We start from the raw sequence: 57,671 nt of genomic DNA on the forward strand, positions 1-57,671 counted from the left end.
AACATTCGGCATATCTCAAGAAACAAAGAGAGATATTGCTGAAAGACCTGTGATTTAGCATAAGAATTACTAAAAATAAGAAGTAAACAAATGATGAACAAATGTATCATTTGGGACATACAAGTTTTTTTTGTAATTTTGCCATCATTAAGACGATTACATTATAAAGGTGTGGCGTCAGACAACTAATTAGAAACGTAAAATATAATAAAAATGGAATTACCTGATTTTATGTCATACTCCAACAAATTCACAAATGGTGAATTCTTGGAGAAAATAGCGAAAATAGCCAAACGTGCCGGTGCTAAACTTGTATACATCGCACTCGTGCTATATTACACCTTGCAGAGCGACAAAGTGTCTATCAAGGACAAAGCCATCATTGTAGGAGCTTTAGGCTATCTCGTCAGTCCGCTTGATGTAATACCGGATGCAATTCCAATCGTAGGTTTGGGAGACGATTTGGCAGTATTACTATATGTAATCGGCAAAATAGGCGATGTTTCTGAAGAAATCAAGGAGAAAGCCAAGAGCAAACTGACAAAATGGTTTGACGAGGACGAAATGGAAGAAATCAACGAGCTGAAAATGTAAAACCACAAACGTTAATCCAACAAATCATTTTCTGATATTCCATCATCAACAAGTATTAGTCTTGAACCCAAATCGGTCATTAGGCCGTTAAATGTATAATTTTAATAACTGCTTGCAGTCTTTTGTTTTTTTATAAGGTGCCTTTTGCTTGTTTTTAATTCGCAATAGCTCGCTATTACTCATTAAAAGCCAAACAAACCCCATCCTTCTAAAAAGCAAAATCCAAGCAAGCCCTAATGACCGATTCGGGTTGAAGCATTCATAAAACATGCTTAAAGACTAATACTTTTATTTCAATCATTTCTGCAACCTTTTCAGGCGACGCTTGGCTTCAGGAATATCAGGGCAAAGCTTCAGAGCCTTCTTATAATTGGCAATGGCTGCATCGTTCATTTTTTCCTTTTCACATTCCTTGCCAAGCATGACGTATTCTACAGCCAGACGCTTCAGAAAATCATCTTTTTCTTTCTTCTCTTCCAATAGACGCTGGTTTTCAGCACGCAACTTATTTACCACATTCAGTTTGCTACGGATAAACCGCCGGGCTAATGGCTTCTCTATATCATAACGACTATGTATAGCCTTGAAGAAGTTGTCGAGAAAGGATTCCATATCACCCTTGTCAAATGCCTTGACCGCATCATGATACTCCCTGTCCGCCTTAGATTCAGACAAAGCCTTGTTGATAACAAGAGAATCGTTATAATTTCTGGAAAAGGCAACTACCTCGGGGCGCACGAAAACATCACTCCTACGTATTGGCTCTTTCAGAGTTATTCCCTCCAAAGAAGTACAACGTGAAAGTGCGACATAAGTCTGTCCACCGGCAAACACCCCACCAGTAAAGTCTATGTTGACATTCCTGAATGTAAGTCCCTGGCTTTTATGAACAGTAATAGCCCATGCCAAACGTATCGGGTACTGAGTGTAAGAACCTATCTCCTCTTCTTCTATCTTCTGTTCCTTGTCATTATATGTATAACGCATATTGCTCCAACATGCCCTCTCTACCTCCAATTCTCTGCCATCCTCGGAAACGATATATATAACGCCTTGCCCTTCGTCTATGCCCTCAATGACTCCTAAGGTGCCATTCACCCAGCGTTTGTCCAAATCATTCTTTATGAAAATGATTTGGGAACCGACTTTAAGGTCTAGTTGCATAGGAGTAGGCAGACTGCTTTCAGGGAAATCCCCTTTTATATCACCATAAAAAACTGATGCTTCGCCTGGCAATTTATCCAACTGGCATTGATTGATGTAATCAACTGTATCACGCCGTGTAGAGAGTGTTATCGACAGACCATTACTATCTGATGGGGAAACTGCCGCCACCCTATTGTTGAGAAGTTGCAAATCATTTGCAGTAACCATATTAGTCCGTATATGATCCAATATATTGATGAATGTAGAATCGGTCTGGCGATATACTTTTCTCAACTCTATGCTCACCAATTTGAAAGAACGGAAAACATGTGCATCAAAGAAATAAGGTGATGGATAAAAAGGGCGCAGGAACTGGCGGTCTTCTTCTTTCACCACGGGTTCCAACTGATATATATCACCTACAAAAAGCAACTGCTTCCCACCGAACGGTTCCCTCATATTTCGTGTATAGATTCGCAGAACCTTATCAATAAAGTCGATAATGTCTGCACGAACCATACTTATCTCATCTATAATGACAAGTTCCACCTCACGTATCAATTTTCTTTTCTCTCCATTATACTTGAGAGTTTCCTTGATATTCCTATTCGAAAAACGAGAATCCGTCGGAATCAATGGATGGAATGGCAATTTGAAAAAACTATGAAGCGTTGAACCACCGGCATTAATAGCGGCAATACCTGTAGGTGCAAGCACTACATGTTTTTTCTTTGTATGCTGGCATATATATCGTAGGAAAGTAGACTTACCCGTCCCCGCCTTTCCTGTAAGGAAAAGCGAACGACGGGTAAAGTTAACTATCTGAAGAGCCTTCTTGAACTCCTCGTTTTCAGTATCAATGATATCTTCCATTTCAAGACACCTTCTCTTTCTCATAGAGGCTTGAAGAAGACTTCAATCTCTGAATATGGCGAATGAAAAGGCATTTATCCAATTCGTAAAATCGTCATCAGAAATCATCCAACGACATGTTGTGGTTCTTCGGTTTGCTGTTCTTTGGCTCAGCTTCACTTTGAGGCTTGGCATCCTCTGCCTTAGAGCCTTTATGCTGAGATTCTGGGCTCTGAATTATATTTCCATTTTCATCCAGGAACACCTCGTCTTCCATAATGACAGCCGTACTGTCTGTCTGGGTCGTATCCTTCTTTACAGCAACATAACTTGAACAATTGTACATTCCGTAAGAAATGTCAGAATCTTTCGGTTTGTCGAAATGTCCATGATATCTTGAAAAATTAGGATCATTCATGACAGACTGCATGAAATAGCCACATACAGGCAATGCCGTTCTGCTACCCTGACCTAATGCTCCAGTACGGAAATGAATACATCTGTATTCGCCACCTACCCATGAACCGGCAACAAGCTTTGGACTTACACACATGAACCATGCGTCAGAATGGTTGTTTGTCGTACCTGTCTTACCGCCGAAATCCGTATCCTTGGCATTGCCTACATATCCCCATAGACTTTGGGACGTTCCACCAGGTTCTCTCATTCCGCCCATCAAAAGCTGCTGCATGAAGAATGCGCTCTTATAGGGTATTGCCTGTTGCTCCTCTATATTCTCCTGATAAACGACTTTACCTTCTCTATCTACAATCTTCGTAACTAATGAAGGCAGCACATGCTTACCATTGTTTGCAACAGTACAATATGAATTAACCATATCGAGGAGTCTCACATCAGAAGAACCCAAAGCCAATGATGGGGCGTCATCAAGTTCATTTGTAATACCCATCTGATGCGCTGTGTTTATCACATTCTTTATGCCCATCTCCTGCCCAAGCCTTACGGCAATGGAATTGATGCTTCGGGCAAATGCGCTCTTCAACGGAATGGAGTCACCTGAGAATCTGCCGTTTGCATTGCTTGGAGTCCAAATCGTATTCTCATGCTTCACCTTGTCATACACTTCCATTCTGATGTATTCATCACGGCGCTTGTCGCATGGAGTGAGTCCTTGATTCATCGCTTCTGTATATACAAACAGTTTGAATGTAGAGCCAGGCTGACGGTCAGCTTCCACCTTGTCATATTTCCAAGTGTCAAAGTCGATATCTCCTACCCAAGCCTTCACAGCACCGGTCTGAGGTTCCATCGCAACAAAAGCGCAATGCATGAACTTAACCATATAACGAATGGAGTCAACAGTACTCATCTCCTTCTCAATCATTCCTTTTTCATAATCGAAAAGTTTCACCTTATGTGGTTTGTTGACATAATAGCTCACTGAATCCGGACTGTTAGGGAAACGTGCAAGAAGCTCTTGATAATAAGGTTGCTTCTGCAATATTCCTTCTATGAATCCTGGTATTACATTACCATTTTCATCGCGCCATGGCTCCTGGTTACCCCAATGACTGTTGAAATTCTTCTGTACCTGACGCATCTGTTTGGTAACAGCCGCCTCGGCATATTCCTGCATCTTGGAATCTATAGTGGTATAGATCTTCAATCCACTATTATATAGGTCATAGCCATTCTCCTTACACCAGTCTTTCAGATGTCTTGACACAGCCTCTCTGAAATACTTTGCCTGTCCGTCATAATTCTCTTCCTGATTGAAATCCAACTTGATCGGAAGTGCCGAAAGTGAATCGCAGACACTTCTAGACAAATCGCCATGCGTCACCATATTGTTGAGAACAACATTACGACGGTTCTTGCTGTTCTCCGGATTAGACTTCGGATTATAGAATGTGGTAGCCTTCAACATACCAACCAACACTGCAGCCTGTTCAGTCTTCAAATCTTTCGGGGTCGTGTTGAAATAGGTTTTTGCAGCCGTTTTAATGCCATACGAATTAGAACCGAAATCTACAGTATTGGCATACATCGTGATTATTTCCCGCTTTGAATAAACCGTCTCAAGTTTAACAGCAATAATCCACTCCTTGCTCTTCATTATCAAGATGCGAAGACCCGGTATCTTGCCGAGCAGGCCAGTAGAATAGTTCTTCCTCACTCTGAACATATTCTTTGCCAACTGCTGGGTTATAGTAGAAGCACCACGCGCACCATGATGAGTGGCAGCATCTTTCACGGCACCGAACAAACCGATAGGATCGATACCAAGATGCTTATAAAAACGCTCATCCTCTGTATCAACCAATGCTTTGAAAAAGGACGGGGCCACTTCATCATACTTCACTGGAGTACGATTCTCATTAAAGAACTTTCCTATCATCTTGCCATCAGCACTATAAATCTCGGAAGCCTCGCTTACCTGAGGATCGAGTATTCCGGAGAAATAGCCAGGCGAGCTACCAAAAAGCCATAGGAAGTTTATGTCTACCATTCCAAGATAGATGATAAATGCCACTATACTGGAACAGAAACCTAGTATGGTCTTTGTGTACCATGCCCTACCTTTATAAAGGTTCTTATACCATCTGAAGAAAGCACCAAGCTTCTTAATGACAAGAACAAAGATTTTTCTCAACTTATCAAGCATATAATGTCTACATTTATTTAACAATTACGTAAATTCAGAACAAAAGTACAAATTTACTTTAGATATATATCATTGTTTCTATATATTTTATGATTTCTTCAATATTGTCCGGGTGGAACCACTTGATTTGCGGGTCTCTTCTGAACCAAGTAAGTTGTTTGCGGCAATACTTACGACTGTCACACTTTATACGGAAAACGGCTTCATCCAGAGTGCATTTACCGTCAAAATATTCGAACAACTCTTTATATCCAACTGTATTCAACGAGTTGAGATGGCGGAAAGGATAAACTTCACGTGCCTCCTTTTCAAGTCCCGAACCGACCATCTCATCCACACGCTTGTTAATACGTTCATAGAGTTCGTCTCTGTCTCTATTAAGACCTATTTTAATGATATCAAAGGGACGTTCTTTTATTTTGTTTTTTCTGAATGAAGTATATGTCTTGCCTGTCATATGACATATTTCCAAAGCATGAACTATTCTTTTGGGATTCTTCTTGTCAACAATTGAATAATATTCAGGGTCAAGTTTCTCCAATTCAGCACACAAAGGCTCCAGCCCTTCGGTCGTATATCTGTCTTTCATCCATTGACGAGTTTTATCGTCAATGGTAGGTATATCGTCTATCCCGTTACAAACAGAGTCTATGTACATCATGCTGCCGCCAGTCATCAAAGCCAATTTTCTATCGCTGGAAAAATAACCAGACAGGAAATCCATCACGTCTTCTTCATATCTTGAAGCACTATAATAATCACCAAGCGATAGGTTTCCAACGAAATAATGCTTCACGCGTTGCTGTTGTTCCGAGGTTGGAGCAGCTGTACCTATAGGAAGTTCCCTAAACAATTGTCTGGAATCGGCATTGATAATTGGAATACGGAAATGCTCGGCTACGCGAAGACATAGTTCCGTCTTGCCTACACCTGTAGGCCCAAGAATAACGAGAAGAGTATTTTTCATGAATACAAGAATGGAGTATACAATGTTTTTAAACGAAATGTGTTTGGCGAGCAACTTGTAAAGAAGCCAACCAAACACTATTTTAACACTATTAATTCCAAATCATCAACAAGATTTGGGTTAACTTCTCTTCATCAACGGATAATACCACGTTTAGAAGACTGTACGAAATCAATGATATAATCTATCTCCGGACAAGAAGGCAATGTTGAACGTATTTCAGCTATACCTTCAGAAATCAGTCCCTTGGAATACAATATTCGGTAGGCATCGTGTATCATCTGGATTTTCTCATTGCTAAATCCGCGGCGACGTAAACCTATTAGGTTTATTCCGCAGTACTTGGTAGGATCCTTGCCAGCAATAATATATGGAGGAATATCCTGACTGAAACGGCTTCCGCCCTGAATCATGACATAGCCACCGATACGACAGAACTGATGACACAACACGGTACTGCTGACAATGGCATTGTCGTCAATAACTACTTCACCTGCAAATTTAGTAGCATTTCCTATAATACAACCATTACCCATGACACAGTCGTGAGCCACATGAACACACTCCATAAGCAGATTGTTGCTGCCTACTATTGTAGTACCTTTGGAGGCTGTACCACGCGAAATAGTAACATTCTCGCGGATACTGTTGTTGTCTCCGACTACGCAAGTAGTTTCCTCACCGACAAATTTCAGGTCCTGTGGTTTGGTGCTTATACTTGCACCAGGAAAAAATTCATTTCCATTCCCTATACGAGCACCCGTATGTATCGTAACGCCGTTTTGGAGAACATTGTTATCTCCTATGACTGTATTCTTGTCAATATAACAAAATGGGCCAATTATATTGTTATCCCCAAGTTTCGCTTCAGGATGAACAAAAGCCAACTGACTGATTTGATTCATATTATAATAATGTTGTCTATTTATTCTTTACTATCTGTGCGGTAAATGTAGCCTCCGACACAACTTTGTCGCCGACAAACACGTATCCCTTCATAGAGGAGATGCCATGTCTTACAGGAGCCAAAAGGTCTACCTTAAACAACAACGTGTCACCAGGCACCACTTTCTGACGGAATTTCACATCGTCGATTCTCATGAAATATGTAGACCAACGCTCTGGTTCTTCCAAAGTGTTGAGAACAAGAAGGCCACCGCATTGGGCCATAGCTTCAATCTGCAGGACTCCCGGCATAACAGGCTCTTGAGGGAAATGTCCTGTAAAGAACGGTTCATTGCTCGTGACATTCTTCACTCCTACAATACTGTTAGCCCCAAGAGAAATCACCTTGTCTACAAGCTGCATCGGGTAACGGTGTGGAAGCAGCTCACGAATTCGGTTGACATCCATTACTGGCGGCTCATTGCAATCATAAATCGGAGCCTGTATCTCATGCTTACGGATTTCGCGACGCATAAGACGGGCAAACTTATTGTTGATGGTATGTCCTGGACGAGTTGCGATAATACGTCCTTTGATAGGACGACCGATAAGAGCCATATCACCGATGATATCAAGAAGCTTGTGGCGAGTACATTCATTTTCCCAAACCAAAGGCTTGTGCTGAATATAACCAAGCTTTGTGGCATCAAGACGTGGAACCTTCAAGAAATCAGCAAGCTGGTCAAGCCTCTCCTGAGTAGTCTGACGCTCATAGATGACAATGGCATTGTCCATATCACCACCTTTGATAAGATTTGCCTTCAACAACGGCTCAATGTCTCTTACGAAGACAAACGTTCTTGCAGGCGCGATCTCTGTTGCATAAGCATCCATATCGTCCAATGTAGCGAATTGGCTGTTGATGAACTTGGACTCAAAAGAGCACATTGTGGTAAGGCTGAATCCTTCATCCGGAAGAATCGTTATACAAGAACCTGACTCCTCGTCTTTAATCTCTATCTTGTGTCTGATTATATAATAATCCTTTGGAGCATTCTGTTCTTCTATGCCGATTTCGTTGATTTTGTCCACATACATGGAAGCAGAACCATCAAGAATCGGGAATTCCGGACCATTAACCTGGATAAGACAGTTGTCTATGCCCATGGCATACAATGCAGACATTCCATGTTCTATGGTAGAGACCCTGACATCTCCCTTGCCTAAGACGGTACCACGTTGTGTATCTACTACATTTTCAGCTATAGCCTCTATAACAGGCTGGTTTTCCAAATCTATACGCTGTATTTTATAGCCTGAATTCTCTGGCGCCGGATTAAAAGTGACCGTCAGACTGAGACCAGTATGCAGTCCTTTGCCACAAAGGGCAAAACTACCTTTAAGCGTTTTTTGTTTAGACATAATCTTCTATTATTATTCTTTAATAAATCGTTAAGCTTCAGACTCACCCTTTAGCTTAGCCAATTCTTTTTCCAATTCATTGATTTTGGCATACATTTCCGGCAAACGGCGGAAAATGGCCTGAGACTTGAAATATTTCTTAGGTTCCATTGGTGGAGTACCGATGAGTGTCTGGTCGTCTTTAATGTTTCCCGGCACACCAGACTGAGCTCCCAAAAAGACTTTATTGCCGATTTTAATATGCCCTGCGAGACCGACCTGACCACCGAACATACACCAGGAGCCAACTTTCGTACTTCCTGCGATTCCTACCTGTGCAGACATTACGGTATTCTCTCCGATGTCGGTATTATGGGCTATCTGTACCAAGTTGTCAAGTTTTACGCCCTTGCGCACGTATGTGCTTCCCATGGTAGAACGGTCAACACAGGTATTGGCACCGATTTCAACATTATCCTCTATGGTGACTATGCCTATCTGAGGGATTTTGTCGTAACCTTCTGCATTAGGAGCGAAACCGAAGCCGTCAGCACCAATTACAGAACCAGAGTGGATTGTAACACTATTGCCAAGTTTGCAACCATGATAAACAGAAACATTTGAATAGAGGATAGTGTTTTTGCCTACCTTCACGCCATCACCGATCGTGACATTCGGATAAATCTGACAACCATCTCCTATCTCAACATTGTCTCCGATACAAACAAAAGGCGCAATATAGCAATTCTCACCTATTTTGGCGGAAGCAGAAATGCTCGCCAACGAGCTGACGCCTGTCTTCTTTGGCTTCATAGACTCGTATAACTGCAGGAGCTGGGCCACCGCCTCATAAGCACTTGGCACTCGTACAAGAGTACAAGGAACATCCTGTTCCAGTTTCAAATCATTATTAACCAGAACGATACTAGAATTTGTAGAATACAAATAGTGAGTATATTTGGGGTTTGCCAAGAACGAAATTGCTCCTTTTTTTCCTTCTTCTATTTTTGCAAAAGTATTTACAGTAGTATTGTCATCACCTTCAACGCATCCATGTACGAATTCGGCAATTTGTTTAGCAGTAAATTCCATATTTATATTAATATTTCGTTTCATTTGCAAATATAGTAATATTTATTTGTTAGATGAAATATTTGATTGTTTTTTTAATAAATTGACCATATACAACCATTAATCAAATTAACGTTCTGAAAATTTCAGACCAATGAGGAATTGAAATGATGTAAGACGAAAAGACAACCTTCTTTAAAAATTATCCCCCGATATCACATCGGAGGATAACAACAACACAAACACAAATACAACATGCCTTGTTAAAGGACATGAGTTTATCTTTATATTAAAAAAATATATTCTTATATTGTGATTTCATAATTTAGTGCTGCAAATATAGCAACTATAATTTGAATTACGAAAATATAACTGCTTATTTTTTAAATAAATTCATATTAAACAAGAAAATCCATTGATTTTCCGCATTTCGTCATATAAAAACCACTTATATGAAATGGGAAACCAATGGATTCAGATATCAAAAACAAGTTATTTCTTATGCTTAATTCAAGCCAAAGAGAATCTTAAGACCGCCATCAACTCCTGAGAAACCCATGAAGGCAAGACTCAGCAGTCCGGCAGTAACAAGGACAATTGCCATGCCTCGCATACCTTTAGGCACATTTACAAATGCCAGCTGTTCACGCAATCCGGCGAACACAGTAAGAGCAAGGGCAAAGCCAATAGCTGTGGAAAATGCATATACAACACTTTGCACAAGCGAGAACTCCTTCTGGATGACCAAGATCGCTACTCCCAAGACTGCACAGTTTGTGGTAATGAGAGGAAGAAAAATTCCCAAAGCCTGATAAAGGGCTGGAGAAACTTTCTTCAAAACTATCTCTACCATCTGCACCAAGGCAGCAATTACCAGGATAAACGCAATGGTCTGAAGATACTGAAGGCCGAAAGGCTCAAGTATAAACATTTGCACCAGATAGGTTACTATCGTGGCAAGCGTCAACACGAAAGCTACAGCAGCACCCATTCCCAATGAAGTAGTTACCTTTTGTGATACTCCCAAGAAAGGACAAATTCCCAAGAACTGGGACAGCACTATATTGTTTACGAATATAGCCGAGATAAATATCAAAATATATTCCATGATTACGCTTTCTTAAATTTGTTTACAATAGCAATTAGATAACCTAATGTGATGAACGCTCCTGGAGGGAGGATGAAGAGAAGCATGTTGCAAGTTTCAGGCAGAAGACCTATTCCAAAGATAGAACCTGCACCCAGGAGTTCTCTTACTGCACCCAGCAATGTCAACGCCAAAGAGAAGCCCAATCCCATACCAATACCATCGAAGATACTCTGAAGAGGACCGTTCTTACAAGCGAAGGCCTCGGCACGGCCAAGTATGATACAGTTTACCACGATAAGAGGGATATACAAGCCCAATGTAGCATAGATAGCGGGTACAAAAGCCTGCATAATCATCTGAAGTATAGTGACGAATGAAGCTATGACAACAACAAAAACAGGAATACGCACCATATCAGGCGTCAGATTCTTGATCAGGGATATAACCAGATTTGAGCAGATAAGCACAAACATAGTGGCCAATCCCATAGACAATCCGTTAATTGCCGAGGTTGTCGTGGCCAATGTAGGACACATACCGAGGAGAAGCACAAACGTAGGGTTCTCCTTGAATATTCCGTTAAGTAATATCTTTATATAATTCATATTCTCAACCTTTCATTTATTTGTTATCATTAGAAGCTACATTCTGAGAGCCTGCCGAGCTTTTCTTATATGCAGAATAAGCATTGTTCACAGCCTTGAGGAAGGCGCGGCTCGTGATAGTACTTGCCGTTATGGCATTCACTTGGCCACCGTCCTTGCTTACCTTGAGTTCTGCGGACGGATTCATGCCGATGATGCTTCCTTTGCCATCTTTCTGAAACCACGTCTCAGCCTTTGCACCGAGTCCAGGAGTCTCGGCAGTCTGCAGAATTGTGTAGCCAAGGATGTTGCCATTGGAGTCAAATCCTACCAACACTTTCAAGTCTCCACCGAAACCGACAGTAGTACTCTCGACTGCTGCTCCCAAATCCTTACCCTGAGCATCGTTCACCTTATGTATGACGTAAGTGAGCTCCTTTCCGTCAACTGTCTGACTATAAGGGTCACTTCCCGTTACGGTAATTTCTCCGCCACCCATCACTTTTTTGATACCGTCGGTCAGAGTCTTCTCTGCCTGTTCCTTGATAGGACCCGTGGTGATATGGTTGACATATGCAAGAATTGCACCTGTTATAAGCGCCACTCCAACAAGAACAATTACCATGTTCGTAATTGATGATTCTAATTTCTTCATACTATTTGTCCTCCTTCTTTATTACCTCACCAAAACGTTTTGGCTTAATATAAGCGTTGATAAGTGGAGTGAATGCGTTCATTATCAAGATAGCAAACGACATACCCTCAGGATATGCTCCCCAGTTACGGATAACAACGGTAAGGAAACCGATTGCCACACCATAAATCAATTGACCTTTATAAGTCATTGGAGAGGTAACATAGTCGGTAGCCATGAAGATGGCACCCAACATAAGACCACCGCTGAGAAGCTCGGCTACAGGAGATGCATAAACAGGGTTTGCCAGATGGAGAATACCGCTGAACACAAAGACCGTAGCAATGATGCTGACAGGAATATGCCAAGTGATGATCTTCTTCCAAAGCATGAAAGCAAGACCTAGGAGCAATGCCAAAGCACAAACCTCTCCTACCGTACCTGCTCCGTTGTTCAGTCCCGGATTTCCAAGCAGCATAGACATGGAATCTGGAAGTTGGTTGAGACAAGAGGCATCTCCGGTCTTTATCGCATTCTTCATCACGCTGAGAGGAGTGGCAGCTGTGGTTGCATCCGTATACTTAAGGAGCTGACCTGCTACAGGCCATGACGTCATCTCTACGGGGAATGAAACCAAAAGGAAGCAACGGCCAACCAATGCCGGGTTGAAAGGATTACAGCCCAGACCGCCGAAAGTCATCTTTCCTACTCCTATGGCTACGAGCGCACCTATGAGAACTATCCATACCTGAAGGTTTGAAGGAAGGTTGAATCCAAGCAGCAGACCTGTAAGTATGGCTGATCCGTCAAGAACCGTGGACTCTTTCTTGAGCAGATACTTTGTTATTGCCCACTCAAAGAACATACATGCAGCTACGCTTGTCAAGCATACTATTGCAGAGCCGATGCCGAAATAGAAGAAAGACACGAGAAGAGCAGGTACCAAAGCCAATATGACTCCGTACATATTGCGCTCCACACTATCCGTACCATGGGCATGCGGCGATAATGATACTATTAAATTACTCATTTTATTATTTGATTGTTAGCTTAAACTCTGCTGGGAATCCAAAGGGTCAAGTTCCTCTGCTTTATCAAGAACAGGAATCATACTGTAGGATTTCGGACCTGACCAATATTTGACTTCCCAAGAGTATACAACTGTTATTACCTTAATTACTTCTTTGCATTCCTTGCTCTGATGATTCCCATCACAGTAGTCTTTCCAAGACGGATATTGTCAAGAAGAGGTCTGTGGGCAGGGCAAGTGAATTGACAGGAGCCACATTCTATACAAGAGGTAATGTCTTCCTGTTCCACTTTCTCCCAATTATGCATAGAGCTTGCCGTAGCCAAAAGGAATGGTTCCAGTCCCATAGGACATACGCTGACACATTTTGCACAACGAATACAAGCCTGTGGCTTTTTGCGGCGTGCGTCAGAATCGGTCAAGATTGTTATACTGTTAGTTCCCTTGCAGACAGGTACTTCAGTAGAAGTCAAAGCCTTACCCATCATTGGTCCACCGGCAAGGACTTTGTTGTCACCCTCTGGCATTCCGCCACAGAAATCGATAAGTTCTTTCATCGGAGTACCTATTCTTACGAGGAAGTTGCCAGGATTAGCCACTTTCTTACCTGTCACAGTAGTGTAGCGTTCAAACAACGGTTTGTTTTTCATCACAGCCTGATATACGGCAAAAGCAGTTCCAACGTTCTGAACGATGGCACCCACGTTGACAGGAATAGCAGGAGGCGCAGGAACCTGACGGCGAATAACTGCGTCAACAAGCTGCTTCTCACCACCCTGCGGATACTTCTTTGCCAAAGGCACAATCTCCACATTAGGATTGTTGGCTGTCTTTTCTTCCAGCAGGCGGATAGCCTCTGGCTTATTATCCTCAATTCCGATGTAACCCTTATCCACTTTAGCTGCCTTCATGAGCAGGTCAAGACCAACGAGAATCTCATCCGCATGTTCCATCATCAGTCGATAGTCAGAAGTGATATAAGGCTCACATTCCACTCCGTTGATGATCACACACTCTGCCTTTGCTCCAGGAGGAGGACAAAGCTTGATGAATGTAGGGAAGCCTGCGCCACCCATACCTGTAACACCTGCCACCTTGATACGGTTTACGATTTCTTCCGGCGTCAGTTCAGGATGAGCCGCAACAGTCTCAAGTTTGTCAGATCTGTCTATAGACTCTTCCCACTCATCTCCTTCAACCTTGACGATGATACATGGTTTGCGATAGCCTGTAGCATCTACCGCATTATCAATTTTGAGTACTGTACCCGAAACAGATGAATAAATAGGAGCTGATACGAATCCGCCGGCTTCGGCCAACAAAGTACCTACCTTCACCTTGTCGCCTTTTGCCACAACAGGCTTGGCAGGAGCTCCTATGTGCTGCGACAATGGGAATATCGCCTGTGTTGGGAGAGCAGCCACCTTTGTCGCCACCTCTGCCGTTATTTTGTTTTCCTCTGGGTGAATACCACCTATTCTAAAAGTTCTCAACTTCATTTCTTATGCCTCCTCTTTATTTTCTGAACCATTTTTAGCTGCAGTAGCAACCTCAACACCAGACTCAGCCTTAGGCTTGCGAGGAGGGAAGTTAACGGCAACGATAGCTCCTGTAGGACAAGCAGCCTCACACTTACGGCACATACGGCATTTGTCCGGATCAATATAACTCAAATTATTCTCGACAGTAATTGCTTCGAACTTACATTCCTTCAAGCACTTGCCACAACCGATACAAGCAGCTTTGCAAGCTTTCATAGCGGCGGCACCTTTGTCTTTGTTTACGCAACGCACATAAACACGGCGTCCCTTAGGTCCTTTCTTGCGAAGTTCTATGACATGGCGCGGACAGGCTTTTGCACAAGCGCCACAACCGATGCACTTATCTTCGTCAACTTCCGGCAAGCCTGTCTCTGGATTGATCTGGATAGCACCGAACTGACAAGCGCTAACGCAGTCGCCACATCCCAGACATCCGAAACCGCAACCTGTCTCACCTGCTCCACATGCATTTACTGCGGTACAAGTCTTCAGACCGTCGTATACGGCAATACGCTTCCTAAGCTCACACGTACCGTTGCAACGTACCACAGCAACCTTTGGCTCGCTATTAGCTACTGCCATACCGAGCAAATCTGCAACTTGTCCCATCACGGCAGAACCGCCGACAGGACAGAACAAACCCTCAATTGACCCACTGTCTGCCCCCTTAACGAGAGCGTCGGCCATACCTGAACAACCGGCAAAGCCGCATCCGCCACAGTTGGCACCAGGCAGAACGGAAGCCACTTGTCCGATACGTGGATCCTCATGCACAGCGAATTTCTTGGAGCATATATAGAGTATCACAGCTGCAACGAGCGCAATACCCCCCAAGACTACAAGTGCAATTAAAATAAAATTCATAATAGTTGTATTTGTTTTTATTAATTTGTTTTTACCAAATAAGTTATGTTATTATCAAGAATCATCAATATGCAAATCACTTGGACAACTCAATGTCGAAAGTGACCTTTCTGTTTATTCTACCACGGAACATAAAGAGGAGAAAATAATAAGGAGCGAGCGAAAGAAGAGCTCCGAGAGCGGAAATCAGCTCAGAATAACCAGTAGCTAACATAGCGAACAAGACTACAAGCATCAACAGCATTGGCACAAGCATTCCAAGAGAAAGAGCCAAGAAACCTACGTTGTATGAAGCCATGACATTCACTCTGTCTCCTGCAGAATATCTATTGTCCTTTGTATATATGTCAATTATTTTCTCTTTGCTTTCAGAGGTATTGCATTGTTTAGCCACCTTGCATGAGGCACATGCAGAAGACTGAACTACACGAACCTTCACGCACTCGCCCACTACCGACTCAACAACGCCCACATGTTTAATTTTGTTCTCCATAACCATATCATAAGTCAATTTTGCAACATCGACTTTACAACTGCAAATTTAGTACTTAATTTCCACATTGCAAAAAATATAAAATTAAAACAAGGAAATGGAGTAATGTTTTTTTGATTTATTAATCCTTAAACGTTTACGTAAACTTGCAAAAAAATGAAAAACGCTCAAAAATATCATTTAAACCCGATAGAAAAATTCTTAATTCGAGTTTAGCGTTACTTTTTGTCAACACAACACTATATTGTCCTTATGATACCTCATGGTCATTTCCCTTCTTTCCGTTTATCTCAGAACAAAGCATAGCCACATCTTTATGGAGCACAAGAAAGACACAGCAAACCTTGAAATGACAACGAAGCAAGATGCAAAAACTTTGAAGTACAACGGGTATAGATACACGTCAGCAAAAGAGCGTCTACACACAATACTCTCATCCATGTTAAAGATCGTAGCAACAACAAGCTATCAAGATTCTTGTTTTCTTCATGCCAAGCCATCGGATTGTCAGTCCTCTTTCATGAGTTCATCAAAGAACTTGTCGAGGTCCTTGTCCCATCCATCCATGATATCACCTCCAAGGATGTTTATATCGTCATCCGAAACGAAGAGTTCGGCAACATGCTCTTTGTCATCGTTTTCCAGAACGAAGCTGAACGGTTTCAAGAGTCCCATCCTGTCTATCTCAGCAGCCATTGTGTTGAGCCTTTCTCTCAACAGACCTACTGCAACGTCATAGAAATTGTCATCTCTGCATTCTATCCATTCTTCTACCACGCTTCTTGTTATTTCTTTGTCTTCGTCATCGAATGCCATCAAGTCACCGCTTTCGGGAGATATTCTGATATGGATATCTGTAAGACATGCATTTTCCTCATCGCATGGGAATTTCTGCACCACCTTCTTCAAGAATCTGTCTATCTGCCTAACGCTCTGTTCGTTATTGTTTGCCATAATACAAGATTTTTAGTTATTCTTTTTCTGGTTATCGTTTGGAGCTCATAATGCCACCTTAACTTTCTTCGGTTTGCTCTCATTGCTCATTCTGTCCAACGCCGTGACGACGTATGTCACTTTCTTGCGTTTTCCAGTAGTGGTACTGCTAGAGTGTGTCGGGATTTTACAGAAGGTTTCTGTGGTAACTGCAACGATTTTCGAGGCATCAGACAGATCAGGCTGCTCACCGTTCTCAAATCTGTAGACCACATATTTAACTGCTTCATCCTTCCATCCTTTGCCTTTAGGCTGCATCCAGAAGAGTATTTGGTCGCCATCTATCGTCATGGCCTTGAGCTTCTTCACCTTGTTGGGCGCCTTTGCATCTATATGCGGCATAAGCGGCTGCAGGGCTGGATATTTCCAATAGTTGTTGCGCAGCACGTTCTGATAGTTTCCCACATTGTCCACTACAGCTTTAGCATACCACAACACCGTGCCTTTAACATTCTGCATGGCTTTATGAAGATTGTATTTGGCAGGCATCTGGTTTATGGTCGGATTCTTAATATCGGCAGCCTTCACCGTGCGCTCCACATCTTCTCCTATATATAATGGTCTTGCCCCTGCATATTTGTTCCACCATTTTATGAGCGTGGCATAATCTGCACTCTTATGACCGATTTCCCAATACAGCTGCGGCACGCAATAGTCAAGCCACCCGTTGTTCACCCACATCAGCACGTCGGCATAAAGGTCATCGTAGTTCTGCAGTCCGTTGGTCTTGCTTCCTATGCCAGGAGCCGATTTTGCGTTGCGATAGATTCCAAATGGCGAAACTCCGAGCTTTACCCATGGTTTCACTTTGTGTATTGTCTCATATAGCTGCTTCACGAAGAGGTTCACGTTGTCTCTCCTCCAGTCGCCACGGTCTTTTATCCCATTATTGTTGGCTCTGAAATCCGCATCATCAGGAATTGGGAGTCCTTTCACAGGATAAGGATAGAAATAGTCGTCTATGTGAATTCCGTCCACGTCATATCTCTCAAGAATATCCTCGACCACGCTGCATATATAATCCCGGTTTTCCTGCTTGGCAGGGTTCAGAATCATCAATCCGTCGTATGGGAACACGTTCCCTGGCTGCCGTATTGCCACATGCTGGGGTGAGAGCTCCTTGGTGCCTTTCGTCTTGGCGCGGAATGGATTTATCCACGCATGCAGTTCCATTCCTCTTTTGTGGCATTCGGCCACCATCCACTTCAGAGGGTCCCAGTATGGCGAAGGGGCCGTTCCCTGTCTTCCTGTGAGGAATCTGCTCCATGGTTCCAGTTTGCTTTCATACAACGCGTCGCATTCCGGCCGCACCTGAAAGATTATTGCATTAACTCCGTCTTTCTGCAGCTCATCGAGCTGGTAAGTCAGCGTCTGCTGCATCTTTTGCGTTGACATGCCCTCAAACTGTCCGTTCACGCATTGTATCCATGCACCACGGAACTGCCGTTTTGCGTCTTCCGCCGAAACCGAAAGACTTATTATCAGGGCTACTAACATTAACCAACTTCTGAGATATTTCATATAATCTTCTGTCTGTGAATAAGTTATTATTAAATTGACGAGCAATTGTTTGATATGCAACTGTTTGACGAGCAAACGGGCTTCATGCATTTGGGTTGCGTGTTGATAAGCTGACGAGCAATTGTCTGGCGAACGAGTTGGAATGCAACATACCGGAAGTCGAACGAATTGTCAATTCTCCGCTAAAGACCGTTCCATATTACTTATACAAGTATCTCTTTATACTCTTTTTCGGAGTTTTTTCAAATTCCTCGTCATGGATTTCTATCGCAGCAATCTTGCAGTATACCGGCAGGTTGGCGTTCACCTGCACTCTGTTCTCCTCCATAAGGCTCTGCAGATCATCTCGAGAGAGCCCCATAGCTTGAACTTCGTCGAAGTCAGGATGCACGAGTCCGACGAGTTTTCCGTCTCTCTGCACCACCACACTCTCCATTGCGAACGTCATACTGTTGAGTTTGTCCTCTATTTCCTCCGGATAGATGTTCTGCCCGTTAGGTCCAAGCAACATGTTCTTGCTGCGTCCCTTTATGAACACATTCCCGCCTTTGTCCATAAGTCCGAGGTCTCCGGTATGATACCATCCGTCCTTGTCTATGGTCTGTGCCGTGGCTTCGTCATTCTTGTAGTATCCGAGCATCACATTGAGTCCTCTTGCAAGTATCTCTCCCGGCACGGTCTCCGGGTTCTCGCTGTCGATTTTCACCTCCATGTGTACTACTTCCCTTCCGCACGACATCGGCACAAAGTCATGCCAGTCAGAATAAGTTATGATAGGCGCACACTCCGTCGCTCCGTATCCTACTGTGAACGGGAAGTCTATGTCTTTGAGGAACGACTCTATCTCCTGATTGAGTGCGGCTCCTCCGATGATTACTTCGTAAAGGTTTCCTCCGAAAGCCTGATACACCTGCTCACAGATTCTCTTCTTCACCTTCTTGCCCACTCCAGGCATTTTCATCAGCAGTTTCACCTTGGTGTTCTGAATCTGTGGGAACACTTTTTTCCTGATTATCTTCTCTATCACAAGCGGCACAGCTATGACGATAGCCGGTTTCACGTCTTTGAACGCCTGGGCTATGATGGCAGGACTTGGCACTCTTGTGAGATAGAACACATGACACCCGTGGAGGAATTCGAAGAGGAATTCGAACGACATTCCGTACATGTGGGCCATTGGGAGAATGCTGATAGTGTTGTCACCTTTTTTAATGGTCTTGCCAAGCACACCTTTAGCGAAATCGATATTGCTCCACAACGCCCTGTATGGCAGCATCACACCTTTTGAGAATCCTGTCGTACCGCTTGTATAATTGATGAGCGCGAGCTCCGACGGGTCTTTCTCCTTATAGTAGCTTATGTGTTGCTGGCGGAAAGCCTTCGGGTATTTTTTTCCGAAGAGCTCATTTAGATGCTCTCTGGCATATGTCAGCTTGTCGGTTCTCGACACCACGAGCGAATAGTCTGGTATGTATACGATACCTTCGAGCGACGGCATTTTGGTGGGATCTATCACGGTAGCCACCACATCGCCCACAAAGAGGAGTTTTGCTTCGCTGTGGTTCACGATGTTGTGTATCTGGTCTGCCGTGAACTCATGCAACACCGGTACAGCCACGGCGCCGTAAGTCAGGGTCGCCAAGAATACTACTGCCCAAGAAGCGCAGTTTCTACCACAGATGGCGATTTTGTCTCCGTGCTCAACTCCGCTGTTTTCAAATAATATGTGGAGTTTCTCTATTTTTCTTGCCACATCTTTATATTGCAGCGTTATTCCTTTATAATCGGTCAGGGCGTCTGAATCCCAATGTGAGATGATGCTCTGTTCAATCAGCGAATTGAAACTTGGTATTGATTCCATTTAATGACTTGTATTAATTTAATGCAAAGTTATAGTATTTTTTGCACACTCCAAAATTAATTGTGCAATAATATACTCCTTGTCTCTATTTTTAACCCAAATCGCTTTCTATGTTAATATCCAAATGTTTTGACCATTATTTTCAATTTATGCTGAGATTTTATATTCAGGGGTGAATGTTTGGCGATTTCTGACCATGGCTGTGACCAAATGTACAAGTTTGTTCTTGACATTGTTCAGTGCAACCTGCTTCTTCTTTCCTCGTTCTACGAGGCGCATGTAGTACCTCGCCATAATGGGATTGAAGTTGACGGCAGCTAGTGCCGCTTGCGTCAGCATGGCCTTTATCTGGCGGTTAGCCATATAATGTACATGCGGATCGGAATGCACACTGGTTCCCGAATCTTTGCCAAATGGAGCTAGGCCGTAATAGCAGGCAATCTTGCGTGAGTCGTAGTTGAAACGCCGGAAGTTGTCGGTGTACACCATCAGGCACACAGCGTTCTGCGTTCCTATGCCAGGCACCGAGGTCACGATGGTGAACACCTCGGTGAGTTCCTCGTCCGACTTGATGAGATCGGCAATGCGCTTATCTATCTTCTCTATCTCCTTATTGAGTTCAGAGACGATGTGCCGTCCGCTCTGCGAAATCATTGTCTTGACTGGCGACTTCTCCATAGTGAGTCGCTTTTCGCCTCTACGCACCTGGAAACTGCATCTGTGTCTTACGATCATCTGACGGTATAGGAACAGCTCACGCAGTTGTGTAAGCGACTCGCTAAGAGGCTCGTACATAACGGCTTTATCGTAATTCCTCATGGCGTATTCTGCAATCATCGAGGCGTCAGCACGGTCAGACTTCAATCGTCTAAGACCAGATGCGTCTTTGATGCTCTTTGCGTTCTCAAGCCACATGTCGTAGCCTTTACCGTAGAGGAAGTTGCACAGTCCCTTGCTGTAGTCGCCCGTGTTCTCGCCACAGAAGAGCCACAAGGACGAGTCGATACCGCAGGAATTCTGCTCAACCCACTTGACCAACTGCCTATAGCCAGACACGGTTGTCTTGAACTCGTTGAACACTCTAGCAGCGGTTTCTGCCAGTCCGTCTGCAAAAAGGATAGCCACATCAACTTTTTCTTTCGAAAAATCAACTCCGATAAATAAATTCTTCATAACTTTGTACGAGTTATATTGTGTAGAATTGGTCAATAGTTGTATGGACTAACACTCTAACAAGGCTCAGAGCCGATAACTTTCTATCTGGTCTTTGCAACTATGTCGATGAGGACCTAAACGATTTATAGCTTTACGGCTGGGTCATTAGCTGGTTTACCTCTTCGACAGACCGATTCTACCTTTTTACAACAAAGGTACGAAACTGTCTTTAGCAATCATAGTTTTACCTTGATTATTTTGGAGTTTATGCGACTTCGTCGCAATCTTCTGCAAACTTAGAGGTCATTAGGCCGTTTATTGTGTTTTTTAATTACTGCTTGCAGTCTCTTTTTTACAAGGTGTCTTTTGCTCGTTTTTAATTCGCAACAGCTCACTATTACTCATTAAAAGCCAAATAAAATCCACTCTTCTGAAAAATCAAAATCCAAGCAAGCCCTAATGACCGATTTGGGTTTAATTTGATTTGAAAATGAAGCTGAATGAAACAACTACCCTATTAGGAATACAAGCAAGCCTAATTCTCAAAATTCCGTCAAATGGCAACGTTTACGCTAATTAAGTTTAAGAATAGAGGTGAATATTTCAGTATGAAGAATAAAAAATGTAATTTTGAAGCGAAATTGATTTAAATAATCCGCTCAAATTACCTGTCTGCCCCATCGCAGACAAACTTTCAAAACACGAGTAGAAACAAGGAGAATAACTAAACATAAACAATAGATATGACAAGAAACAAGATAGTCACTTTTGGTGAAATCATGCTACGCATGACGCGCCCCGACAAACAGCGCATCACGCAGGGCAGCGAATGGCTAGGACTGTTCGGTGGCAGCGAGGCCAACGTGGCCGTGTCGCTGGCGATGCTGGGCGACGAGGTGGAATACGTGACCCGACTGCCCCGGAACAAAATCGGCGACGCCTGCAGGAACGAAATCCGCAAATACAACGTTGGCACAGATTTCATCGCCTATGGCGGCGACCGTCTTGGACTCTATTACTACGAGGAGTCGGCTGCGCTCCGGGGGTCGAGCATCGTGTACGACCGCGAAGACTCTTCGCTCACCACGATGCAGAAAGGCATGATAGACTGGAAGGCGGCTTTTGCCGACGCCAAGCTGTTCCACTGGTCAGGAATCTCATGCGCCCTGTCAGAAGGAGCTGCCAGCGCCACACGCGAGGCAATAGAAACGGCTGGCGAAATGGAACTTGTGGTGTCGTGCGACATAAACCACAGGGCAAACCTGTGGAAATATGGCGCTGATGCCCACGATGTGCTCATGCCGATGGTGACACAGAGCGACATAGTATTCGGCACGGCTGGCGAATGGCAGCTAATTACGGGTCTTAAAGCCCCCGACTTCAAAGCCACTTCAAGCGACTACGTATTGGAAGAAGGCGCTTATCTCGAATTCTTCCGCCATGCACAGAAGATACTGCCCAAGGCGAAGAAGATGATCATAGCGCTGCGCAACACGCTCTCTGCCAACCACCACCTGCTCTCAGGAGTGCTCTATGCCGACGACAGGCTCTACACGGCGCGTGTCTACGACATAGACAACGTGCTCGACCCGATGGGCGTGGGCGACGCTTTCATCGCTGCCTACGTGCATGCCTTCTCCAAGAACGGCAACGACAACAAGAAGTGCCTCGACTTCGCCCTCGCGGCTTCTGCATTGAAAAATACCATCCCCGGCGACTTCAATCTCGTAACAGAAGAGGAGGTGGAGGAAATCATCTGACATACTTATCATGAAAAGCAACAGCAAAGAGATAGACATGCTCCACGGACCGCTGCTGAAGAAGATTCTCGTCTTCGCCCTGCCCTTGGCTCTAAGCAGCATGATGCAGCAGCTGTTCAATTCAATCGACGTGGCTGTGGTGGGACATTTCGCCAGCAGGGAGGCGCTCGCCGCCGTGGGCAGCAACGGACCGGTGATAAACCTTCTCATCAACCTCTTTATCGGCGTATCGATGGGAGCCACGGTGGTCATATCCAACCACATCGGACAAAGAGACGACAACAGCACGAAGAAGGCAATCAGCACGGCGGCATTCGTGGCCGTGGCAAGCGGAATATTCCTTATGTTCCTGGGCTTCATGGCAGCAAGACCCATCCTCGAACTCATCGACACACCCGAAGATGTGCTCGATCTTGCCGAACTCTATCTCAGGATATATTTCTGCGGAATGCCTTTCCTCATGGTGTTCAATTTCGCCGCGGCCATCCTGCGAAGCATCGGCGACACGAAGCGTCCGTTATACATTCTGATAGCGGCAGGAGTGGTGAACGCCTTGCTCAACCTCTTGCTCGTGGTGGTCTTCCACATGAGCGTGGCTGGCGTGGCAATCGCCACGTGTATAGCCAACGCCATAAGCGCCACGCTGATAGTGAGGATCCTCATCAGCGAAGCCGAACCCTACAAGCTTGACGTGAAGGGTATCCGCGTGGAATGGAAGGAGCTGAAAAGGATGCTCCAGATAGGTGTGCCGGCAGGAATACAGGGAATGATTTTCTCATTTTCCAACGTGCTCATGCAGTCGGCAATCAACGGCTACGGCTCGGCGGCGATAGCTGGCTCGGCGGCGGCCCTCAATTATGAGTGTTACTGCTACTTCATCGTTGCTGCCTTCAGCGGAGCGGCGATAAGTTTCGTGGGACAGAATTATGGTGCCGGCAACATGCTTCGGGTGAAAAGGATTTACTGGATTTGCATGGCTCTGAGCTTCGCCTTGTGTTGTATTTCCAACCTCCTCATAGCTTGGCAGCACGACCTGTGTCTCAGCGCTTTCTCCACCGACGGCGAGGTGCTCGACTATGGTTCAAGAAGGATGATGGTGGTGCTCACCACCCAATGGATAGCATGCAGCTACGAGATTTCGGGTGCTGCCCTCAGAGGTATGGGGCGATCGATGCTGCCCACGCTGATTACAATCGTGGGCACGTGTCTGCTCAGGATATTCTGGATATTCGTAGTGGCACGCCATTGGCACGGCTTCCAGACACTAATGGGGATATACCCCGTTTCGTGGATGATAACGGGTTGTATGATGCTCACGGCTCTATATCTCACGTTCAGAAAAATGGAAACGCAAGAAGCTGCATAAAAGAAAATCAAATTCAACAGGAAACAGTAATATGTACGAAAACAACACCCTCTATGTCTCCGACCTCGACGGAACGCTGCTCAACGACTCTTCGATACTATCGCCTGTCACAGAGCGGACGCTCAACGAGCTGATTGCCGATGGGGCGCTCTTCACCATCGCCACGGCACGCACTCCTGCCACCGCCGTAGACCTGATGAGAAACGTGAATACCAACATCCCGTTCATCGTAATGGCTGGATGCGCTCTATGGGACAACGGGCGCAGGGATTACATTTCGGCAAGGACAATCTGCCCTAACCACATGGCGAGAATCCTCGGCATCTTCGAGCGCCGGGGCAGCCATCCCTTCGTCTACCACCGCCGTGGCAACAAGATAGTGGTGGAGCACGTGAGCGAGATGACCGATGCCGAACTCGACTTCATCCGTCCGCGCATCCTTTCGCCATACAAATGCCTTGAAACCGTGGAGGGTTCTGAGCTGAACATCGACACAAGCGACGTGATGCTCATCTTCGGCATGGGCAACTTTGACCATCTCAGAGCCATCGCCGATGATATCGACAGGGAGAGAATCCCGTGTTCATACAACTGCTACCATGATATCTTCGACAAGGGTCTGGGCTTCATCGACATCTATATGGAGGGTACCACAAAGGCGCTTGCCATCGAGCAGGTGAAGGCTGCCACGGGTGCCGAGCGAGTGGTGGTGTTCGGCGACAATCTGAACGATATCCCGATGATGCGTGCCGCCGATTGGAGCGTGGCGGTAGAGAACGCCTATTCTGAAGTGAAGCTCGCCGCCAGCGAGGTCATAGGGCTTAATACCGACGATGCCGTGGTGAAATGGATAAAGGAAGACCGTTTCCGTTTAAAGTCCCCCCAGATCCACTCTTCTAAAATTCAAAGTCCAAGCAAGCTTTAATGGCCGGCTTGGACTCAAATCATTTCAGTTCCAACGCCACCACATTCTCCACATGCGGAGTATGCGGGAACATGTCTACGGGCTGTACTGCCACCACCTTGTACAAACGGTCGAGAAGCTGCAGGTCGCGTGCCTGTGTGGCAGGGTTGCAGCTCACGTATACGATGCGTCTCGGCTTTGCCCTGAGGATTGTCTCCACCACGTCTGGATGCATTCCGGCACGTGGCGGGTCGGTTATTATCACATCGGGACGGCCATGACCGGCAATGAAGTCGTCGGTAAGAATATCCTTCATGTCGCCCGCAAAAAAGAGCGTGTTGCCGATGCCGTTGATGTCCGAATTCACCTTGGCATCTTCGATAGCCTCGGGCACGTATTCAATTCCCACCACCTTCTTGGCGCTGCGTGCCACGAAGTTGGCAATCGTTCCCGTTCCGGTATAGAGGTCATAGACAACCTCCTCGCCAGTGAGACCGGCGAACTGGCGTGCCACGGAATACAGATGGTATGCCTGGTCGGTGTTGGTCTGATAGAAACTCTTCGGTCCCACCTTGAAGCGAAGACCCTCCATAATCTCGAAGATATGGTCGTTGCCTTTGTAGAGAGTCAGCTCCAGGTCGCCGAATGTGTCGTTACACTTCTGGTTGTCAACATATAGCAGCGAGGTTATCTGCGGGAATCTGTCTGCCAGCGCCTCCATGAGCTGCAGCGAGCGCTCGCGGTCGCCCTCTTCGTCGTAGTGGAACTGCACGAGCACCATCCACTCTCCTGTATTCGAATTCCTCACCATAACGTCGCGCAGCAGCCCTGTCTGCTGTCTGAGGTCAAAGAACGTGAGGTCGTTGTCGATCGCATACTGATAGATGAAGTTTCTGATTTCGTTTTGCAATCCGTCCATCAGATGACAGTTGTGGATTGGCAGAATCTTGTCGAAGGCTCCCGTGATGTGGAATCCTATAGCCCTCATCTCCCCTGCCGGCTCACCGCTGGCAATCTCCTCGCGAGTCATCCATCGCTTGTTGGAGCAGCCGAACTCCAGCTTGTTCCTGTATTCGCGAATCTTCCGGCTGCCGAGGATCGGCATGAACTCCGGCAGCTCCACCTTTCCGATGCGTGTGAGCTGCTCATACACCTGCCGCTGCTTCATCTCGAGCTGCTTATCATATGGCAGGTTCTGCCATTTACATCCGCCACACACTCCGAAGTGCTCGCAGAAAGGCTCTTCCCTCACGGCACTTTTCTCAACGAAGCGTATCACTTCGGCTTCCATATAGCTGTGTCTTTTCTTCCTCACCTGCAGGTCTACTATGTCGCCCGGCACGCAGAACGGCACAAACACTACCATGTCGTTCACTCTCGCCAGCGACTTACCCTCAGCCGCACAGTCGGTTATCTGTATGTTCTCAAGTATTGGTAACGGTTTTTTCTTTCTTGCCATAATTGTCTTTATTTCTGTATCATTGCCGCAACGTTCGGATTACGGTTTATTGTCAGGAAATCATCCGCCAGGACTGCCTGACGGCGACTTCTCGTTTGCAACTGCAAAGATACGAATATATGGAGGGAAAAACAAATAAACGGACTTCCACAATCTGCAAAATTCTGTTAATAAAGCGCTGTGTCCACGTTAATAGATAATAGGCTCATCCGACAAATGCGTAGTTTTTATTGTGTAGCGAAGAACCAAATAGTCAGCCTTTCGCGAAGCAGACTTGGGGCATTACCATTCCATAACCATGGTTCTTTTCATTGGCTTTTAATAGACTTTTGGGGTAAGAACCAACAGTTTTTTGCATCGTTCCAACGACTTATCAAATCCCAATCGGTCATCAGGACGCTTAAACTGCCAAGATAAAAGCAACACACTAGTATACCTGCCGACTCAAATAAAATCTTCGATGGATATATACCCGCATCTATATATTAAATAATGTAATTACAGACACTTTTGTAACAAGAATTTACCAAAACAACATTTTATTAAAAAAAACTCCGTAAACATTTGGAAGTTTAAACAAAACTCCATACCTTTGCACTCGCAATTCGGAAATCACTAAACCGATAGCAATTGAAAATGCGCCTGTAGCTCAGTTGGTAGAGCATCTGACTCTTAATCAGAGGGTCCAGGGTTCGAACCCCTGCAGACGTACTTTAAACAAGAAAATAATTAGTGATGCGCCTGTAGCTCAGTTGGTAGAGCATCTGACTCTTAATCAGAGGGTCCAGGGTTCGAACCCCTGCAGACGTACTTAAGGAGGCTTTTAAAAGTCTCCTTTTTTTGTGTATATACCTATTCTACACAAAATAGAAAAACAGTGTTTCACGACATTACGAATGACGGAAAACGGAAAACAATAGCAATCTGAGCAAATTAGAAACTCTGCAATACTCAAAAATCCACTGTCTCCATGAACAACAATACCCCAGACAACTACATAGTGACAAGCCCTGAATGGGAGTCGGCATGGAAAATAGCCAACGAAACCGGCAACAACCTCTTCCTGACAGGCAAGGCGGGCACGGGAAAAACCACTTTTCTCCGCCAGCTGAAAAAGAAATCAAAGAAGAGGATAATCGTAGTGGCACCAACGGGAATAGCGGCGATAAACGCCAGAGGAGTGACCATCCACTCCTTCTTCCAACTACCTTTCTCGCCCTACGTGCCAGGCACCCACACGGGAAACCAGCAACAGCAGCACTACAGATTCGGAAAGGAGAAACTGAGGATAATACGCGGAGCAGACATCATGGTAATCGACGAGGTGAGCATGGTGAGGGCCGATCTGCTCGACGCCATCGACGACGCGCTGAGGCGGCTGCGACGAAGCGACAAGCCGTTCGGAGGGATGCAGATGCTGCTCATCGGCGACCTGGAGCAGTTGGCACCCGTAGTGAGAGAGGAGGAATGGCGGATGCTCAGCCAATATTACGCCTCGCCTTACTTCTTCGACAGTAGGGCACTGAAAGCCACCGACTACGCCACGATAGAACTGAAACAGGTATTCAGACAGGACGACATGCATTTCGTGGAACTGCTCAACAAGATACGCTCTAAAAACATCGACGACGAGGCACTCAGCACCCTGAACTCTCGCTGCATACCCAATTTCAAGCCGCGCAAAGAAGACGGATACATAAGGCTCACCACACACAACAGCTTCGCACAGGCGACAAACGACAGGGAAATGGAAGCACTGCCCACAAAGCCATACACATATACGGCAACCGTGGAGGGCGACTTCCCTGAACTTTCCTACCCCACAGACGGAAAACTGACACTGAAGATGGGAGCACAGGTGATGTTCGTGAAAAACGACTCATCGGCAGCCAAACTCTTCTACAACGGCATGATAGGCGAAGTGTGCGCCATAAACGAAAAGGGGTTTAGCGTGAGACCTGCCGACAGGGACGGCGTAATCGACGTGGAAAGGGAGACATGGCAGAACTGCAAATACAGGATAAACGCACAGACCAACGAGATTGAGGAAAAGGTGGAAGGCACATTCAGCCAGTTTCCCGTAAAGGCGGCATGGGCAATAACAATCCACAAAAGCCAGGGACTGACATTCAGCCACGCCATTATCGATGCTCACGCCTCGTTCACACACGGACAGACCTACGTGGCGCTGAGCCGATGCAAGACGCTGCAAGGCATGGTGCTCGCCGCACCAATCACACGCAGTTCGCTGATAAGCGACTCTACGGTGGACGCTTACACCAGGGAAATCCGCAACGGCATACCTACGGAGAGCGACGTGGAAAGGATGCGGCGCGCTTACACCACGAGCCTCATCACACGGCTATTCGACTTCAAGCCACTTGGGGTGGCGCTGGCAAACATCACCAGGGTCATCGACGAACATCTATACAAGGCGTATCCCGACCTTCTGCAGCAATACAAGGTAGCGCTGGAGACTTTCAAAAGCGACGTGGAGACTGTAGCGGCTAGATTCAAGATGCAATACGAGAGAATGGCAGCCGTGACAAAGGAAACGGCCGGCGGCTGCGTAGGCGACGAACTGCAGGGGCGCATAACGAAAGGGGCGGTTTATTTCCTGGAGAAGACAACTACCATCTCCGACCTGCTGAAGAAATCTGAACTAGCCACAAACAACAAGCAGACAGCCAAACAGGTTGCCAACGCAAAGGAACTGCTGGCTGAGGCGCTGATTATGAAAACGGGAATGCTGGAATATGCACGCAACGAGAAATTCTCAGTTGACGGATATCTCACCCACAAGGCTGCGCTTCTCCTTGGCGACAACCGCCAAGGCGCTGCAGCGGAAAGGAAAAGAACCAAAACGGCGACTGTTGCCAAGGCAGACATCCCCGAAGATGCAGCCCATCCATTGCTGCTCGAAACGCTGAAGCAATGGCGCCACACGAAAGCCACGGAGGCAGGACTGCCGGCATACTGCATACTGACCACCAAGGCGCTTACGGGCATAGCCTGCCTGCTGCCGACAGACATTCACACCCTAATGACAATCCCTCAGATCGGCAGAGTGAAAGCCGAGAAATATGGTGAGGAGATTGTCAACATGGTGTGGAAATACAGAGATACTATTTTTTCCAAAGATCAGGGTCTTTGAGCACTGGCAGCGAAATGCTGTATTTCACGGCGAGAATTCTCACCACCACAACTGCCCAGAATGTGATAATGACCGTAAGTGCCACAGGCACGCCAACGAGCGTGCAGACCCAATAAACGAGACCGCCCAAAATGCAGGCGATGGCATAGATCTCCTTTCGGAAAATCAGCGGCACCTCATTCACTAGCACGTCGCGAAGCACACCGCCGGCAGCTCCCGTCATGCAGCCCATGATGATGGCCACCCAGAACGGATATCCGGCAATCAGGGTCTTCTGCAGTCCGGCGATGGTGAAGAGGGCAAGACCAAGGGTGTCGAATAGGAACCACGTCTTGCTGAGCCGCGTGAACTGACGTTTCAGCATCACAAAAGTGAGAAGGGCGAACGCCGTGCATACCATATATACAGAATTGGTCATCCAGAAAGGTGCCTGCCCGAGCATTACATCCCTTATCGTACCGCCGCCGATAGCAGTGGCAAGACCTACTACATAGCCGCCAAACCAGTCGAAGTTCTTCGACGAGGCGGAGCGTATGCCCGATATGGCAAACGCGAAAGTTCCGAGAAGCTCGATTATAAACTGCAACGACTCCATCAGCTGACCACGTTTTTAGGCGTTCCACCAATGAATGCCCTCACGTTGTCTACCGCTATGCGCATCAGGCGTTGGCGGGCGTCGAACGTTGCCCATGCCACATGCGGTGTGATGAAGGCATTACTGCATGAAAGAAGCGGATTGTCCTTGCGCGGCGGCTCCTGACACATCACGTCGGCGCCATAGGCTGACAGTTGTCCAGACTTGAGCGCCTCTGCCACGTCGGCCTCGTTGACGAGAGGTCCGCGGCCTGTGTTTATGATGATTGCCCCGTGACGCATCCTGGCGATGGTCTCGGCGTTTACGAGTTCGCGGGTCTTGTCGGTGAGCGGACAATGAAGGGTTAGGATGTCGCACACTCCGAGAAGTCCCTCGAAGGTGGTCTTCTGTATTCCTTCAGGCAGACTAGCTGAATTCTTGCTCGTGTCGGCATAAACCTCCATACCGAAGTTGCGGGCGATATTTGCCACCTTCATTCCGATATTTCCGAGTCCAACGATTCCTAGCGTGAGTCCTGACAGTTCAGGCAGCGGCGTGTCCCAATAGCAGAAATCCTTGTTTGAGCTCCATCTGCCCTCGCGGTTGAGGCGCGCATAGTGAGCCACACGGTTCGTGATGTTGAGAATGTGGGCAAAGGTCATCTGCACCACGCTGTCGGTACTATAGGCAGGAATGTTGGTCACGGTCACTCCGCATTCAGCGGCAGCTGCCACGTCTACCACGTTGTAGCCTGTGGCGAGCACTCCTACATACTTCAACTTGGGCAGGCTCTTGAGCGTTTTCTCATCAAGCACCACCTTGTTCACGAGCACCGCGTCGGCATCTGCTGCCCTTGCGATGATGTCATTACTGTCTGTGCGGTCGTAGACCACCACTTCTCCCAGACTCTTCAATTCATCCCAGCTAAGGTCTCCGGGATTCATTCCATATCCGTCTAATACTACTATTTTCATGATTTTCTTGTTTTTCAGTTAATAAAATCCAAAGAATCCCTATAAGAATTCGGGAATGGCCGCAGCAGTCAAACCGTCTGTCTCAATGGGAAAGCTCCTTGTTCTTTAAATGTTTTTCTCTTTTTCTGTCTGTTTATATTTACCTGTTTATTACCCACCTGTTTATATGTCAGTTTATATAAACGGTATGTTTTTCATTAATTTCCATCTTTGAACCTGTCTCCCCAACATTCCACCATGCGGCGGTAGAGCTTGTCTTCAGAGGGAGAATGCTGCGCCTCCCAAATTCTCGTGTCGCAAAGCGAGTCGGGCATGAACTGCTGCTCCACGAAATGTCCCGGATAGTCGTGGGAGTATTTGTAGCCAGAAGCATAGCCCAGGTCTTTCATCATCTCCGTAGGCGCATTGCGAAGATGCAGAGGCACGGGCTGGTTGCCTGTCTGCCTCACAATCTGCAGCGCCTTGTTTATTCCGTTGTAGGCAGAATTGCTTTTGGGCGAAGCGGCGAGATAGACCGTTGCCTCGGCAAGCGGAATTCTACCCTCCGGCCATCCTATCTTCATCACAGCGTCGAAGGCAGCGTTGGCAAGCAGCAGGGCGTTAGGATTGGCAAGTCCGACATCCTCAGAAGCGCTTATCACGAGGCGGCGGGCGATGAACGACGGATCTTCGCCTCCCTCTATCATGCGGGCGAGCCAATAGAGCGCTGCATCCGGGTCTGAACCTCGGATGCTTTTGATGAAGGCAGAGATGATGTCGTAGTGCATCTCGCCGCCCTTGTCGTAGGCCATGGGGTTCTGCTGCAGGCATTCCACCACGCGCTTGTCTTCTATCACCACCTTTTCGTCGGAACTCGATTCCACTACAAGCTCCAGGATGTTGAGCAGCTTGCGTGCGTCGCCACCGCTATATCTGAGAATGGCGCCAGTCTCCTTGAGCACTATCTGGCGCTGGCTCAGTTCGGGGTCATGGGTGATTGCCCGCTGCATGAGTTCCATGAGGTCGTCGTCGCCAAGGGGCTTCAGCACATAGAGCTGACAGCGCGAGAGCAATGGGCGGATAACCTCGAAGGAGGGGTTTTCGGTAGTGGCGCCTATCAGAGTCACCACGCCCTTCTCCACAGCTCCGAGCAGGGAGTCTTGCTGGCTCTTGCTGAAACGATGGATCTCGTCGATGAAGAGTATCGGGTTGCCCTCGTTGAAGAATCTGCCGCCACGTGCTTTGTCTATAACCTCTCTCACGTCTTTCACACCGCTCGTCACGGCGCTCAGCGTATAGAAAGGCAGCTGCAGCGTGTTTGCCACGATCTGCGCCAATGTGGTCTTGCCCACTCCGGGAGGGCCCCATAATATAAAAGAGGTGATGCGCCGCGCTTCTATCATGTTGCGCAGCACAGCTCCCTTTCCCACCAAATGTCGCTGGCCTATGTACTCATCGAGAGTATTGGGCCGCATTCTTTCAGCTAATGGTTGACTCATATCTGCAAAATTATGAAATATATGTCATACGTGCAAAAAATATCCTCCAAAAACTTGCTGATAAAGGATAATGTATTACTTTTGCAACACCCTTTGGGGGCAAAAAACGATAATAAATGAGAGCGACAATTCTGCAAACGAACACCGTATGGGGAAAACCATCTGATAACCAACAGAATGCGGAGGTATTACTCTGTCAGGCACCCAAGTCGGACATATACATACTGCCAGAAATGTGGAGCACCGGTTTTGCTACCAGTCCGGAAGGAATAGCCGAGGAAGAGGATTTCTGCTCATCCAACGGCTCGCTGGCATGGATGAAAAGCATGTCCAGGAAACATGATGCCGCAATATGCGGAAGTCTGTCGGTCAAGACCGACGGGGGGAAATTCGTGAACAGAAGCTATTTCGTCTATCCCGACGGACGGGTGGAACACTACGACAAGAAGCACCTGTTCTTTGCCGGCGGAGAGCATAAAAGCTACACGGCAGGCACGAGAAGAGTGGTGGCGGAATACAAGGGAGTGAGGTTTCTGCTGCTGATATGCTACGACCTACGCTTCCCCGTGTGGAGCCGAAACGACCTCGACTACGACGCCATAATATGTGTGGCAAACTGGCCCACACCGAGAGAAGAGGTGTGGAGCACGCTGCTCAAGGCAAGGGCTATAGAGAACCAATGCTTCGTGTTGGGAGCCAACAGAGTGGGAACCGACGACCAATGCACCTATACGGGAGCCAGCGCCATAGTGTCGCCATACGGCAAGGTGATGGCAGGCGGAGGAGCCGAGGAAGGATGGACAAGCGCGGAGCTGGACATTGAAAAGCTGGATAAATTCAGAAAGACATTCCCTGTGCTCGATGACAAAGACGAATTCTGCATCATAGAAAAAAGTCTTTGACAAGGAACTTAAACACAATAGGATGAAAAGCTAGTGATAAATTCTCTATCGAGTTAAAACAACAATAACAGAAAACATTAGTATATAATAAAGCATTTGTAATAATTTGACATGAAAGAAGCAGGAAAAAAAGCACTTACCCTAAAGACACTTAACAAAAGCAACGTCTGGGACCTTCAGGAAAACGACATCTTCAGATTGCTGGAGGCTGGAGAGAAAGACGCTGATCTGAGCGACAACATAAAGCATTATCTCGACATCATACGAAGCGCCTTCGAAATCGAAGAGGTGAAAATCGACAGACCGGAGGTGATAAGCAAATATGAAGCGAGAGGACTGAAAGTGGGATCCGTGAAACTCGACGAAAAGAACCGACTGAAGTTCGGAATAAAGAAGAAAACCATAATGCGTGTGACCGACCTCACATACGAAAACATACGCCACATCTCGGCAAGCAAACTCCTGGAAGTGATAGAAAGAAACTTCGGAGGAGGATGGGAGTCGCTATCGCAGAGCATCCAGGACATCATACAGAACGGATTCGACATCAGCACCACGACTTTGCCGAAGGACAGACTACACAAAAAGGGCGGAATGTATGAGAAAAAAGTGGAAGACGGATTCGAAGTGCTCGAAATACCCAAGGGGGCATGGACTGAAGCCATCTTCGCCAAATTGAAGCCTATAGAAGAGAAGGCGAAGCTCGACCTCGACGAGGACAATCTGAAAATCAGAGACGACGAGGATGACGAAGACGAGGATGACGACCTGAGAGACGACAAATACAACGACGAGGACGAGTTCGACGAATTTGATGACGACAAGCTGACAGAGGAAAGCTACCGTACGACAATAGAGGAAAACCCAGAAGACCTGTCGCTCGAAGCTGCCGACGTGGCTGACGACGACGATCTCTAAGCCTACACCCGCAGCCTGCGGCAAAAATGCAAGCCGCACAAGCTTAGGACAAGAAAATCCACATGAACCGAATATGAGAAATAAAATATATTTTCTCCTTATCATCATCCCCCTCCTTCTCACTGCATGCCAGGGCAACAAGCAACAGGCTGCGGATGGAAAGGAGGGGGACACCGTACATCTGAAATACTCGGAAAACATCTCTATAGTGAAATTCAACGACCATACGGAAGTGAAACTCAACGACCCATGGAACAAAGGAAAAACACTACACACATATATCCTCGTGGACAAAAGCAAGAAGGATGGCTACGACAAGGCACCCGACGGGGCAACGGTGGTTGGCATACCGCTCTCCCACTCGCTCATAGCAACATCCGTGCATGCTGAACTCGCCAAGAAACTAGGAAAAGAGAATATACTGGCAGGGGCTTTCGACGTGGACTACATGAACTCTACGTGGATCAAGCAAAGGCTGAAGGAGAACAAGACCACAAACTGTGGAAATTCCACACAACCCAACATAGAGAGAATAATAGCCCTCTCGCCCGACGCCATCTTCATATCGCCAATGCAGAATTCCGGAGGATACGGAAAGCTGGAGAACTTTGGGCTACCCATCGTGGAACTGGCTGACTATATGGAAACGACAGCTCTGGGAAGGGCAGAATGGGTGAAATTCTATGGTCTGCTGTGGGGAGCGGAGAAACAGGCAGACAGCCTGTTCAGCAATACGGAAAAGGAGTATATGAGACTGAAGGACCTCGCCAAGAAAGCAAAGTACAGTCCCAGCGTGATGATGGACAAGGTGGAAAACGGAGTGTGGTATCTGCCTGGCGGCAAAAGCACGATAAGCCAGACCATATACGATGCCAACGCCAAATACACATATGCTGCCGACAAGAGCTCCGGAAGCATACAGAAGTCGCTGGAAAGCGTGATAGACGACAATGCCGGCGCTGACGTGTGGCTTCTGAGATACTACAAAGCCGACAATTCGCATCTGACGCTCCGCGGACTTGCCTCCGAAAGCTCAAGCTACACGATCTTAAAGGCTTACAAGAGCGGCAGGGTGTACGGGTGCAATACGGCGGCAACGTCTTTCTTCGAAGACATTCCGTTTGAGCCTCATCTCCTGCTCAGAGACTTCATATTAGCCTTCCACCCGGAAATGGCAACAATAATTGGAGAACCGAAGTATTTCTTCAAGTTGGAAAGGTAATGAACCAATCCGAAAGCCGCCAAGGTTATCAGTCTCTCACGATTTAAATGTAGGACATGTGGGGGCCACCTTATAAACTTGACAACTCGTCAACCATAAAATCATGACAACCATCACCAGAGAAGGATTATTTGCAGTCTGCTCAACAGTATTGCTTGCAGCGCTCTTCATCCTTAACATCACCACAGGTTCCGTAGACATTCCTGCCGGAAACATCCTTAACATAATCTTCGGCAACGGAGACAAGGAAATATGGACTTACATCATAATGGAATCGAGATTGCCACAGGCTATAACGGCGACGCTTTGCGGAGCATCGCTCGCAGTCTGCGGCCTGATGCTGCAAACTGCTTTCAACAATCCATTAGCCGGTCCGTCAATATTCGGAATAAACAGCGGAGCAAGTCTCGGCGTGGCTATCGTAATGCTGCTACTCAACGGCAGCATCTCTACCGACTTGCTCACGGTTAGCGGTTTCGCAGCGGTAATAACGGGTGCCATGGCTGGCGCTTCGGCTGTCATAGCCTTACTGATGGCGTGCTCAAGGATAGTGACTAGCAACGTGGTGCTTTTGATAATCGGCATCATGATAGGCTACCTGTCGTCGGCGGCAATATCCATCTTCAACTTCTTCGCTTCCGAACAAGGAGTACAGTCTTATGTCATCTGGGGAATGGGAAACTTCAGCAGCGTGTCATTGCAGCACCTGCCCATCTTCTCATCCGCCACGATATTGTGCCTCGTCATGTCGCTGCTCATGATTAAACCTCTCAATGCCCTGCTGCTCGGAGAGAAGTATGCCGAGAACCTTGGCTTCAACACTCACCGCGTGCGTGCCATGTTGCTCCTTATCACGGGAATACAGACAGCCGTCACCACAGCATATTGCGGTCCGGTGGCTTTCATCGGTCTGGCCGTGCCTCATATCACCCGCCTCTTCATCCGCACCGACTCCACATCGAGCCTAATGCCCTGTTCCATCATTTCGGGTGCCATCGTGGCGCTTGCATGCAACCTTGTGTGCACACTCCCCCCCAACGGCAACATCATACCGCTGAACGCCGTCACGCCTCTCATCGGAGCACCGGTAATAATATATCTCGTTATAAAGAGAAAATAGTTCGGACATTGGGTAAGACAAACTAATATCGGAAATCCTTGCTTACACAACCATTGTAGGAAAAAGCTTTTAGAATGGTGCTTTTTGCATTAAAAAAACTATATGAAAACTCTGAAATCGAGTAGGAGGAAAACGAAGCAGTTTTCTTCCTACTTTCGTTTTCCGACCTCTCACACCACCGTACGTGCGGTTCCGCATACGGCGGTTCCTATTTTGGATACCATTCGAGATATGCCTCCATTAAAGTAGCATACCCTGCGGAGCGTAGTTTATTGTTATCTATCGCCCTTTTTAGAACAGGGCTGTCAGCTATTCGCCAATAGCCCTTGCGAGTATTACCCCATTCGTATGCTTGGTATTTATTAATGCCACATCTGATGAGGTTTGCCACTTTTGTCTTGACTTTCTTCCAAGCTTTCCATATACACATGCGTATTCGACGTCTTAACCATTCATCAGTATCAAGTAAGAGACGTTTCATATTAGCAAGATGATAATAGCCGACCCACCCTCTTATGTATTCTTTCAGCTTTTGCTTTCTCTTGGCGTATCCCCATCCGTTGCTGCGACTTGTCAGTTCTTTCAACCTTGATTTCATCTTGGCTTTGGACTTTGGGTGCATTGTGAGTTGGCATTTGCCCTTCATCACATAAAAGGAGTAGCCGAGGTATTTCACTCCGCGCACATACGACACTACGGTCTTTTCCTTGTTGACTTTGAGATATAGAGTATTCTCTATAAATCGGGTTATAGACTCCTTCACTCGCATTGCTGCCCTCTTGGACTTACAAAATATCATCGAGTCATCTGCATAGCGTACAAAGGGAAGCCCTCTGCGTTCAAGTTCTTTATCCAATTCATTGAGCATGATGTTGCTCAACAACGGACTTAGCGGTCCTCCTTGGGGAGTTCCTTCCTCACTCGCTTCAAACAAGCCTTTGTTCATTACACCACTTCGGAGATATTTGTGTATAAGACTGACAACTCTGCCGTCTTTTATCGTACGGCTGAGGATTTCTATGAGCTTGCTATGGCTCACGGTGTCGAAGAAGCGTTCAAGGTCAAGGTCTACTACATAGGTGTAGCCCTCGTTGATTATCCTTTGCGCTCCACGCAGTGCATCATGGCATCCCCTTCTCGGTCGGAAGCCGTAGCTTGTCTTGGAGAATTGGTTCTCATAGATAGGAGTCAGTACTTGGTTGATGGCTTGTTGCACCACACGGTCTACTACTGTAGGTATTCCCAACAGGCGCATCTTGCCGTTGTCTTTGGGTATTTCTACCCTTTTCACTGGGTTCGGACGGTAAGAGCCGTCCATCAAGGAACGGATGAGCACATCCTTGTTGGCCATGAGCCATGGGAGCAACTGCTCGCATGACATCTTGTCGATACCACCACAGCCTTTGTTTCTCATAACAGCCTTGTAGGCTCGGTTGAGATTGGAAGGACTGAGGATTTGCTCGAAAAGGTGCTCCCTGTCGAATGGTACTTCCACGATGTTGTCTTCACACATCCACATGAAGGTCTGCACTCCCCCATACCATTCGGTTTCCGACCTATCTCTTTGGGGGCAGCCATTAACTTGGGATAATGTTTTCTGCATTCTTTCCTTCATGAGGTATGTTTCAATTACTATCGTTTAATTGTTAGGTTCAGCCCTTCGTGCAACGTTATCGACTATTGCACTACTATGGCGTCTGCTGACTTCTCACGGTAAGCTTTACTCCGCTTCTTTCGTAAAAAAAAAAAAACTATTTGAAGCGTCCGTGAGACCTCCTCGGATAAGGGCATTGTCTTTCCATCTTATACCCACTTCATTTACACCGACCGTTCCGAATAGCTATGGGGCTTTGGTCTGTGTTGCAACCTTACCCACGGTCATATGCCTTGTATGAAGTTTCTGTACGTTAGGTCAGATGTTTGCCACCGGCTTCTTTCAGATTTCACCTCACGATGAACACCCTTGCCTTTGGCTATGTAATTCCCGCTATTAAGGCTTACTCGGGACTTGCACCCGTTAGACAATGCTCGTGCCGAGCATACAACAGAAAAGCGGCTGCCTTCACAGGTTGCCGCTTTAAATTTTCAATAGGTATTAGTCTTTTAAGGTAAAAAGATTGTTTTCAGGATAACGTTTGCAAAGTTATAACTATTTTTCAATATTCCAAAGTTTTTACCAACTTAATTTATGTCAATTTTTGTGTGTTCCCACACAGCCTATAAATTTTCCTTAAAAATTTACAATTTGTAAGACATAAATCGAAAAAATCGGTTCATCCATCGCTTCATCCTTACAATTGTCCTCAAATTACAAAACGAGTAATAAACTCCCCCACTCTTCTAAAAATCAGAATTTTGACAAGACTCAATGACCGGTTCCAGATAAAAAGCCAAAACGTCAAACGCGTTTCATAGACTATTGCCCAAGCGATGTAGACAATGGCAGCTTATGGAGTATGTTAAATATTGTATTTAGACAAGGAAAGCGAAAGATTTTGAGTAATTTTGTTTCTTCAAATTGGTAAAGAAACAGGTTTCAATTGTATTATCACTATTAATCATCTATATGACGACAGAAAACAAGCCATACTTTTCTTTTGAGGTATTGCCTCCACTAAGAGGCAAGGGTATCGACAGCATTTATCGCACAATAGACCGACTGATGCCGTTTGACCCAGCCTACATAAACATCACGACACACAGATACGACACCCTTTACAGCGAACTCGCCAACGGGACATACAAGAAACTCAGCGTGCTCAACAGACCCGGAACGGTGGCAATCGCAGCTGCGATAAAGGAGCGATACAAGGTGCGCACGGTGCCACACATCATCTGCAGCGGATTCACGGCAGCGGAGATAGAGAGCGAACTGATAGACCTCTCTTATCTGGGTATAACAGACCTGCTGCTGCTAAGAGGAGACAAAGCCAAAAGCGACAACAGATTCATTCCTACGCCTGAAGGACATGCACACGCCATTGACCTCTGCCAGCAGATAAACCGCTTCAACAACGGACAGTTGCTCGGAGGGGTACAGAACGAGATGCTCACTGAACCTTTCACATACGGTGTGGCCGGGTATCCGGAAAAACACGACGAGGCGATGAACATGGAAACCGACATCGAGAACCTGAAGGCAAAGGTGAACGCCGGGGCACAATATATAGTGACGCAGATGTTCTTCGACAACAGCAAATACTTCGCATTCGTGAAACGTCTGCGCAAAGAAGGAATCAACGTGCCCGTAATACCGGGACTGAAACCTCTGACAACGCTCAACCATCTGACGATGCTGCCTAAGACGTTCCACATCGACTTCCCCAAGCGGTTGTCTAACGAACTGATGAAATGCAAGAGCAACGATGACGTGAAGGCTGTGGGAGTGGAATGGGCAAAACACCAATGCAGGGAACTACGTGAGAATGGCGTACCCGGAATACACTTCTACACGATGAACGCTTCACAGAGCGTGGAGAAAATAATGAACGGACTATAACCCCGCATGAATATTACCAAGCCAAGGAACGCGGACTATAAATCATCAGGAGCCTACTAAAGGACGATGGTCCGCAAGGAACAAGGAGAACACTCTCCAAAAGGCAAAACAAGAAAAAGAAGAAATACCAAGAGCAGAAATGAAAGATAAGACAAAGTCTTTTTACGATACATTCAGACGCGACAACAACAGGATATGGATTCTCGACGGAGCGATGGGCACCATGATACAAAGGTACCATCTGGAAGAAGAAGACTTCCGCGGAGAGAAATTCATGGACTGGGATGTGAAACTGAAGGGCAACAACGATATCATCTCCATCACACGTCCCAACGTGCTGAGGGAGATACACAGGGCTTATCTCGAAGCCGGAGCCGACATCATAGAGACCAACACCTTCAACGCCCAGAGAATATCACAGTCCGACTACCACACCGGACATCTCGTGAAGGAGATTAACCGTGAGGCTGCAAGGATCGCCAGAGAGGAGGCAGACAGGATGACACGGCTCACTCCTGAGAAGCCAAGGTTCGTGGCTGCGTCAATCGGACCCACAAACCAGACGCTGTCCATGTCGCCCGACGTGGAGAACCCTGCCTACAGAGCTCTGACTTTCGACGAGCTATGCGACGCATATACAGAGCAGATGACGGTATTGAGCGACAACAGCGTTGACATCTGGCTGATAGAAACCATATTCGACACTCTCAACGCCAAAGCGGCTCTTGCTGCGGCAAGAAGAGTGAGGGTAGCTACGGGAAGGGAAATCCCCGTAATGCTCAGCGTCACCATAACCGACGCGAGCGGACGCACACTCTCGGGACAGACTCTCGACGCTTTCCTCGCATCGGTGCAACACGACGAGAACATTTTCAGCGTAGGTCTTAACTGCTCCTTCGGTGCTGAAGACATGCGTCCTTATCTGCAGGCGCTTTCTGAACGCTCACCTTATTATATAAGTGCCCACCCCAATGCCGGTATCCCCGACGAAGAGGGTATATATACCGAAACGCCACAGATGATGGCAGAGGCGATAAAGTCTTTTGCCGACGACATGAGCGTGAACATCGTTGGTGGATGCTGCGGCTCCACGCCTGAACACATCAGGGCCATCTCACACATTGTGGAGGCGAGAAAGGCACGCAGCCTGCCGGTTACAGGCAAGGTGGACTGGTTGGCTGGCATGGAGAGCTATTCGCCAGCCGAAGGGATGTTCATCAACGTAGGCGAGAGATGCAACGTGGCAGGCAGCAGGAAGTTCCTACGACTCATCAAGGAGAAACAATACGACGAGGCTCTCGCCATCGCACGCAAACAGGTGAGAGACGGAGCGACGATGCTTGACATAAACATGGACGACGGTCTGATAGACACAGAAGCGGAGATGACCCATTTCCTCAATCTCATGGCTTCCGACCCCGAGGTGGCACGTGTGCCGTGGATGATAGACTCCTCGCGTTTCAACGTGATAGAGGCTGCTCTGAAATGCGTGCAGGGCAAATGCATCGTCAACTCCATATCGCTGAAAGAGGGAGAGGAGTCATTTCTCTCTCATGCCAGAACTATAAGGGAGTATGGGGCTGCCATGGTGGTGATGGCATTCGACGAGGAGGGACAGGCCACTACTTACGCCCGCAAGGTGGAGGTGTGCCGAAGGGCATACAGACTACTTACCGAAGAAGCCGGTGTGAAACCCTACGACATAATATTCGACCCCAACATCCTGACCGTTGCAACCGGAATGAAGGAGCACGACAGATATGCCATAGACTTCATAAAAGCTGCCGGATGGATAAAGAAGAACCTGCCTGGCGCTCATGTCAGCGGAGGTGTGAGCAACCTGTCTTTTGCCTTCAGAGGCAACAATTACCTGCGCGAGGCTATGCATGCCGCCTTCCTCTATAATGCCATGAAAGAGGGCATGGACATGGGAATCGTCAACCCAGCCACAAAGGTGATGTATCAGGACATTCCCGCCGATCTGCTCAAAGCTATCGAGGACGTGATATTATACCGCAGAGAGGATGCTTCGGAAAGGCTTGCCGCCATGGCACAAAGATTGCTCGAAGAGAAAGAGAACCCTGCCACAGAAGAAGCGACAGCCATCGACCGTTCTGCCACTCCCCTGGAGGAAAGGCTCATCACGGCATTGCGCACAGGCGACGACGAATATCTGGAGGCTGACCTCATGGAGGCTCTGAAGAATTATCCCGAACCGGCAAAGATAATAGAGGGGCCGCTCATGAAAGGCATGCAGACGGTGGGCGACCTGTTCGGCCAGGGAAAGATGTTCCTGCCACAGGTGGTGAAGTCGGCTCGCACGATGAAACACGCCGTTGCCATCCTCAAGCCATACATAGAGGAGGGAAGGCAGAGCGGAAGCAAGAGCAACGGCAAATATCTCGTTGCCACGGTGAAGGGCGACGTTCACGACATAGGAAAGAACATCGTGGCGGTGGTGTTGGGATGCAACAACTTCGACGTAATCGACTTGGGGGTAATGACTCCTGCCGAGAAGATAATACAGACCGTCAAGGAGCAGAAAGTGGATTTCGTGGCTCTCAGCGGCCTCATCACCCCTTCGCTCGACGAGATGTGCAAGATTGCCGAAGCCATGGCTAAGGCGGGCATCGACATCCCGCTTTTCATCGGCGGAGCGACGACAAGCGAACTGCATACCGCGCTCAAGATAGCGCCTCTGTACAGCGGACCGGTGTTCCACATGAAGGACGCCGCCCAGAACCCTATAATCGCCCTTCAGCTACAGGGTCCCGAGAGGGACAGGATAATTGAGGAGAACAAGAAACTGCAGCAGGAACTGGTGAGACAACACGACGCCCAGAAGAAAGTGAACGGGATAATGAACCTCGCCGACGGGAAAGGAAACGCCACAGCGGCTTGCCCTTGCTGCCCGACGGCAAAGGACAAGGATCTCAACCGGTTTCAGATTGACTGGAACGACACTCCCCTGCCCCACCCCACATATATCGGATACCGCACCCTGCAGCACATCGACATACAGGAGGTGAGGAAATTCATCAACTGGACGTATTTCTATAATCTATGGAAGGTGAGAAAGGGACAGGCTGAAGCTGACGACATAAAGAAAGAAGCGGAACTGCTGCTCGACGAAATAGAGAAGAAACACTATATGCAGGCCCAGGTGGGATTCTATCCTGCCTATGCCACAGACCACAGCATAGTGCTGCCGGGAGCTGTGAAGGGCAAAGACCTCGAACTGCCGACGCCAAGGCAGAAACACCCGAACAGGATGGGCGAAGCCAGACTGTCGCTCTGCGACTTCGTGGCACCTCGGGGACACAACGACTTCATCGGCGTCTTCGCCATAACGGTCTCACCGTCTTATGCCGAAGAACTGGAAACGCTGAAAAGCGGCACTGACTCCTACCGCTCACTCATGATGCAGAGCATCGGCGACAGACTGGCAGAGGCTACAAGCGAATGGCTGCACAGAGAGGTGAGACGCCACCTGTGGGGCTATGCGCCAGACGAAGCCTTGAGCATGAAAGACCTGGCGAAGGCTGCCTATCAGGGCATCCGGCCTGCCGTGGGCTACCCGTCGCTCCCCGACCAGAAGCTGATATTCCCGCTGAGCGAGCTGCTCGACTTCAAGGCGCTGAACATCAAGCTCACGGAAAACGGAGCCATGTATCCGCAAAGTTCCACATGCGGCATATATCTGAGCAACAGGGAGGCAAAATATTTCGCAGTGAGCAAAACGGCTGATTAGGAATGCGGATTCCCCAATCTCAGTCTGCCGAATCTGGAGACAGAACTATATGTAAACAATAAAAACAATATAATACTAACCTTTAAAAAAAAACAAAAAACACAGTATGGCAACAGTAGACGACAAGAAGATTATCTTCTCCATGGTGGGGGTTTCCAAAACCATCCCGCAGAACAACAAGCAAATATTAAAAAACATTTACCTGTCGTTCTTCTATGGCGCCAAGATCGGCATCATAGGTCTCAACGGAGCAGGTAAATCCACTCTCATGAAAATCATAGCCGGTCTGGTGCAGCCTTCTCAGGGAGAAGTGGTGTGGAGCCCGGGCTACACTGTTGGCTATCTGCCTCAGGATCCGCCTCTCAATGAAGAGAAGACCGTGAAGGAGAACGTGATGGAAGGCGTGCAGAAAGCCTACGACGCCCTGAAGGAATACGAAGAGATAAACCTGAAATTCGGTGAGGAAGAATATTACAGCGACCCCGACAAGATGGACAAGCTGATGCAGAGACAGGCTGAGGTGCAGGACATCATCGATGCTACCGACGCATGGAACATGGACTCCAAACTCGACCGCGCGATGGCGGCTCTGCGCTGCCCGGCAGGCGACAGTTCGGTGAAGAACCTCTCTGGCGGTGAGCGACGCCGCGTGGCATTGTGCAGACTGCTGCTGCAGAAGCCCGACGTGTTGCTCCTCGACGAGCCTACCAACCACCTCGATGCTGAGAGCATAGACTGGCTGGAGCAGCATCTGCAGCAGTATGAGGGAACGGTGATTGCCGTCACCCACGACCGCTACTTCCTCGACGACGTGAGCGAATGGATTCTCGAACTAGACAGAGGCGAGGGCATTCCATGGCACGGCAACTACTCTTCATGGCTCGACCAAAAGACGAAACGCATGATGCAGGAAGAGAAGCAGGCTTCGAAGAGACGAAAAGCCCTGGAGAGGGAGCTGGAATGGGCACACATGGCACCCAAGGCACGCCAGGCAAAGGGAAAGGCGCGTCTGAACGCATACGAGCAGATGCTCAACCAGGAGCAGAAGGAGCGTGAGGAGAAACTCGAAATCTTCATCCCCAACGGTCCGCGCCTCGGCAACAAGGTGATAGAGGCACAACACGTGAAGAAGGCTTTCGGAGAGAAGGTGCTCTTCAACGACCTCAACTTCATGCTCCCCCCTAACGGCATCGTGGGCGTGATAGGCCCTAACGGAGCCGGCAAGACCACACTCTTCCGCATGATCATGGGACTGGAGAATGCCGACGGAGGAACTTTCGAGGTGGGCGAAACCGTGAAACTGGCGTATGTGGACCAGCAGCACAAGGATATCGACCCCAACAAATCTGTTTATGAAACCATCAGTCAGGGCAATGAAACGATACGCATGGGTGGCAGAGACATCAACGCACGCGCCTACATCTCGCGTTTCAACTTCTCTGGCACCGATCAGAACAAGCTCTGCGGACTGCTTTCGGGCGGTGAGCGCAACCGTCTGCAGCTGGCGATGGCACTCAAACAGGAGGGCAACGTGCTCTTGCTCGACGAGCCTACCAACGACATCGACGTAAACACGCTGCGCGCTCTTGAGGAGGGTCTCGAAGGCTTCGCCGGATGCGCCGTAGTGATCAGCCACGACCGCTGGTTCCTCGACAGAATCTGTACGCACATCCTCGCCTTCGAAGGCAACGGAGAGGTGTTCTATTTCGAGGGCAGCTACTCTGACTACGAAATAAACAAGGCGAGACGCCTCGGAAACGAAGAGATAAAGAAGGGAAGATACAGAAAACTCATGGACGACTAAGCAAAGCGTCTTTATTAAAGGAACTGAATAAAACGAAAAAGACTGAGTCCTCGTCTCATGAAGACAGGATTCAGTCTTTTCGGTTTATCATAAATCGGTCATTGGGGATTGTTTGGATCTTGATGTTTTAGAAGAGTGGATTTTTGTTTGGCTTTTGTGAATTTTAGCAATCGGGGGAATCATCACATTTTAGCTACATTCCTGGGAAAAAACAAGGAGAAAAAGCTTTCAGACGAGGGAAAACAAAGAAAAACCGAAATAAATCTCAAAAAAACACTCAAAAATTTTGCAGATTCAAAAAAGTTCCATACCTTTGCACTCGCAATTCAGAAATATGGCTCCGTAGCTCAACTGAATAGAGCATCTGACTACGGATCAGAAGGTTACAGGTTTGAATCCTGTCGGAGTCACTAAGAATTAAAAATCAAGAGGTGTTTACGCAAGTAAATGCCTCTTTTTCGTTTATCACTACCAACACACCCTACCCCAACAACATCTCAATTGTCTCAATTGTCTCAATGTCTCAACGTCTCATAAAATGAATAATAATTGTAATAAAAAAAAGATAATATATTGATATATAACAACTTAGACAAAAATAACCAATTCCACTTGAGACAATGAGACAGTGAGACAATTGAGACAATTTTGTAAAGCTTTTTCTAATGACTATACATCTCCGACAAGTTGGATACGACAGAGCTCCTTCCCTGTTCTTGAAAATAATATAGCTATAATGACAAAAGAGATCGTTAATGTGGACCTCAAGGAGATGGCAAGAAAAGAGGGAAAAGAGAGTAAAACTCTTTACAAAATTGTACCACTTGTCCCACTTGTCCCAATGTCCCATTGTCCCATATAACGAAAAATAAATGTAATAAAAAAGATAATATATTGATATATAATAACTTAGACAAAAATACCATTTCCTGTTGGGACAATGGGACAATGGGACAAGTGGGACAATTTTGTAAAGCTTTTTCTAACAGCTATACATTCTCCTATAAGTTGGATGTGGCAGACATCCATCCCCAGCCCAAGAAAATCATGCAGCTACACGACGACGTGGTGAACCGCGACAAGATGCTGACCGGAACGCTGAACATCGTTTCGGGACTTATCGGCAGCACGGGAAACTGACGGACAGGAGGAAAGCGGCGACTGAAGAGACAGAAACCAATAGTTTACTGACTGCAAACACTCATATTGACATGAAAAACCGACCGGATCAGAAACAAAGAACTACACAAAAAGAACACCATGAAACGCAATAAAAAAAATGAAGTCCCCACATATTGGCGGATATCCGGAAAACAGGAATCCAAACCAAAGACCTGTTCTCGCACAAGATAGAGAGTGTAAGTATTTGCACATTTCAATAATTATAATTATCTTTGCATAAGATAAACTGCGGCTCTGGATAAGAAATGAATACATTCATTTCATTCTCCTCTCGCCTTGTATTATCTTTGCATAAGATAAACTGCGGCTCTGGATAAGAAATGAATACATTCATTTCGTTCTCCTCTCGCCTTGCATTATCTTTGCATAAGATAAGCTGCACCATATACCACACGCAAACACTATGACTACAATAAAATAACAACAAAAGACGCGTCACCTCAATATGGCCGAACACTACAAGCCAGACACAGCTGAGAACGACGTTGGTCTAAAACAATAAATAAAACAGATAACTTAACCCCCAAGAAACAAAACGATGGAAGAAATACTGAAATATTTCACCTACCTCACAGACAAGCAGAAGCAGCAGTTCGCAGCTCTCTTCGACCTGTATAAAGACTGGAACGAGAAAATCAACGTAATCTCGCGAAAAGACATAGACAACCTGTATCTGCACCACGTGCTGCACTCGCTGGCAATAGCAAAGGCGGTATCGTTCAGACCGGGCACCAGGATTCTCGACTTCGGCACAGGAGGCGGATTCCCAGGCATACCGCTGGCGATACTGTTCCCGGAAACGCAATTCAAGATGATTGACGGAACGGGAAAGAAGATACGCGTGGTGAACGAAGTGGCAACGGCTATAGGACTGGAAAACGTGGAAGCCGTGCATCTCAGAGGTGAAGAGGAGAAAGGAAAATACGACTTCGTGGTGAGCCGTGCCGTGATGCCGCTGCCCGACCTCATGAAAATCGTGAAGAAGAACGTCGGCAAAGAGCAACGCAACTCTCTGCCCAACGGAGTGATATGTCTGAAAGGCGGCAACGTGGAAGGCGAAATGCGCCCTTTCAAGAAGATTGCAGAAGCTACAGAGATAACAAACTGGTTTGACGAGGATTGGTTCAAGGAAAAATTCGTTATCTACGTGCCGGTGGGATAGACATTGGGATTGAAGGTCAGGAAACTGAAACAGGCAGAAAGGAGACTTATGGAAGAGACTGACTTCAATGCAACCGCCATCAGAAGAAGAACCATTTAAACAGGAATCAAGATGCTGAACATACAGAGATTTGAATGCAACATGTTCCAAGAGAACTGCTACGTGGTGAGCGACGACACCAAGGAGTGTGTCATCATAGACTGCGGAGCGCTACACCCCGAGGAACGCAAGGCGATGGAAAGATACATCAGCGACAACGGGCTGACACCTAAAAGGCTGGTCAGCACACACGGACACATAGACCACAACTTCGGCAACAGATTCGCGGAAGACACCTATGGGCTGAAACCGGAAGTGAGCATACACGACAGCCAGCTGATCGAGAACCTTCCGGCACAGGCAAGCGCATTGATAGGAATGACGTATCGCGAAGAGCCTGCGGAAGTGAAAAACTACTTCGACGAAGGAGAAGTGATAAAGTTTGGCAACCACGCCCTCGACGTGATCTCCACACCAGGCCACTCGCCGGGGTCGGTAGTGCTGTATTCAAAGGACGAGAATGTGGCTTTCACCGGCGACACGCTGTTCAGACTCAGCATCGGCAGGACTGACTTCCAGCTGGGCAGCTACCAGGACATGATGAAGAGCCTGAAAAAACTCAGTTCGCTGCTGCCTGCCGACTGCATCATACTGCCCGGACACGGAGAACAGACGACCATGGGATTTGAAACCGCACACAACCCATACTTCAAATAACCCGGCATGAAGACTATGGCTTCAGAAAAGATAATACTCGGCATTGACCCCGGAACCAACGTGATGGGCTACGGACTTCTGAAGGTGGCGGGCAACAAGGCTTCGATGATGGCAATGGGAGTGATCGACATGCGGAAGGAAAGCGACCCATACCTGAGACTCGGAAGGATATTCGAACGGGTGACGGGGATAATAGACGAGTTCCTGCCCGACGAGATGGCCATCGAAGCACCTTTCTTCGGAAAGAACGTGCAGTCGATGCTGAAGCTCGGCAGAGCACAAGGAGTGGCGATAGCGGCAGCAATACACCACAGCGTGCCGATACACGAATACGCACCGCTGAAAATCAAGATGGCAATAACCGGACAAGGACAGGCATCAAAGGAGCAAGTGGCGGGAATGCTCTTCAGGCTGCTGGGAATAAAGGAGAAAGACAAAGTGCCGTTTATGGATGCCACGGATGCTCTGGCTGCCGCATACTGCCACTTCCTGCAGGCTGGAAGACCGGAAACGGGAGTGAACTACCGGGGATGGAAGGACTTCATAAACAAAAACCGCAGCAGAGTGAGCCAGCTGACGGGCAATGCCGGCAACACGACAGACAGATTGCCCCAAACGGTGAAAAAAACAATAACGGAAACAAAACATCAAAACAAATAAATAGCATGAAAAGAATGATCATCATACTGCTGATGGCTCTCACCATGACACAGGGAGCATACAGCCAGAAAGTATACAAGGAAATAATGAAGCTCTCGCAGGACGTGGCTAACGACGAATCGAAGGATCTGCAGACACGCAAGGTGGCGACATTCAAAGTGGACGCTCTCGTGTATATGGCAATGAAGATGAACGAGGTGATGCCTGACAGCACCGTCAAGACCCTGGACTATGAAGCTTACGCCATGTACGACTTCGTGAACCTCTATATAAAGAAACTGGGAGAGGCGAAAAACAAAAAGGCAAAGGCTGAAGTGGGAGAACTCTTCAAGACGGCATCTCTGCAGAATCCACGCTTCAACGACATGGACCTCGACCTCGTGGAGGCATACATCAGGACCGAAGGCTACATCACGAAATTCTCGCTCGACACCTACTGGACAAAAGCCCTGGAACAGGCAAGAACGGAACTGAGAGCAAAAGGACTGTGAAAACAAAGCTGATTATTTTGCAGATATAGCGAAATTCAGTAACTTTGTATTTAGATTAAAATAGGTAACAAAAGACAATAAGAATCATGGCAAATTCAGAAGAAATAAAGAGCGAGGAGAAAAAGAGCCTCAGCTTCGTGGAACAGTTGGTCGAGAAAGACCTCGAAGAAGGAAAGAACGCCAAAAGAATACAAACACGTTTCCCACCAGAGCCTAACGGATATCTGCACATAGGACACGCCAAAGCCATCTGCATGGACTTCGGTGTGGCAGAGAAATACAACGGAGTGTGCAACCTGCGCTTCGACGACACTAACCCAAGCAAAGAGGACACGGAATACGTGGACTCTATCCTGAACGACATACAGTGGCTCGGATTCAAATGGGGAAACATATATTACGCCTCTGACTATTTCCAGAAACTATGGGACTTCGCCGTATGGATGATTGAAAACGGAAAGGCATACATAGACGAACAGACAAGCGAGCAGATTGCCGAGCAGAAAGGCACGCCGACACAGGCTGGAGTGGAGTCGCCATACAGAAACAGACCTGTGGAGGAAAGCCTGGAACTGTTCAACAAGATGAACACCCCGGAGGCTGTGGAGGGTTCGATGGTTTTGCGCGCAAAGCTCGACATGGCAAACCCGAACATGCACTTCCGCGACCCTATCATGTATAGAATCATACAGACGCCTCACCACCGCACAGGAACGAAATGGCATGCTTATCCGATGTATGACTTCGCACACGGACAGAGCGACTATTTCGAAGGCGTGACACACTCTATCTGTACACTGGAGTTCGTGCCTCATCGTCCACTCTACGACAAGTTCATCGACGAACTTAAGGTCTACGAGGGAGAGGGAGACAACATCCATGATTTCCGCCCCAGACAGATAGAGTTCAACCGACTCAACCTGACATACACGGTGATGAGCAAGAGAAAACTGCATGCGCTGGTTGACGAGCATCTCGTTGACGGATGGGACGACCCACGTATGCCTACCCTCTGCGGAATGCGCCGACGCGGATACTCACCAGAGAGCGTGCGCAAGTTTATCGACAGCATCGGATACACCAAGTTTGACGCACTGAACGACATGGCGCTGCTCGAAGCTGCCGTGCGCGAAGACCTCAACGCAAAGGCTACACGAGTGTCGGCTGTGCTGAATCCCGTGAAACTCGTCATCACCAACTATCCTGAAGACATGACTGAAGAGATGGAGGCAATCAACAACCCTGAGAACGAGGCAGACGGAAAGCACTACATCACATTCAGCCGCAACCTGTGGATAGAACGCGAAGACTTCATGGAAGACGCACCGAAGAAATTCTTCCGTATGACTCCCGGCAAGGAAGTGAGACTGAAAAACGCCTATATCGTGAAGTGTACTGGATGCACGAAGGACGAAGAAGGAAACATCATAGAAATACAGGCTGAATACGATCCTACGAGCAAGAGCGGAATGGAGGGAGCAAACAGAAAGGTGAAGGGCACACTCCACTGGGTAAGCGTGGACCACTGCAAGAAGGCAGAGGTGAGAGAATACGACCGTCTGTTCAAAATAGAGAACCCTTCTGCCGAAGAATGCGACTTCAGGGATCTCATCAACGAGGACTCTCTGAAGATAAGGACAAACTGTTATGTTGAGGACTTTGCGGCTGAGAAGAAAGCCGGAGAGTATCTGCAGTTCCAGAGAATCGGTTATTTCATGGCCGACAAGAACTCTACAGCCGACCACCTTGTGTTCAACAAGACTGTGGGTCTGAAAGACACCTGGGCCAAAATGGCAGACAAGAAATAATGGCAGGAAGCATAGACAATTATTATAATTCTGAAGAATTCAAAACCAACCTTAACCTCTACGAAACAAGCAAGAGGGAAGGTAAAAGTTGCATACTCGGCTCCGAGGAGTTGGCCGACATCGCGGAATATTATTTCGAGAAAGGCAAGCTGGCTGACGCAAAGGAGACTGCCGAGTATGCAGCTTCTTTATACCCCGACGCCACGGCTCCAAAGATCGTGCTCGCCAGATATTATATAATGGTGAAGAAAGACAAGGAGAAAGCAAAGGAATGTATAGAGAAAATCACAGAATGCAACGACCTTAACTATGCTCTGCTCATCGCCGAATATTATATCTTCACGGAGAAGAAAGAGAAGGCGATAATGGCGCTTGACAAGGCTCTGACGTATCTTGAAGACGAAGACCTGCTTGACCTGCCTGCTGAAGCCTGCAACCTGCTGCTTGACTACGGTATGACGAAGCAGGCGAAGCACTATCTGGAACTGGACAGAGACAAAAGCAGCAATGACTATCTCAGAATGAAGGCTCGCATGGCTTTCGCTGAAAGGAAATACGAAGAGGGAGCGGAGATAATGGAGAGGCTGATAGACAAAGACCCCTTCAACACAGGACTTTGGAAAATCCTCGCCATAGAACAGAACAATTTCGACAAGTACTCAAATGCTGCTACAAGCATAGAATATGCTCTCGCCATCGATGACAAGGATGCCGAGGCGTATATGATACTGGGCAACGCTTTCTTCAAGATGTGCAATTATCAGAAAGCTCTTGAAGCGTATCGGAAGAGTGCGGAAATCGTAGACTCAGAACAGAGCGACATGATGATGGCGAGATGTTATTTCTGCATGCAGGATATGGACAAGACTCTTGCCTACCTGAAAAGCGCAGAAACGAAATGCACAGAAGAAACTGCCAACAAGATTGACATCTGCAGAGATTTCGCCATCACTTACGGATGGATGGGGAACAACGAATTGGCATTCAAATATCTGGAGAAGCTTAAGGAATATGGAAAACTTGACGCTGAAACGTATCTCGTGGAAGGTAGCATCCTGCTGGGCATGAACAGGTTTGAAGATGCAAACATAGCATTCTACAATGGCTATAAGTTGACAAACAACCCAACTGAATATACATTCCAGATTGCCGTGTCTCTGTATGAGCACAGCATGGACCAATATGCGTATATGTTTCTCAAGAGAGTGTTTGAAAAGGATCCTGAAAGGACACGCGGACTGGCTTACCTTGCGGCATGCAGCAACTATCTGGGTATGGGAGATGAATTTATAGGATACTTGAAAGACGCGGTAGACAAGAATCCAGAAGAGGCAAAAGCTGTATTGGCAGACTTCTTTCCAAAAGGTATGGAGCCTTACGACTATGTGGAATATGCAAAGAAGCACAGCAGAGGCATAAACGAGGAAACTGACAAAAACGACAATGACAGTCAGAAATAAGAACTACCGGCTGTCATTGTCATCATGACTGAGTGACGGTGAAATCATACCAAGTTATTCTTTTACCGTCACTAAACTGTAACCTAATGGCCGATTGGGATTGTTTCATTTTCTAATCCCAATGACCGATTGAGGACTTTTAATATTGATTGGGTTTATTTCAGTTCTTCAAAATCCCCACTATTTCTTCAAACTTCTTTCCCATGTTAAGATTGAGATAGATGTTGTATAGGGCTGCTGCCCATTTGTCTTTCTGGTCGGGAGCAAGTTCGCGGTATCGCTCCATATACGGCAAGGAGCACTTATAATATTTCTTCATCTGAGATTTGCCTTCAGCCTTGAAAGCCATGTTCATATAGGCTACACCGGCATTATAATAGGCATCGGCAAGGGTGTCGTTGCGGGCAATCAGACTGTCGCAGACGGACACGCATTTCCCGTATTCACCCATATTCAGCAGCAGATTGCTCTTGGCATAAAGAAAGAGTGTATTCAGGCTATCTGCCATCAAGGCTTTGTCAACTACAACGTTTGCCGAATCTATCTGATTCTTTCCGTTATAGAAGTCTACAAGACGGGTGAAGAAAAACTCGTTTTGAGGATATTCATCAAAGCCTGTTTTAAGGGATTCCCTGTATAATACGGTATCTTTCTTCTCGCTATAGATATTTGCCAAGAACTGCAAGGTCTTTTCCCTGCCGGGTTTATAGTCGAGAGCGGAAGACGAATACTTAAGGGCAAGTTCCGAATTGCCGAGTTTCACTCCACAATATGTTGCAAGATAGGCCGCAGAGAGCTCTGAAGGCGATGTCATGCTCAATTTATTGTTTGAGAACAATGGCTGGTTGACGCAGTCGAGAAATGCGTCGAAGAGATTGAAAGCTGACTTGTAATTCTGCTTGGACAAGAAGAACACGCCTCCGTTATAAAGATTCTTGCGATACACGCTCAGATATTCAGCATTACGCTTCCTGTATTTTATCGCCACCCTTCCTTTGTGGTCGGGTCGGGCATCAACGCTGTCCATAGACTCATAAGCCTGGAACATGCGAAGCTCTATGTTGAATAGAGAAGCCGTGTCGAATTTCTGTTTGAGATAGAGTTGCTCGTTGGCCTGTTCATATTGCAGACGGATAGCTTCTGTAAGAGTGTGCCATATCTTGATATTGGCATGATTTGCAGAGTCGGCAAGCAGTTTCCTCATACTCGCTTCTGCCTTGTCCAGATTCTTACCTGTCTTGACGTAAGTCTGTGCCTGAGAGATTTCCTTCTTCTGAGCGAAGGCAAATGAATGGAAAAGGCTGATTATAGATAAAATTACAAGCAAACGTTTCATTATCCCACTAACATAAAAAAAATTAATCTACCCTAAAAGTAAATACCTGAAATATATGTAAAATTGAATATGCCGGTAAAAAAGAAGTATATAAAAAGAGAAGGGAGTACCAAAACCGGAACTAAAAGTAAGTATAGAGTGTTTGTCTGGAACCACACACAAAAAGCCACAACTTATATTGTCACAATTCTGGTACGCCCTTTAAATATACTATTGATCAGAGATTACTTGGTCAGAGCCTCTGCCTCCTTGGTCTTAGGATCTTCATCGCCCAAAGTGCGATACAGACAAGTATAGAGAGAATAAGCCCAGCTGGTCTTGTATTCCATGTTCTTGTCCATGTCCTTTGCCTTTGTCAGATAGTCAATGGCCTGGTTGTAAACGCCGACGATCACATCCTCTGCAGACTTAGGGATTCTACCGTTGGTCTTGGCAGAAATCTGCTCTGCCTTCTCCTGAGCGAGGAACATGTAGCAGTTACCTACAGAAGCTGTTACAGGGATATTGTCAGGCATGATCTCGAGAGCCTTCTTCAGGTCGTTGATAGCCTCCTGCCATTTACGCTCGTTCATATAAGACTGGCCTCTCATTGCCACAGCAGCGAAGTTCTTTGGATTTGCTGCAAGAGCGTTGTCGATGAGCTTGTTGAAATCGTCTTTCTTGCCCTGAGAAAGGAGAAGACCTGTGAGAGTGCTGAATACTGCCTGGTTGTTAGGGAACTTGGCATAAAGGTCCTCCAACTTCTTCTGGGCAGCAATAGAGTCAGCCTTGGTCTTCATGGTGTTCTGAAGAGCGTTGAGCTTCAGGTTCATTGCGTCATTGGCATAAGTAGAGTCATTCAGAGCTGCGTCAGAATATCTCTCAGCACGATCAAACTCTTGTGCATAGAAAGAAGAGAGTGCTGCAAAATAAGCGATCTGAGGTCCGAACTGGTCTGGCTGACCTGTTGCGAAGAGCTTCTCAGAGTTTGTATCAACATACATACCGAATGCTCTTGAAGCACCCTTGTAGTCTTTCTCGTTGTAACGAGCCTCTCCCTCTGATACGAGAGAAGCGCGAACTGGAGCAAGGCGAGTACCGTTCTTGGCGAACTTAGGTTTTACCTTACCCTTCTCGTTAGGCATGTTGTCATACTTGTCACACTCCAAAGCAGCCTGGATGGCAGCCTCGGCAGCATCATACATGGCTGCAGGGTCAGCCTTTGTCACCTGCTCCTTCAGGAACTTGTCCAAAGCGAGGTCAACGACCTTATTATATGCCTTGGCCTTGTTCTCATTAGAGAGAGAAGCCTCACCAGCCTTAATCATGTTAAGGGCCTCTTTGTAGTCGTTAGCACCGAGGATAGTCTTGATATCCTGTGCAGACATTGACACACTGCAAAGTGTAGCCAACGCAAAAACCATAAGTTTTTTCATTTTCATTATTGTTTAAGATTATAGTTATTCGTTATTCACATCATTGTTATCGGCAACAGAATCACTTTCCTCTATATGGTCACCGTCTTCAAACTGTGTGGCTGGAGCGGAAGTGGAATCCTGGTTTATCCTTTCGTTTGTAGCAACCATCTGTTTGCGACTCTCATCTTCGACAACAGCCTCAAGCTCTGAGCTCATCACTTTGCATACGCTGGCAATGACGTCATTTTTCTTCGTGAGGTTTATCAGTCTTACACCCTGTGTGGCACGTCCCATCACACGGCATTCCTTCACAGACAGACGGATCACGATTCCACTCTTGTTGATGATCATGAGATCATTCTCGTCTGTCACTACCTTAATGGCAACAAGGCGTCCTGTCTTCTCTGTAATTCCAAGAGTCTTCACTCCCTTGCCACCACGGTTGGTTACGCGATAGTCCTCAACAAGACTACGCTTGCCGTAGCCATTCTCGCTCACAACCATTATGGTTTCCTCGTCAGGCTTGTTGACTACAACCATTCCTACAACTTCGTCGTCTCCACCGTCGAGACGCATTCCGCGTACACCGGTAGATACACGACCCATTGCACGAACGGCATTCTCATCGAAACGCACAGCCCTACCGTTACGGTTTGCAAGCACCAGTTCATTGTGTCCGTTGGTAAGTCTTACTCCTACCACCTCGTCACCTTCCTGAATGTTGATGGCTATGACACCGTTTGCTCTCGGACGGCTATAGGCCTCAAGCAAGGTCTTCTTGATAAGTCCGTTCTTTGTGGCGAACACTACATAATGGCTGTTGATGAACTCCTCGTTGTCGAGACCGCGCAGACGCAAGAATGCATTGACGCTGTCGTCGCTTTCGATATTGAGGAGGTTCTGTATCGCTCTGCCCTTGCTGCTCTTGTTTCCTTCCGGAATCTCGTAGCACTTCAGCCAGTAGCAACGTCCCTTCTTGGTGAAGAACATCATGGTGTTGTGCATTGTGGCTGGATAGATGAACTCTGTGAAGTCCTGCTCTCTGCTATGGGCTCCCTTGCTACCCACTCCACCTCTTGACTGCTCTCTGAACTCGCTCAGAGGAGTTCTCTTGATATAACCAAGATGACTGATAGTGATAACTACAGGATCGTTAGGATAGAAGTCCTCAGGATTGAATTCCTCACTTGAATATTTTATCTCTGTGCGTCGTTCGTCTCCATACT

At 47.0% G+C, this 57,671-nt stretch carries 45 protein-coding genes and 3 tRNA genes (2 of these 48 only partly in view); 23 read left to right on the forward strand and 25 right to left on the reverse strand.

Going from position 1 to position 57,671, the window contains the following annotated elements; translation table 11 throughout:
• Window positions 1–53 carry the 3' end of a YihY/virulence factor BrkB family protein gene (locus ACDC99_RS05245; protein WP_370756078.1) on the forward strand. The gene continues 1,258 nt to the left of window position 1, outside the view, so 53 of the gene's 1,311 nt are visible here — the last part of the coding sequence; the start codon falls outside the window, past its left edge; the stop codon is at window positions 51–53.
• 160 nt (window positions 54–213) lie between these two features.
• Window positions 214–594: a YkvA family protein gene (locus ACDC99_RS05250; protein WP_022316585.1), complete on the forward strand. Its 381-nt coding sequence runs from the start codon at window positions 214–216 to the stop codon at window positions 592–594.
• A gap of 297 nt (window positions 595–891) precedes the next feature.
• On the opposite strand, the gene ACDC99_RS05255 is transcribed toward ACDC99_RS05250, so the two are convergent.
• The 17 genes from ACDC99_RS05255 to ACDC99_RS05335 form a co-directional block, all read right to left on the reverse strand.
• The gene (locus ACDC99_RS05255; RefSeq protein WP_288767610.1) at window positions 892–2,613 is read right to left on the reverse strand and encodes an AAA family ATPase; all 1,722 of its coding nucleotides are present in this window, start codon (window positions 2,611–2,613) and stop codon (window positions 892–894) included.
• Between the two features lie 97 nt (window positions 2,614–2,710).
• A complete protein-coding gene (locus ACDC99_RS05260) occupies window positions 2,711–5,218 on the reverse strand; it encodes a transglycosylase domain-containing protein (protein ID WP_022316587.1) in 2,508 nt (835 codons plus the stop codon).
• A 58-nt stretch (window positions 5,219–5,276) separates the two neighbouring features.
• Window positions 5,277–6,185, reverse strand: a complete 909-nt coding sequence (gene miaA, locus ACDC99_RS05265; protein ID WP_042517590.1) for a tRNA (adenosine(37)-N6)-dimethylallyltransferase MiaA — start codon at window positions 6,183–6,185, stop codon at window positions 5,277–5,279.
• 134 nt (window positions 6,186–6,319) lie between these two features.
• On the reverse strand, window positions 6,320–7,090 hold the full coding sequence (gene lpxA / locus ACDC99_RS05270) for an acyl-ACP--UDP-N-acetylglucosamine O-acyltransferase (RefSeq protein WP_042517591.1): 771 nt from the start codon (window positions 7,088–7,090) through the stop codon (window positions 6,320–6,322).
• A 16-nt stretch (window positions 7,091–7,106) separates the two neighbouring features.
• On the reverse strand, window positions 7,107–8,492 hold the full coding sequence (locus ACDC99_RS05275) for a bifunctional UDP-3-O-[3-hydroxymyristoyl] N-acetylglucosamine deacetylase/3-hydroxyacyl-ACP dehydratase (protein ID WP_022316590.1): 1,386 nt from the start codon (window positions 8,490–8,492) through the stop codon (window positions 7,107–7,109).
• Between the two features lie 30 nt (window positions 8,493–8,522).
• Complete coding sequence (gene lpxD / locus ACDC99_RS05280; protein ID WP_022316591.1) at window positions 8,523–9,563, reverse strand: UDP-3-O-(3-hydroxymyristoyl)glucosamine N-acyltransferase; 1,041 nt, start codon at window positions 9,561–9,563, stop codon at window positions 8,523–8,525.
• 484 nt (window positions 9,564–10,047) lie between these two features.
• A complete protein-coding gene (gene rsxA, locus ACDC99_RS05285; RefSeq protein WP_022316593.1) occupies window positions 10,048–10,650 on the reverse strand; it encodes an electron transport complex subunit RsxA in 603 nt (200 codons plus the stop codon).
• 2 nt (window positions 10,651–10,652) lie between these two features.
• Window positions 10,653–11,237, reverse strand: a complete 585-nt coding sequence (gene rsxE, locus ACDC99_RS05290) for an electron transport complex subunit RsxE (protein ID WP_022316594.1) — start codon at window positions 11,235–11,237, stop codon at window positions 10,653–10,655.
• 16 nt (window positions 11,238–11,253) lie between these two features.
• The gene (locus ACDC99_RS05295; protein ID WP_022316595.1) at window positions 11,254–11,871 is read right to left on the reverse strand and encodes an RnfABCDGE type electron transport complex subunit G; all 618 of its coding nucleotides are present in this window, start codon (window positions 11,869–11,871) and stop codon (window positions 11,254–11,256) included.
• A gap of 1 nt (window position 11,872) precedes the next feature.
• Window positions 11,873–12,880 carry an RnfABCDGE type electron transport complex subunit D gene (locus tag ACDC99_RS05300; RefSeq protein ID WP_370756084.1) on the reverse strand — a complete coding sequence of 336 codons (1,008 nt, stop codon included), beginning with the start codon at window positions 12,878–12,880 and terminating at the stop codon, window positions 11,873–11,875.
• A 146-nt stretch (window positions 12,881–13,026) separates the two neighbouring features.
• Window positions 13,027–14,379 (reverse strand): electron transport complex subunit RsxC, encoded by a 1,353-nt coding sequence (gene rsxC, locus ACDC99_RS05305; protein WP_308007921.1) that lies wholly within the window; start codon window positions 14,377–14,379, stop codon window positions 13,027–13,029.
• A 3-nt stretch (window positions 14,380–14,382) separates the two neighbouring features.
• Window positions 14,383–15,285, reverse strand: coding sequence for a Fe-S cluster domain-containing protein (locus ACDC99_RS05310; protein WP_022316598.1), 903 nt, complete (start codon window positions 15,283–15,285; stop codon window positions 14,383–14,385).
• Window positions 15,286–15,361: 76 nt separating this feature from the next.
• A complete protein-coding gene (locus ACDC99_RS05315) occupies window positions 15,362–15,778 on the reverse strand; it encodes a SoxR reducing system RseC family protein (protein WP_042517594.1) in 417 nt (138 codons plus the stop codon).
• Between the two features lie 507 nt (window positions 15,779–16,285).
• Entirely contained in the window at window positions 16,286–16,732 is a 447-nt protein-coding gene (locus ACDC99_RS05320) for a hypothetical protein (protein WP_022316600.1), read from the reverse strand.
• 45 nt (window positions 16,733–16,777) lie between these two features.
• Window positions 16,778–18,292, reverse strand: a complete 1,515-nt coding sequence (locus ACDC99_RS05325; RefSeq protein ID WP_287073955.1) for a glycoside hydrolase family 10 protein — start codon at window positions 18,290–18,292, stop codon at window positions 16,778–16,780.
• A gap of 199 nt (window positions 18,293–18,491) precedes the next feature.
• Complete coding sequence (locus ACDC99_RS05330; RefSeq protein WP_022316602.1) at window positions 18,492–20,153, reverse strand: AMP-binding protein; 1,662 nt, start codon at window positions 20,151–20,153, stop codon at window positions 18,492–18,494.
• 147 nt (window positions 20,154–20,300) lie between these two features.
• The gene (locus tag ACDC99_RS05335; protein ID WP_042517114.1) at window positions 20,301–21,326 is read right to left on the reverse strand and encodes an IS110 family RNA-guided transposase; all 1,026 of its coding nucleotides are present in this window, start codon (window positions 21,324–21,326) and stop codon (window positions 20,301–20,303) included.
• A 725-nt stretch (window positions 21,327–22,051) separates the two neighbouring features.
• Between ACDC99_RS05335 and ACDC99_RS05340 the strand changes: the two genes are divergently transcribed.
• From ACDC99_RS05340 to ACDC99_RS05350, 3 genes are read left to right on the forward strand one after another with little or no spacing between them, the layout of a single operon-like run.
• Window positions 22,052–23,068, forward strand: a complete 1,017-nt coding sequence (locus tag ACDC99_RS05340; RefSeq protein ID WP_370756087.1) for a PfkB family carbohydrate kinase — start codon at window positions 22,052–22,054, stop codon at window positions 23,066–23,068.
• A 10-nt stretch (window positions 23,069–23,078) separates the two neighbouring features.
• A complete protein-coding gene (locus ACDC99_RS05345) occupies window positions 23,079–24,434 on the forward strand; it encodes an MATE family efflux transporter (protein ID WP_044072028.1) in 1,356 nt (451 codons plus the stop codon).
• A 31-nt stretch (window positions 24,435–24,465) separates the two neighbouring features.
• Window positions 24,466–25,359 carry an HAD-IIB family hydrolase gene (locus ACDC99_RS05350; RefSeq protein ID WP_022317110.1) on the forward strand — a complete coding sequence of 298 codons (894 nt, stop codon included), beginning with the start codon at window positions 24,466–24,468 and terminating at the stop codon, window positions 25,357–25,359.
• Window positions 25,360–25,378: 19 nt separating this feature from the next.
• Here the strand turns inward: ACDC99_RS05350 and rlmD are convergent, their stop codons facing one another.
• The gene (rlmD, locus tag ACDC99_RS05355) at window positions 25,379–26,797 is read right to left on the reverse strand and encodes a 23S rRNA (uracil(1939)-C(5))-methyltransferase RlmD (protein WP_370756090.1); all 1,419 of its coding nucleotides are present in this window, start codon (window positions 26,795–26,797) and stop codon (window positions 25,379–25,381) included.
• A 638-nt stretch (window positions 26,798–27,435) separates the two neighbouring features.
• On the opposite strand from rlmD, the gene ACDC99_RS05360 reads away from it, so the two are divergent.
• From ACDC99_RS05360 to ACDC99_RS05370, 3 genes are all read left to right on the forward strand, one after another.
• Window positions 27,436–27,508 (forward strand) — tRNA-Lys (locus ACDC99_RS05360).
• 26 nt (window positions 27,509–27,534) lie between these two features.
• Window positions 27,535–27,607 (forward strand) — tRNA-Lys (locus tag ACDC99_RS05365).
• Between the two features lie 160 nt (window positions 27,608–27,767).
• On the forward strand, window positions 27,768–29,951 hold the full coding sequence (locus ACDC99_RS05370) for an AAA family ATPase (RefSeq protein ID WP_370756092.1): 2,184 nt from the start codon (window positions 27,768–27,770) through the stop codon (window positions 29,949–29,951).
• Here the strand turns inward: ACDC99_RS05370 and ACDC99_RS05375 are convergent.
• The 3 genes from ACDC99_RS05375 to ACDC99_RS05385 all read right to left on the reverse strand — a co-directional run bounded on the left by ACDC99_RS05375 (window position 29,923) and on the right by ACDC99_RS05385 (window position 32,977).
• Window positions 29,923–30,546, reverse strand: coding sequence for a trimeric intracellular cation channel family protein (locus tag ACDC99_RS05375; RefSeq protein WP_022317113.1), 624 nt, complete (start codon window positions 30,544–30,546; stop codon window positions 29,923–29,925). The two genes, ACDC99_RS05370 and ACDC99_RS05375, sit on opposite strands and share 29 nt — an antisense overlap.
• Entirely contained in the window at window positions 30,546–31,499 is a 954-nt protein-coding gene (locus tag ACDC99_RS05380) for a D-2-hydroxyacid dehydrogenase (RefSeq protein WP_278840783.1), read from the reverse strand. Before ACDC99_RS05380 ends, ACDC99_RS05375 begins: the two co-directional genes overlap by 1 nt.
• 197 nt (window positions 31,500–31,696) lie before the next feature.
• Window positions 31,697–32,977, reverse strand: a complete 1,281-nt coding sequence (locus tag ACDC99_RS05385; RefSeq protein ID WP_044072035.1) for a replication-associated recombination protein A — start codon at window positions 32,975–32,977, stop codon at window positions 31,697–31,699.
• Window positions 32,978–33,093: 116 nt separating this feature from the next.
• Between ACDC99_RS05385 and ACDC99_RS05390 the strand changes: the two genes are divergently transcribed.
• The 4 genes from ACDC99_RS05390 (at window position 33,094) to ACDC99_RS05405 (ending at window position 37,139) form a co-directional block, all read left to right on the forward strand.
• Complete coding sequence (locus tag ACDC99_RS05390) at window positions 33,094–33,879, forward strand: nitrilase-related carbon-nitrogen hydrolase (RefSeq protein WP_370756095.1); 786 nt, start codon at window positions 33,094–33,096, stop codon at window positions 33,877–33,879.
• Window positions 33,880–33,990: 111 nt separating this feature from the next.
• A complete protein-coding gene (locus ACDC99_RS05395; protein WP_044064932.1) occupies window positions 33,991–34,797 on the forward strand; it encodes a hypothetical protein in 807 nt (268 codons plus the stop codon).
• 73 nt (window positions 34,798–34,870) lie between these two features.
• Window positions 34,871–36,019, forward strand: coding sequence for an ABC transporter substrate-binding protein (locus ACDC99_RS05400; RefSeq protein ID WP_370756097.1), 1,149 nt, complete (start codon window positions 34,871–34,873; stop codon window positions 36,017–36,019).
• 112 nt (window positions 36,020–36,131) lie between these two features.
• Complete coding sequence (locus tag ACDC99_RS05405; protein ID WP_370756913.1) at window positions 36,132–37,139, forward strand: iron chelate uptake ABC transporter family permease subunit; 1,008 nt, start codon at window positions 36,132–36,134, stop codon at window positions 37,137–37,139.
• 208 nt (window positions 37,140–37,347) lie between these two features.
• Here ACDC99_RS05405 and ltrA read toward each other — a convergent pair whose 3' ends face one another.
• Window positions 37,348–38,754, reverse strand: a complete 1,407-nt coding sequence (ltrA, locus tag ACDC99_RS05410) for a group II intron reverse transcriptase/maturase (RefSeq protein ID WP_370756099.1) — start codon at window positions 38,752–38,754, stop codon at window positions 37,348–37,350.
• Between the two features lie 951 nt (window positions 38,755–39,705).
• Here ltrA and metF point away from each other — a divergent pair.
• From metF to ACDC99_RS05465, 11 genes are all read left to right on the forward strand, one after another.
• A complete protein-coding gene (gene metF, locus ACDC99_RS05415; RefSeq protein WP_022317008.1) occupies window positions 39,706–40,638 on the forward strand; it encodes a methylenetetrahydrofolate reductase [NAD(P)H] in 933 nt (310 codons plus the stop codon).
• A 139-nt stretch (window positions 40,639–40,777) separates the two neighbouring features.
• On the forward strand, window positions 40,778–44,389 hold the full coding sequence (metH, locus tag ACDC99_RS05420) for a methionine synthase (protein ID WP_370756101.1): 3,612 nt from the start codon (window positions 40,778–40,780) through the stop codon (window positions 44,387–44,389).
• A gap of 106 nt (window positions 44,390–44,495) precedes the next feature.
• Window positions 44,496–46,193: an energy-dependent translational throttle protein EttA gene (ettA, locus tag ACDC99_RS05425; protein ID WP_022317006.1), complete on the forward strand. Its 1,698-nt coding sequence runs from the start codon at window positions 44,496–44,498 to the stop codon at window positions 46,191–46,193.
• Between the two features lie 336 nt (window positions 46,194–46,529).
• Window positions 46,530–46,603 (forward strand) — tRNA-Arg (locus ACDC99_RS05430).
• Window positions 46,604–47,150: 547 nt separating this feature from the next.
• Window positions 47,151–47,333 (forward strand): hypothetical protein, encoded by a 183-nt coding sequence (locus ACDC99_RS05435; protein ID WP_370756104.1) that lies wholly within the window; start codon window positions 47,151–47,153, stop codon window positions 47,331–47,333.
• A gap of 580 nt (window positions 47,334–47,913) precedes the next feature.
• Window positions 47,914–48,537: a 16S rRNA (guanine(527)-N(7))-methyltransferase RsmG gene (rsmG, locus tag ACDC99_RS05440; RefSeq protein WP_042517117.1), complete on the forward strand. Its 624-nt coding sequence runs from the start codon at window positions 47,914–47,916 to the stop codon at window positions 48,535–48,537.
• A 111-nt stretch (window positions 48,538–48,648) separates the two neighbouring features.
• A complete protein-coding gene (locus ACDC99_RS05445; protein WP_022317003.1) occupies window positions 48,649–49,293 on the forward strand; it encodes an MBL fold metallo-hydrolase in 645 nt (214 codons plus the stop codon).
• 6 nt (window positions 49,294–49,299) lie between these two features.
• Entirely contained in the window at window positions 49,300–49,953 is a 654-nt protein-coding gene (ruvC, locus tag ACDC99_RS05450) for a crossover junction endodeoxyribonuclease RuvC (protein WP_330071820.1), read from the forward strand.
• 5 nt (window positions 49,954–49,958) lie between these two features.
• Complete coding sequence (locus ACDC99_RS05455) at window positions 49,959–50,444, forward strand: hypothetical protein (RefSeq protein ID WP_044064413.1); 486 nt, start codon at window positions 49,959–49,961, stop codon at window positions 50,442–50,444.
• Window positions 50,445–50,530: 86 nt separating this feature from the next.
• A complete protein-coding gene (locus tag ACDC99_RS05460) occupies window positions 50,531–52,252 on the forward strand; it encodes a glutamine--tRNA ligase/YqeY domain fusion protein (RefSeq protein ID WP_022317000.1) in 1,722 nt (573 codons plus the stop codon).
• Complete coding sequence (locus ACDC99_RS05465; protein WP_044064414.1) at window positions 52,252–53,712, forward strand: tetratricopeptide repeat protein; 1,461 nt, start codon at window positions 52,252–52,254, stop codon at window positions 53,710–53,712. The genes ACDC99_RS05460 and ACDC99_RS05465 overlap by 1 nt, the downstream gene beginning before the upstream one ends.
• Before the next feature lie 160 nt (window positions 53,713–53,872).
• On the opposite strand, the gene ACDC99_RS05470 is transcribed toward ACDC99_RS05465, so the two are convergent.
• From ACDC99_RS05470 to gyrA, 3 genes are all read right to left on the reverse strand, one after another.
• On the reverse strand, window positions 53,873–55,039 hold the full coding sequence (locus ACDC99_RS05470; protein ID WP_330071822.1) for a tetratricopeptide repeat protein: 1,167 nt from the start codon (window positions 55,037–55,039) through the stop codon (window positions 53,873–53,875).
• Between the two features lie 233 nt (window positions 55,040–55,272).
• Window positions 55,273–56,463: a tetratricopeptide repeat protein gene (locus tag ACDC99_RS05475; RefSeq protein ID WP_330071823.1), complete on the reverse strand. Its 1,191-nt coding sequence runs from the start codon at window positions 56,461–56,463 to the stop codon at window positions 55,273–55,275.
• A gap of 24 nt (window positions 56,464–56,487) precedes the next feature.
• Window positions 56,488–57,671, reverse strand: the 3' end of a protein-coding gene (gyrA, locus tag ACDC99_RS05480; RefSeq protein ID WP_287072570.1) for a DNA gyrase subunit A. 1,438 nt of this gene lie beyond the right edge of the window; 1,184 of the gene's 2,622 nt are visible here — the last part of the coding sequence; the start codon falls outside the window, past its right edge; its stop codon occupies window positions 56,488–56,490.

Origin of the sequence: Prevotella pectinovora, from assembly GCF_041323955.1 — a bacterium.
In the GTDB taxonomy this organism is placed as follows: Bacteria; Bacteroidota; Bacteroidia; order Bacteroidales; family Bacteroidaceae; genus Prevotella; species Prevotella pectinovora.

Excerpts from the sequence above, each read along its gene's own strand:
- ACDC99_RS05445 (WP_022317003.1), top strand. The coding sequence starts at position 48,649 with ATGCTGAACATACAGAGATTTGAATGCAACATGTTCCAAGAGAACTGC.
- ACDC99_RS05275 (WP_022316590.1), bottom strand. The coding sequence starts at position 8,492 with ATGTCTAAACAAAAAACGCTTAAAGGTAGTTTTGCCCTTTGTGGCAAA.
- metF (WP_022317008.1), top strand. The coding sequence starts at position 39,706 with ATGACGACAGAAAACAAGCCATACTTTTCTTTTGAGGTATTGCCTCCA.
- rsxC (WP_308007921.1), bottom strand. The coding sequence starts at position 14,379 with ATGAAGTTGAGAACTTTTAGAATAGGTGGTATTCACCCAGAGGAAAAC.
- ACDC99_RS05260 (WP_022316587.1), bottom strand. The coding sequence starts at position 5,218 with ATGCTTGATAAGTTGAGAAAAATCTTTGTTCTTGTCATTAAGAAGCTT.
- ACDC99_RS05295 (WP_022316595.1), bottom strand. The coding sequence starts at position 11,871 with ATGAAGAAATTAGAATCATCAATTACGAACATGGTAATTGTTCTTGTT.
- ACDC99_RS05390 (WP_370756095.1), top strand. The coding sequence starts at position 33,094 with ATGAGAGCGACAATTCTGCAAACGAACACCGTATGGGGAAAACCATCT.
- ACDC99_RS05320 (WP_022316600.1), bottom strand. The coding sequence starts at position 16,732 with ATGGCAAACAATAACGAACAGAGCGTTAGGCAGATAGACAGATTCTTG.
- ACDC99_RS05370 (WP_370756092.1), top strand. The coding sequence starts at position 27,768 with ATGAACAACAATACCCCAGACAACTACATAGTGACAAGCCCTGAATGG.
- rsxE (WP_022316594.1), bottom strand. The coding sequence starts at position 11,237 with ATGAATTATATAAAGATATTACTTAACGGAATATTCAAGGAGAACCCT.
- ltrA (WP_370756099.1), bottom strand. The coding sequence starts at position 38,754 with ATGAAGGAAAGAATGCAGAAAACATTATCCCAAGTTAATGGCTGCCCC.
- ACDC99_RS05455 (WP_044064413.1), top strand. The coding sequence starts at position 49,959 with ATGAAAAGAATGATCATCATACTGCTGATGGCTCTCACCATGACACAG.
- ACDC99_RS05330 (WP_022316602.1), bottom strand. The coding sequence starts at position 20,153 with ATGGAATCAATACCAAGTTTCAATTCGCTGATTGAACAGAGCATCATC.
- ACDC99_RS05350 (WP_022317110.1), top strand. The coding sequence starts at position 24,466 with ATGTACGAAAACAACACCCTCTATGTCTCCGACCTCGACGGAACGCTG.
- ACDC99_RS05255 (WP_288767610.1), bottom strand. The coding sequence starts at position 2,613 with ATGGAAGATATCATTGATACTGAAAACGAGGAGTTCAAGAAGGCTCTT.
- ACDC99_RS05475 (WP_330071823.1), bottom strand. The coding sequence starts at position 56,463 with ATGAAAAAACTTATGGTTTTTGCGTTGGCTACACTTTGCAGTGTGTCA.
- miaA (WP_042517590.1), bottom strand. The coding sequence starts at position 6,185 with ATGAAAAATACTCTTCTCGTTATTCTTGGGCCTACAGGTGTAGGCAAG.
- ruvC (WP_330071820.1), top strand. The coding sequence starts at position 49,300 with ATGAAGACTATGGCTTCAGAAAAGATAATACTCGGCATTGACCCCGGA.
- ACDC99_RS05385 (WP_044072035.1), bottom strand. The coding sequence starts at position 32,977 with ATGAGTCAACCATTAGCTGAAAGAATGCGGCCCAATACTCTCGATGAG.
- ACDC99_RS05465 (WP_044064414.1), top strand. The coding sequence starts at position 52,252 with ATGGCAGGAAGCATAGACAATTATTATAATTCTGAAGAATTCAAAACC.
- rlmD (WP_370756090.1), bottom strand. The coding sequence starts at position 26,797 with ATGGCAAGAAAGAAAAAACCGTTACCAATACTTGAGAACATACAGATA.
- ACDC99_RS05395 (WP_044064932.1), top strand. The coding sequence starts at position 33,991 with ATGAAAGAAGCAGGAAAAAAAGCACTTACCCTAAAGACACTTAACAAA.
- ACDC99_RS05345 (WP_044072028.1), top strand. The coding sequence starts at position 23,079 with ATGAAAAGCAACAGCAAAGAGATAGACATGCTCCACGGACCGCTGCTG.
- ettA (WP_022317006.1), top strand. The coding sequence starts at position 44,496 with ATGGCAACAGTAGACGACAAGAAGATTATCTTCTCCATGGTGGGGGTT.
- ACDC99_RS05325 (WP_287073955.1), bottom strand. The coding sequence starts at position 18,292 with ATGAAATATCTCAGAAGTTGGTTAATGTTAGTAGCCCTGATAATAAGT.
- ACDC99_RS05310 (WP_022316598.1), bottom strand. The coding sequence starts at position 15,285 with ATGAATTTTATTTTAATTGCACTTGTAGTCTTGGGGGGTATTGCGCTC.
- ACDC99_RS05460 (WP_022317000.1), top strand. The coding sequence starts at position 50,531 with ATGGCAAATTCAGAAGAAATAAAGAGCGAGGAGAAAAAGAGCCTCAGC.
- ACDC99_RS05250 (WP_022316585.1), top strand. The coding sequence starts at position 214 with ATGGAATTACCTGATTTTATGTCATACTCCAACAAATTCACAAATGGT.
- ACDC99_RS05400 (WP_370756097.1), top strand. The coding sequence starts at position 34,871 with ATGAGAAATAAAATATATTTTCTCCTTATCATCATCCCCCTCCTTCTC.
- rsxA (WP_022316593.1), bottom strand. The coding sequence starts at position 10,650 with ATGGAATATATTTTGATATTTATCTCGGCTATATTCGTAAACAATATA.
- ACDC99_RS05375 (WP_022317113.1), bottom strand. The coding sequence starts at position 30,546 with ATGGAGTCGTTGCAGTTTATAATCGAGCTTCTCGGAACTTTCGCGTTT.
- metH (WP_370756101.1), top strand. The coding sequence starts at position 40,778 with ATGAAAGATAAGACAAAGTCTTTTTACGATACATTCAGACGCGACAAC.
- lpxD (WP_022316591.1), bottom strand. The coding sequence starts at position 9,563 with ATGGAATTTACTGCTAAACAAATTGCCGAATTCGTACATGGATGCGTT.
- ACDC99_RS05300 (WP_370756084.1), bottom strand. The coding sequence starts at position 12,880 with ATGAGTAATTTAATAGTATCATTATCGCCGCATGCCCATGGTACGGAT.
- ACDC99_RS05315 (WP_042517594.1), bottom strand. The coding sequence starts at position 15,778 with ATGGAGAACAAAATTAAACATGTGGGCGTTGTTGAGTCGGTAGTGGGC.
- rsmG (WP_042517117.1), top strand. The coding sequence starts at position 47,914 with ATGGAAGAAATACTGAAATATTTCACCTACCTCACAGACAAGCAGAAG.
- ACDC99_RS05380 (WP_278840783.1), bottom strand. The coding sequence starts at position 31,499 with ATGAAAATAGTAGTATTAGACGGATATGGAATGAATCCCGGAGACCTT.
- lpxA (WP_042517591.1), bottom strand. The coding sequence starts at position 7,090 with ATGAATCAAATCAGTCAGTTGGCTTTTGTTCATCCTGAAGCGAAACTT.
- ACDC99_RS05340 (WP_370756087.1), top strand. The coding sequence starts at position 22,052 with ATGACAAGAAACAAGATAGTCACTTTTGGTGAAATCATGCTACGCATG.
- ACDC99_RS05335 (WP_042517114.1), bottom strand. The coding sequence starts at position 21,326 with ATGAAGAATTTATTTATCGGAGTTGATTTTTCGAAAGAAAAAGTTGAT.